Origin of the sequence: Flavobacterium lacustre (assembly GCF_027474525.2) — a bacterium.
GTDB lineage: Bacteria > Bacteroidota > Bacteroidia > Flavobacteriales > Flavobacteriaceae > Flavobacterium > Flavobacterium lacustre.
Genome location: NZ_CP114882.2, coordinates 633,494 through 691,164 on the forward strand (window position 1 = coordinate 633,494; position 57,671 = coordinate 691,164).

A 57,671-nucleotide genomic window follows, 5' to 3' on the forward strand; every position below is an offset into this window, starting at 1 on the left:
GCTGGATAACCATTTTGAACAAAAGAGAAAATTTCAGACTCGCTTTTGATGCTTTTGACTATAAAAAAATAGCAACCTATTCCGAAGATAAAATCCAAGAATTACTTCTTGACACAGGTATTATTCGTAATCGATTAAAGGTTAGAGCAGCCGTTTCAAATGCAATAGCTTTCATGAAAGTTCAGGAAGAATTCGGCACTTTTTCAAACTACATATGGAAATTTGTCGACGGAAAACCAATTGTAAACAACCTGAAAAATTTTTCAGATGCTAAAGCCACGACTCCACTTTCTGATACCATAAGTAAGGATTTGAAGAAACGCGGGTTCAAATTTGTAGGCTCAACAGTCGTTTATGCGCATATGCAGGCAACCGGAATGGTAAACGATCATTTTGCCGATTGCTGGAAGAGAACGGAAGATTCAACTCTTTAAAATCGATATAAATGCTTCCCGTTCAATTTCCCTGCATCCCAAACTCTCGAGATGCGAATTATAAACCTGGCAGTCCAATAGTTTATAATTTACTTCTTTCAACTGATTGACCAAAGCGATAAACGCTACTTTTGAAGCATTTGAAACTTTAGAAAACATACTTTCTCCACAGAAGATATTTCCCAAATCTATTCCGTATAAACCACCAACCAAAAGCTCATCCTGCCAAACCTCAACTGATTTGGCTACACCTAATTCATGAAGTCTACAATAAGCTTCAATCATATCATTCGTTATCCAAGTACCATTTTGTCCCTCGCGTTTTATATTTTGGCAATTTGAAATAACATCCCTAAAATTTTGATTGAAAGTTACTTTAAAGACGTTTCTATTCAGAATATTTCGCATACTCTTTGAAACAACTAGTTCGTTAAGAAACAAAACCATTCTGGGATTGGGTGACCACCAAAGTATCGGTTCTCCATCTTCAAACCAAGGAAAAACACCGCTTTTATAAGCTAACATAAGCCGTTCTGGAGATAAGTCACCTCCAATAGCAAGTATTCCGTCAGCATTAGCTTCGGAGACCGGAGGAAAAAACAATGTTTTAGATACGTAATACATAAAAGCCTTACAGCTACATTTTTGGTTAAGCTTTATTTAGACAAAACACTTTATAATTTTGAATTTGCTTCTCATACAAAACTATACTTTCATATAAAGATAAATATAATTCAGACCCGATACACTTAACTTTTAATAAATTGGAGTTCAGTACACTTTATTTGTAACGAAAATCTGGACACAAGCAAAACGAACTAATGAAATAAATAGCACTAAAAAAACAGCTACCAAAATGATAGCTGTTTCATATAAATCGTTAATCTAAATCTTTATGAGCCACACATTTCGCATTCGTCTGGACCAGCGTTCTTAGCCAGTTCAATCATCGCTCTGTATTCGTCGGCAGTCATTTCTACTTGCTCCGCTACTACCGGAATAGCAATTGACTGCTCTTTAATTTCCATTGGCTCTGCTTTTTTATCATTGTTTAATGTAAATTTAATTGCATCTACCGCTGATTTAGTTCTTAAATAATACATTCCCGTTTTTAATCCGGATTGCCAAGCATAGAAATGCATCGATGTCAATTTAGAATAATTGGCATTTTGCATAAATAAATTCAATGATTGAGATTGATCTACAAAATAACCACGTTGACGTGACATATCGATAATGTCTTTCATAGACATTTCCCAAACAGTTTTGTACAATTCTTTCAAATCTTGCGGAATATTAAGGTCTTGAACAGAACCGTTATTTCGCATTAATTCTTGTTTCAACGTTTCATTCCACAATCCGCGCTCCACTAAATCATGCAACAAGTGTTTATTTACCACAATAAACTCACCTGAAAGTACTCTTCTAGTGTATATGTTAGAAGTATATGGTTCAAAAGCTTCGTTGTTACCTAAAATTTGAGAAGTAGAAGCCGTTGGCATTGGTGCTACTAACAAAGAGTTTCTCACACCGTGTTCCATAACTTCTTTTCGTAAGGAAGCCCAGTCCCAACGACCAGATAATTCTTCATCTTTCATTCCCCACAAATTGAACTGGAATTCTCCTTGTGACATTGGCGAACCTTCAAAAGTAGAATATGGTCCTTCTTCTTTAGCCATTTCCATTGAAGCGGTAACAGCTGCAAAATATAAAGTTTCGAATATCTCCTGGTTCATTTTTTTAGCTTCATCGCTGGTAAATGGCAAACGCAACATGATAAAAGCATCGGCTAATCCTTGTACTCCAAGACCAACTGGTCTGTGACGCATATTAGAATTTTCAGCTTCTTTTACCGGATAATAATTTCTGTCAATAACTTTATTCAAGTTTCTGGTTACGCGTTTAGTAACCGTAAATAACAAATCATGATTGAATTTTTTGTTTTCTACAAACATTGGCAACGAAAGTGACGCCAAGTTACAAACCGCAATTTCATCTTTTGAAGTGTATTCCATAATCTCTGTACACAAATTCGAAGAACGAATCGTACCTAGATTTTTTTGATTTGATTTTCTGTTGGCAGCATCTTTATACAACATATAAGGCGTTCCAGTTTCGATTTGGGATTCCAGAATTTTCTCCCACAATTCATGCGCTTTGATGGTTTTTCTACCTTTTCCGGCTTTTTCGTAATCCGTGTACATTTTTTCAAAATCATCTCCATACACGTCATACAATCCAGGACATTCGTTAGGACACATTAACGTCCAATAACTATCTTCCTGTACCCGTTTCATAAACAAATCAGAAGTCCACATGGCAAAGAACAAATCTCTCGCACGCATTTCTTCTTTTCCGGTATTCTTTTTCAAATCTAGGAATTCAAAGATATCCGCATGCCAAGTTTCAATATATATAGCAAAACTACCTTTACGTTTTCCACCACCTTGATCTACATAACGTGCTGTATCATTAAAAACACGCAACATTGGAACAATTCCGTTTGACGTTCCGTTAGTGCCGCGAATATAAGAACCCGTTGCACGAACATTGTGAATAGAAAGCCCAATTCCACCTGCTGATTGTGAGATTTTTGCCGTCTGTTTCAACGTATCGTAAATTCCGTCAATGCTGTCATCCTGCATAGCCAAAAGGAAACAAGAAGACATTTGCGCTTTTGGTGTCCCCGCATTAAATAATGTTGGTGTTGCATGCGTAAAGAATTTTTTTGACATTAAGTCGTACGTTTCTATTACTGATGCCAAATCATCTAAGTGAATCCCAACCGCAACACGCATCAACATATGTTGTGGACGTTCTACGATTTTACCATTTATTTTTAGCAAATACGATCTTTCTAAGGTTTTAAAACCAAAATAATCGTAGTTAAAATCTCTGTTATATATTACATGCGAATCCAAAAATTCAGCATTTTTCATAATCACTTCATGCACTTCATCCGATAACAAAGGCGCATATTGTCCGTTTCTTGGATTCACATAATTAAACATATCATTCATCGTTTCCGAGAATGATTTTTTAGTATTAGAATGTAAATTTGAAATTGCTATACGGGCCGCTAACTGAGCATAATCAGGGTGTGCAATAGTCATTGATGCCGCAGTTTCGGCTGCTAAATTATCTAATTCTGACGTAGAAACTCCATCATACAGTCCTTCAATTACTCGCATTGCTACTTTTACAGCATCAACCAAATCATTTAAACCATAACATAGTTTTTTAATTCTATCTGTGATTTTGTCGAACATTACAGGCTCTTTATGGCCATCTCTTTTTACTACGTACATACTTTTGTTTGTTTTTAAAACAGAAAATCCCTTCGCTGTTTTTCGTTATTTGTAATTTATGCCAAACTTATTTCAGCATTTTTTTTGGAGCTATTTCCAGCTATCCATTGCAATCTTTTTATTTTTTAAAGAAAAAAAATAAAAAGGATTTCCATTACTATCTGGGCTATGACCGCAGCAACATTCAGAAATTCAGTATAATCAAGATCATTTAAAAAGAAAAATGGTCCAAGAAAATTAATTTTTAAAACTCAGCATCAAAGGATATTTTCTGAGCATCAACATCAGTATTCATAACACCTGATTTTTGATATTCACCTACTTTTTTCTCAAAGAAATTAGTTTTCCCTTGAAGCGAAATCATATCCATAAAATCAAAAGGATTTGAAGTATTGTAAACTCTTTCACAACCTAATTCCACTAACAATCTATCAGTTACAAACTCTAAATATTGCGTCATTAAAACCGCATTCATACCAATCAAACTTACTGGTATAGATTCTGTGATAAATTCTCTTTCAATATCTAAAGCATTAACAATAATTTCTTTGATTCTGTCTTTTGGAACTTTATTAATCAAATGGTGATTGTGTAAATGCACCGCAAAATCACAGTGAACTCCTTCGTCACGAGAAATCAATTCGTTAGAAAAAGTTAATCCCGGCATTAATCCACGTTTTTTCAACCAAAAAATAGAACAGAAACTTCCGGAGAAGAAAATCCCTTCAACCGCTGCAAAAGCAATCAATCGTTCAGCAAAAGAATCCGATTCAATCCATTTTAATGCCCATTCTGCTTTTTTCTTAATAGCAGGAAAAACATCTATCGCAGTAAACAATTCATTTTTCTCTGCTTCATCTTTTACATAGGTATCAATCAAAAGAGAATACGTTTCGCTGTGAATGTTTTCCATCATGATTTGAAAACCATAAAAGAATTTTGCTTCAGCATATTGCACTTCATTCACGAAATTTTCAGCAAGATTTTCATTTACAATTCCATCAGAAGCAGCAAAAAAAGCAAGAATATGTTTAATGAAATACTTTTCATCATCACTAAGTTTATTATTCCAGTCGTTTAAATCCTGAGACAAATCAATTTCTTCTGCAGTCCAGATACTGGCTTCCATTTTTTTGTACCATTCCCAGATATCATGGTGCTTGATAGGAAAAATTACGAAACGATTTTTATTTTCTTGTAAAATTGGTTCAACTTGCATCATTATGATTGTTTATTTTTTTGAGATTGTAACGGAATTTTATCCGTTTTGAGAATTACAAAGATTGTGAAATAATGCGGTTAATAAAAGTCAAACTTATTCACAATAAGCTCTAGTTTTTAACAAATGGAAAAAATTAGAATATTTTTAATGATTTTTTCAAACTACTGAAAAACAGTATTTTAAAAAATTATAAATTAGAAAAAGCACCGTAAAATATAGGATTTTTGAAAGAGGAAACAAGAAAAATTTTGATTTTTTTTGAAAACATTTTTCATTCGACTTTTCCTCTTTTTTTTTAATTTAAAGGATATAAAGCCACTAAAAAATTTCTTGTTTTTAAATTTGTTTTTTTTGTTACTGACGCTTCATGTCTTGAGCCACTTTTTCAAGTTCAGCATACCAATCTTCCCCAAATTTTCGGATTAAAGCTTCTTTGACGAATTTGTAAACAGGCACTTCCAGTTCTTTTCCCAGCGAACAGGCATCATCACAAATGTCCCATTTATCATAATTAACAGCTGCAAACTCCGTAAAATCTTTTACACGAATTGGATATAAATGACAAGAAACAGGTTTTTTCCAGTCTATTACTCCCTGATTATAGGCTTGCTCAATACCGCAAAGCGCGGTTTTTCCATCAAAAATTACGTAAGCACAATCTTTGTTATCAATAAGAGGCGTTTCTAAATCTCCATCTGTTCCTTTTACCCAAGTTCCTTGCGCTTCAATAGCAGCAATTCCTTGTTTGCGAAGAAACGGTTTTACTTTTGGATAAATAGCTTCAAGGATTTGAGTTTCCTCCAAACTTAGTGGTGCTCCGGCATCGCCGTCTACACAACAAGCCCCCTTACAAGCTGATAAATTACACACAAACTCTTTTCCGAGTATATCTTCTGAAACGATGGTTTTTCCTAGTTGAAACATTTTGCAAATATATCCAAAGAATTTTAAAAAATCATACCGCCAAATCATAAATTACAAAACAAAAACGAGGAAATTAAAACCTCTTTACATAAACTTGTAATCTGATTTTATAAATGAATACGGATGCTTTTCTAAGGAAACACACTTCATAGTTGTAATTGCTCCTTTATTTTTCAGATCCTTTATTGTGGTCATCATCATCAAGGGCTTTTCGCCGGACTTAAAATAATATTGTAAAGCATCGGGCGTTTTTCTTTTCTGTTGCGATTGAAACAAATCCGAAAAACTCACTTTTGCATTATTTGTATAATAAAATACCACAACATAATCGTCACTTACAGCCTCAATTCCTTTACAATTATAACCCATAATTATTTTATCAGGAAGACTTCTGTAAGAGAAATCAGCCTCCTTATTTTCCTTTTCAACAATGCCTTTGTAATCCGGAATTCTTAGCGCCATAGCTACTTTCTCCCCATTTTGATCAAAACAAGTCACCGTTAACTTATTACTAGTATCCATAATCATAAACATTTCATTAGAATCTCCCATATTGAGTCCAAAATAACCCGCATTAGGTTCTAAAAAATAGTCTGCTGTAACCGGTTTTTCCGTTTCGTTTTGGATCTCCAAAGAATATTTCCAACTAAATTGATACGAATTTGGAACTACAGATGCGTCTATTTTATTTTTTCCGTAGCCCATTGAAATCGCTTCGGCATTTGAAATTTCATTTATAGCTTTAAAATTTTCTTCTTCAACTTCATCTGAGACTTTATCTACCGCTTTTTGTTCAACTTTATCTTGTATTTTTCTTTGCAATTTTTTCAAAACCTGAGCTTGTGATGCATTCTCAAAAACCAACATCAACACTATACTAAAAACCCAAACTATCTTTTTCATGGCTAAGTATTTTAAATTAAAACAAAATTACAAATTGATTTTCAGATACTTAGATTTTAAAAAGCGAATTAAGAGTTAAATTTTTAATTTTAAAAAATAAGAAAACAAACTCACCACATTAAAAAAAGGTATCCCTAAAAATTAAAATCAACTTAACTATTAACCAAAGTAAATTCTATACTTTTACACCAAATATAAAAGACATGTTAGAAATAGACTTTAGAGAAATAATCACCGTAGGAATGGTACTCTTTGCTGTAATTGATATTGTAGGAACCATTCCTATTATTGTTGATTTAAGAGCTAAACACGGGCATATCGAATCGGAGAAAGCTTCTATTGTGGCTGGAATTATTATGATTGTTTTCTTGTTTATCGGAGAGGAATTTTTAAGTTTAATTGGTATTGACGTGCATTCATTTGCCGTTGCAGGTTCATTTGTATTATTCTTTTTAGCTCTCGAAATGATCTTGGGAATTCGCATTTACAGAGACGAAGAAGCAAATTCCGCATCGATTGTTCCTCTTGCCTTTCCATTAATTGCAGGAGCGGGAACAATGACCACTTTGCTATCGTTACGATCTCAATTTCACACCATCAATATCGTGATTGCCATAATCCTGAATATCGTTTTGGTTTATATTGTTTTAAAATCTTCATCAAAACTTGAAAAAATGTTAGGAAAAAATGGACTTGGCGTAATTCGCAAGGCATTTGGCGTGGTACTTCTTGCTATAGCTGTTAAATTATTCGCTGCGAATGTTAAAGGTTTGTTTGTCTAAAATAAATTTTCATAAATTTACCCCGATGTTCTTTATAAATTAGTCTTGATTACCATGAGATCTGTTTTGATTTCTTGATTTTCCTGATATTTCTATTTTATAATAAAAAACAAAAATTCACCTTATGAAAATTTTCACTACCGTTTTGGTTTTTTTAGCATTGGCGTTAATTGTATTCAATATCACTTTGCTTGATTTTCAGCATCCGTTTCAGGGAGACAGTGCCGTTGCTTTTATTGGAATTGCCGCTTCGTTTTGTGCCGTTTTAATTCTTTTAATTTTTAGAATGTCTAAAAAAATAGAAGAAAAAATGAATGATAAACTTTAAGAATGTTTGATGTTCTAATAATTGGCGGAGGTGTTTCTGGAATATCTTGTGCTCTTGTTCTTGGATCTGCAAAAAACAAATCCTTTGCTTCTGATAAAAAAATCGGAATTTTCACTCACCAAAAAACGTCTGCGCTTCAAGAAGCACTTTTCAATAATGCTTACGGAATTCCTCCAGGAAAATTAGGCTCGGAACTATTGACGGAAAGCATTAAAAACCTATCCAATACCTATCCCCACATCACGCAAATTTCTGATGAAAAAGTAATCAGGATTGAAGGTAATTTTCCTGAATTTGAAGTTTTTACCAATAAAAACAGCTACAAAACAAAAACTATTGTAATAGGAATTGGTTCTGCAAATACTTTTGCTATAGAAGGGTTAATGCAATTTGTAACTCCACATCAAAAAGCGCTTCCGGAAAAACAACGCATTCAGTTGCAAAATACAGATCATAAAGTTACCGAAGGTATTTATGTAATTGGAACTTTAGCCGGCTGGAGAAGCCAACTGGCCATTGCCGCAGGAAGTGGAGCCGCAGTTGCCACAGACATTCTAACGCTATGGAACGACGGTGTACAAACTCATTCGCATGACAGCATCCGATAGATTACGGTTTAGCATTTGACTTTTTACCCAAAATTGCTTGTATCATCGCATCTTCTTTCAATGTAATTTCATAATAATATTTTTCTCCATACAATTGGCGGGCAAATTCTGCTGCTAGATAACGCTTCACTAAAGGCTTAGTTTTAGTGAATTTTATATCTAATCCGTTTTCGAAAAGATACTTTTGAAACAAATTAAAGTACGCATCTGTAGCATTAATTTTGGTTGCAAACTGATTAAAAGTCAATCCTTTGAAAGCGTTACGGTTTTTATCTAATTGTTCAAATACAAAATGTCCCACAACACCCGATTGTAATAAGTAAGCCGTATTTTCATTTCCGTGCTCTATTTCAAGAGGAACAAAAACATCTGGAACAATCCCGCCACCGCCATAGACAATTTTACCTTTCTTGGTTTTAAATTTCAACGTATCAGTCACTTTTATACTGTCTTTTTCGTATAACTCCCCGTTTACAAAACGAGAATCCGATTCTTTAAAATAATTTTCATTCCCTTTCGAATACGGCTTTTGTATCGAACGTCCAACGGGGGTATAATATCTGGCAATCGTTAAGCGCACTGCAGAACCATCTTCAAAATCCATTTCGCGTTGCACCAAACCTTTCCCAAAAGAACGTCTCCCTACAATAATCCCTCTGTCATTATCTTGTATCGCTCCTGCCAAAATTTCGCTTGCTGACGCGCTGTTTTCATTGATTAACAGAAATACATTTCCACTTTCGAAAATGCCTTTTGCTGTCGCATATTTTTTATCAATAGTTCCCTTTTTATTTTTAGTAAAAACAATAAGTTCTTTCTCTTTCAATAATTCATCTGCAATTGCAATCGCTTCTTCCATGTATCCGCCACCATTATCCCTAACATCGATTACAAGCGTTTTAGCACCTTGTTGTTTTAACTTCACTAAGCCGGCTTTAAATTCATCGAAAGTAGTTTCTGCAAAACGATTTATTTTTATATAACCCGTAGTTGCATTCAAAAGCAAAGCAACATCTACGCTTTTCAGCGGAATAATATCTCTTGTTATTTTTACTTTCAGTTTTCGTCGCTCTGATTTTCTGTAAACCATAACTTCAATTTCTGAACCTACTGTTCCTTTTAATTTAGAAAACAAACTGTCATTGGGTAATTTTCGTCCAAATAATTTTGTTTTATTCGCATACAAAATTCGGTCTCCGGCTTTAATTCCTGCTTTTTCCGAAGGTCCATTTTCAACCGGTTTTATTACTGCCACCGAATCATTGTACATATAAAAATTAACACCGATTCCAACAAAATTCCCTTTCATATTCTCTGCAACTGCAGCCTGCTCACTTGGCGGAACATAAACGGAATGCGGATCGAGTTGCGCCAGAATATTGTCTACGGTAAGATTAACGATTGAATCCGTATTGACATCGTCTACATATTCTTTGTCGATAAAATCAATGAGTTTATTGAGCTTGCTTTTCGAATTGTTTTTGACTAAAAAATGGTTCTCGTCAGGGAAATTTAACATTCCACCAAGAAGAATTCCAACAGCAAGTGTTGTTCCAATTACGATGGGCCAATATTTTGGGTTAAATTTCATATGAAAACACCTTTTATTCTTCTAAAACCGGAATGTGTTGTACCTCTACTCCTGCTTTAATCAAAAACTGAATTCCGGAATCATCGCGGTATCCGTTATGATACACAACTCTTTTTATACCGGATTGATGAATTAATTTACTGCATTCTTTGCATGGCGAAAGCGTAATGTATAAAGTCGCTCCTTCACACGATTGTGTAGATCGGGCTACTTTTAGAATAGCATTTGCCTCAGCATGTAAAACATCCCAACGTGTTAATCCTTCTTCATCCTCGCAGCAATTCTCAAAACCTGATGGCGTTCCGTTATATCCGTCAGAAATAATCATACGGTCTCTAACAATAATTGCACCTACTTGTTTGCGTTTACAATACGACAAAAGACTCCATTCTTTTGCAATTCTAAGATAGGCTTTATCGTATTTATTTAATTTTTTTTCGCTCATTTTTATTATCTGTTCCAAATTTCACTTTCTACAATCATTGGCAAAACCACCCCTATAATAAAGGACGATAATACCAAAGTCCAATCCCGTTTTGAAAATCGAAAAACAGTTTGAACAATATATGACAATACCAAAACCACAAAAACTACCACAATTTGAGCAGCTTCAATCCCTAATGCAAATTCTCCCAAAGGTATTAATTTTGAATTCGCGCTTCCGCCAAGAATCGTTTTAAAATAATTCGAAAACCCCAATCCGTGAATGATTCCGAAGAAAAGAGTAATGAAAAAAACCAGATTTATACTTTCCTTTTTATTGGATTTTCCTGCGGTAAAAAGATTAAATAATGCGGTTATCAATATCGTTATGGGAATCAGCAACTCCACAACATTAACTTTTATGGCAATGATTCCATAAACAGAAAGCAATAATGCCATCGTGTGACCAATTGTAAAAAGGCTGACCAAAAGAACTATTCTTTTCCAATCCTTAAACGAGAACGGAACCGCTAATGCTATTAAAAATAAAACGTGGTCGTAAGCATGAATATCTAAAACGTGTTTTAATCCAATTTGAAAGTAAATCCAAAATTCTGACATCGGTAAATTATTAAGTTGATAATGGGGTTGTAAACTTACGATTAATTTTGAAAATCTTGATTTCGATTCTGCAAATCATTTGAGGAAAAAACGATTTAATTCAGCAAAAATTAGAAAAGAAATTGAAATGAATAATCAAAAAATACTTATCTTTATGATATAAAAACCAACTATTATGTCATTTTCAGAACTATTTGATAGCGAATTCAAACAAAGAAATAAAGGTCATTTCTCAGCCATAGTTCGCGTGGCGCTTGCCGACGGAAAATCTACTCCTGAAGAAAAAGCATTTTTAGACAAACTGGCCATAAATCTTGAAATCAGTCCTTCGGAATACGAAGAGATTTTAGAAAACCCATTAAAATACCCCATTAATCCTCCTTACTTGTATGTAGAGCGATTAGAGCGTTTGTATGATTTGGCGAGAATCGTACATATCGACCATCATTTAGGTGACAAACAAGAACGATTATTGGTTAAATTTGCATTAGCTTTAGGATTTACTCCTGGCAATGTTAATTATATTGTCAATAAAGCGCTGGCTTTAATTGATAAAAAAGTAGACTCAGACACTTTTGTTTATGAGATGAAAAACATGAATAAGTAACCTAAAAATCCATTAAGAAAGTTCCTTTATTACGATTTACTTCTAATTCAGTTACTTTCTTAATGGTTTAAATATATAAAAACAAAGCTTTTTAATACTTACTCAATTTAGCTTTGTGCATAAAATCTTCTGCTTTTTCGACCATATTATAGCTTCCGCAAAAGAACGGAACGCGTTCATGTAACTCCGTTGGTTCAATTTCCATTATCCTGTTAAAACCATCCGAAGCTTTTCCGCCGGCTTGTTCTGCAATAAATGCCATTGGATTACATTCGTACAACAATCTCAACTTTCCTTTAGGCGCTTTTGAACTTGTTGGATACAAATAAATTCCACCTTTAATCATATTGCGATGAAAATCAGAAACCAAACTTCCTATATATCGCGAAGTGTATGGCCTGTCCCCTTCTTCGAACTGGCAATATTTGATATAATCTTTTACACCTTGAGGAAAATGAACATAATTCCCTTCATTTATCGAGTAAATAATTCCGTCTTGAGGAAATTGCATTTTTGGATGAGACAAATAAAAAGTTCCAATTGCCGGGTTCAACGTAAATCCATTTACACCATGTCCTGTAGTGTAGACTAACATTGTAGAGGTTCCATAAATCACATAACCGGCTGCCACTTGATTAATTCCGGGTTGTAAAAAATCCTCGAGAGTTACCGGTGTTCCAATTGGCGTAATTCTTCGGTAAACCGAAAAAATAGTTCCTACCGAAACATTCACATCAATATTCGAAGAACCGTCGAGCGGATCCATCAAAACCACATATTTATTATTGTGACAATTATCCGAACCTTGAACGGTGATAAAATCATCATTTTCTTCGGAAGCGATTCCGCAGACAATTTCCCGATTAATTAACGTTTGAATAAAAATCTCATTAGCATAAACATCTAATTTTTGTTGGTCTTCACCTTGGATATTTTGCTCTCCGGCTGCGCCAATAATGTCTACTAATCCGGCTTTATTCACTTTGTAGTTAACCACTTTAGCAGCTAATCGAATTGAGTTGATAATCCGTGATAATTCGCCTGACGAGTATTGAAAGGCATTTTGATTTTCGATGATAAATTCACCTAGTGTTTTGTTGCGTTGTTCCATTACGAAATCGTTGTAGTTGTTTTGAAGTCACAAATGTCGTGTTTTTTGTGAAAACAAATTGAATACTATTTATTTAGTTTATCAGTATTGTATATTTGCTGTTTTAAGTGGTATTTTAGTGCTATAAATAGTAATTTAGTCCGCTAAAAAATCATTAAAAATAAGATCATGAATATTAGAAAAGGAACTCCTCAAGACATGAAAGCCGTTTTAGGACTTATTCAAGAATTAGCCGAGTTTGAAAAAGAACCGGATGCTGTCTTGATTACAGTTGACGATTTGATTAGAGATGGTTTTGAGTCTAATCCTTTATTTCATGTTTTTGTTGCCGAAGTCGAGGAAGAAATTGTTGGAATCGCTTTGTATTACTACCGATATTCAACTTGGAAAGGAAAAACAATCCATCTGGAAGATTTAGTAGTCAAAGATAAAATGCGCGGAACCGGTTTGGGTTATGCACTGTATTCCGAAATCATCAAACAAGGCAAAAAAGATAACGTGAGACGCATCGAATGGAATGTGCTCGATTGGAATACACCGGCAATTGCATTTTATGAAAAATCAGGTGCTAAAATTCTTGATGAATGGAGAGTGGCTCAAATGGACGAAGCTGCAATTAACTATTTCGTCGAAAATAAATTGAAAAACTAAAGGAATTAAAATATGATTTTGTTTCAGACAAAAAATCTGAAATCTGAAATCTGAAATCTAAATTAAAATGAGAGTATTCAAATTTGGTGGTGCTTCTGTAAAAGATGCCGATGGAATTAAAAACGTATATGACGTTTTACAAAAAGCAGGTTACGAAGATGTATTGTTAGTGGTTTCTGCCATGGGCAAAACTACAAATGCCCTTGAAGTGGTGATAAAGAACTATTTTGATAAATCGGCAGAATTAAATTCATCCGTACAAGAAGTAAAAAAATACCACAATCAGATTTTGTTGGATTTGTTTGAAGACGAGAAAAACGAAGTTTTCGCAGCTGTAAATGGTCAGTTTTCAGATTTAGAATATTTTTTAGCACACAATAAATCACCAAATTACAATTTTGTTTACGATCAAATCGTAAGTTATGGCGAGTTGATTTCGACTACTATTTTAAGTCATTTTATGAACTTTATGGGAATCAAAACACAATGGTTAGATGTTCGTAACTTTATAAAAACGAACGCTAATTACAGAGATGCTGAAGTAGACTGGGAATTGACACAGAAAAATATTGCCAAAAACGTAAAACGCAAAATTTTAAATATTACTCAAGGATTCTTAGGTTCTGATGAAAATAATTTCACTACCACTTTAGGCCGTGAAGGTTCAGATTACACCGCTGCCATTTTTGCCTATTGCTTAAATGCTGAAAGTGTAACCATCTGGAAAGATGTGCCGGGTGTAATGAATGCGGATCCGCGCTATTTTGAAAATGCTAGTTTATTGAACCAAATTTCGTATCGTGAAGCAATTGAATTGGCTTTTTACGGCGCAACGGTAATTCACCCAAAAACCTTACAACCTTTACAAAAAAAGGAAATCCCTTTGTATGTAAAATCATTTATCAATCCGTTATTAAAAGGAACAAGTGTTTCAAAAGGGGTTGATTTAGAACCATATTTACCTTGTTTTATTGTCAAAAGAAACCAACTTTTGATTTCACTTTCTTCAATAGATTTTTCATTCATAATGGAAGAAAATATCAGTGAAATTTTTGCTTTGTTTCACCAATTCAAAATCAAAGTTAATTTAATCCAAAATTCAGCGATTAGTTTTTCGGTTTGTGTAGAGGACAAGTTTGATAATTTCAATGAATTGAATGCGATTTTGTCTAAAAAATTCAAAGTAGAATTTGATGAAAATGTGACATTATACACCATCAGACATTTCAACGACCAAGCAGCACAGACTGTAGAAAATAATAAAGTGGTTTTATTAAAACAAGTAAGCCGCGAAACGATGCAAGTCGTAACTAAAGAATAAAAATAGGGTAGAAAAATTGTTAATTTAAAAAAGGAAGTTGATTTATTCGGCTTCCTTTTTTTACGCTTTTAAAGTACAAAAATGGAATTATTCGGGTCCGGAATCAAATAATCTCCTTCTGATAATTTCCCAATTATAAATACTACTTTTGACACTTTCGAGTTATAGTATTTATGTTAAAAAAATTCCTTTTTTGGATTATAATCTCTACTTTTTCCGCGCTTCAGGCGCAGGAAACGAATACACTGTATCAAACGAAAAAAATTCCTGTTTCCCGAGACACTATTTCACTTGAAAACAACAGCATTAATTCCAGTTTTTTTGAATTGCTTGACGCCAAAGGAAATCTTTTAGACCCTTCGCAATACAGCATCAATTTTCAAAAAGGAACATTAGTCCTCCATAAAAACACACTCATTGAGTCTGATTCTGTTACGGTACAGTATTTAAAACTTCCAGAAAGTTTAACCAAAGAATACCGTATTTATGATCCAAGTCAAGTGGTCAGTAATAAAGCCGCAACTGAAAATTTATACCAAATTCAAAAAGATTCTCCTAAAAAAAACATTCCTTTTGACGGATTAAATACTTCGGGAAGTATCACTCGCGGCGTTACAATAGGCAACAATCAAAACACGACTTTAAACTCCAATCTGGATTTACAAATCACTGGGAAAATTTCAGAGAAAGTTAGTTTACGCGGCTCTTTACAAGACAGTAATATTCCGTTACAAGACGGCGGTTATTCTCAGAAACTGGATCAGTTTGACAATGTATTTCTGGAACTTTTCAGTGACAAATGGAACATCCGAGCGGGTGATGTTTTTCTTGAAAACAGGAAAACCCAATTCCTGAATTTCAATAAAAAAGTACAAGGTCTATCGACGAATTTTGACTTTGGAACCGAAAATAATCATACCAATATTTTTACATCCGTAGCATTAGTCAAAGGACAATATGCCAAAAGCAATTTTGTGGGACAAGAAGGCAATCAAGGTCCTTATAAATTAAAAGGACAAAACGGCGAATTATATGTACTTGTCATTTCAGGCTCTGAACGGGTTTACGTCAATGGGAGTTTGTTAAAAAGAGGCGAAAACAATGATTATACGATTGATTATAATGCCGGTGAAATTATTTTCACTCCGCTTTTTACGATTACATCCGAAATGCGAATTACAATAGAATACCAATATTCGGATAGAAATTACACCCGGTTTGTCACTTACGCAGGAGCAACCCATGAAAACGAAAAATGGAGTTTTGGCGGATATGTATATTCTGAAAGCGATTTGAAAAACCAACCTCTACAACAAAATCTTTCTGAAGATCAAGCTCAAATTTTGGTTAATGCAGGTGATAATTCAGATTTAATGGTAGCACCATCAGCTTATGAAGATTCGTACTCTGACAACAAAATACTGTATAAAAAAACTAGAGTGAACGGAGTTGAAATTTTTGAATATTCAAATTCACCGGAAGACGTTTTATACAATGTTAGGTACAATTTAGTGGGAACAAACAAAGGGAATTATATTTTAGCAAATACAGCAGCAATTGGTCGAATATATCAATACACAGCGCCAATAAATAGTATTCCGCAAGGAAAATACGAACCTGTTGTACAACTTGTAGCACCAACAAAAGTTCAAGTCGCTACCTTTTTAGGAAAATACAAACCCACCGAAAAAACAGCAGTAGATTTTGAAATAGGCGTCAGTTCTAATGACAAAAATTTATTTTCGTCAATTGACGACAGCAATAACAAAGGATTAGCCGGAAAAATAAATGCAAAACAGCGTTTGTTTTCAAAAAAGTGGAATGTTGATGCTTTCGCCAATTATCAATTTATACAAGATAATTTTTCCTCTGTGGAACGACTTTACAGCATTGAATTTGACAGAGACTGGAATTTAGGCACGACTGCTACCGGCAATCAAAGTTTTTTAGTTTCCGGATTAAATTTCAATTTAAACCCAAAAACCAACACTCAAAATAAAGGAATAGTAACGTATCAGTTTGAAAAATTAGATTTCACAAACCACTTTTCCGGAAGCAGGCACAACATTGACGGAATTATAAAATTGAAAAACTGGAGTTTTCAAAATAAAGGCAGTTTTTTAAAGAGTGACGGTACGGTTTCAACTTCAAAATTCTTGCGAAATCAATCTCAAATGCGATTTCATTTCAATAAAAACTGGATTGGAAGCAGTTTGAGAATTGAAGATAATCAAGAAAAAGAGAAAGCTACGAATCAATTTTCGGCTTTAAGCCAACGATTTTCTGAATATGGTTTTTTCACGGGAAGAGGTGACAGCACGAAAGTTTTTGTGGAATTGGGTTATCTAAAAAGAACCAATGACAGTTTACAAAACGGAATAATTCAGCGGGTGAATGCATCACAAACTTTTATTTTGAAATCGAAGTTGATTCAAACTAAAAAAAGTGATTTATCGGTTTATGTAAATTACAGAACGTTAAATTTTATTAATGGCACGAAACAAAAAGAATCTTCATTGAATTCCAGAATCCTCTACAATGATCGTTTTTTTAATCAATTAATCCAAAACACAACCGTCTACGAAACCAATTCCGGCAGCATTCCGCAACAGGAATTTACATATCTGGAAGTTGCAGCCGGGCAGGGTGTATACACTTGGAACGACTACAACGGTAACGGAATTCAGGAATTAGAGGAATTTGAAGTTGCTCCTTTTATTGATCAGGCGAAATACATCAGAGTCTTTTTGCCCAATAGAATTTACATCAAAACACACCAAAATAAATTTTCCCAATCGATTACCCTGAACCCAAATCAATGGCAAAATGAAAATGGAATCAAAAAAACCCTTTCTTATTTTTACAACCAAACGTCATTTAGTATTGACCGAAAAACAAAAAGTGACGGCAACAATTTCGAGTTGAATCCTTTCCTTCCTTCTGATGAAAATGTGTTGGGGCTGAATTCGAGTTTCAGAAACAGTTTGTTCTATAATCGAGGCAAACAAAACCATTCTGTCACTTACACTTATTTAAAAAACAGCACAAAAAACTTGTTGTCAATTGGCTCACAAGAAGCGACAAATGGTTCCCACCAATTGCAATACAATCATTTATACCAAAAAAGTTGGTTGTTTGGCTTTTTTGCAAAAACAATACAAACAACACTAAATTCTGAAAATTATCCAGAAAAAAATTATGCCATCAACGGCTACCAATTAGCACCGAAAATCAGTTATCTTTTTTCGAAAAATACCAGTTGGGATATATTTTATGAAATACAAAACAAGGAAAATCAAATTGGAAATTCAGAAACGCTTCTTCAAAACCGATTAGGAACCTCGTTTTCATATGCCGGTGACAAGAAAATCACACTCAACGGAGAGTTTTCTTTTTATCAGAATAAATTCAGCGGGAATGAATTTTCTTCGGTAGGATTTCAGATGCTCGAAGGATTGCAAACCGGACAAAATTTAACCTGGCGATTGCTTTTGCAAAAAAATCTGACCCAGTTTTTGGACATCAACTTAAATTATCAAGGACGAAAAAGCGAATTAAGCCAAACCATTCATACAGGAAATGTACAATTAAGAGCTTATTTTTAGCATTGATAATTAACAAATTATATCTGCAATAACGAAAATAAAAGTTATAATTTAAAATAGAGAGACTACTCAAAAACGAACAGCAACTTTTTATTTAAGGTTTTCTAAAGTACATTTACAGTAAAAATAAATTAATAGTTTGGTAATATCTTGACAATACGAAAAACCACTGCATTGACTAACTTTCAAATTCAAATAACAAATGAATATCGCTAAATGAATTTGAATTCAAACAACAAGACTATTTTAATCGCGCCCTTAAATTGGGGATTAGGACATGCTACACGTTGCATTCCTATCATCAAAGCATTACAAGAAAATAATTTCATCCCAATAATTGCTTCCGATGGAATTGCATTAGCGCTTTTACGAAAAGAGTTTCCATATATCCAAACATTAGAACTGCCTTCATACCAAATAGAATATGCCAAGAATGGTAAAAATTTCAAATGGAAATTACTGAAGAATCTCCCAAAAATGATGGAAGCCATTTGGGAAGAAAAAAGATTAGTCAAAAAATGGGTCAAAAAATATGCTATTGAAGGTATTATTTCCGACAATAGATTAGGAGTTTTTAGTCCAAAAGTTCCCTCAGTGTTTATTACACATCAATTGAATGTCATGACCGGGAATACTACATGGATAACCAGTATTTTACATCAAAAAATCATCAAAAAATATACAGAATGTTGGGTTCCTGATGTTGAAAATGCTATAAATTTGACGGGTAAATTAGGACATTTAAAGACGAATACACTAAACCTGAAATACATTGGACCATTGAGTCGTTTACACAAAAAAGAAGTGCCACAAAAATATGATTTAATGGTAATTCTGTCCGGTCCTGAGCCGCAACGGGGAATTCTGGAAGAGATGTTAAAAAGAGAAGTTTTACGATTTAATGGCAAAGTCGTTTTTATCAAAGGAATTGTCGAGAAAGAACAGAAGAAAGAAGAAATAGAAAATATTACGTATTATAATTTCATGAATACGCGCCAACTCGAACAAACTTTTAACGAAAGTGAAATTGTACTTAGCCGTTCGGGATATACCACTATCATGGACTTGGCTGTCCTGCAAAAAAAGGCTTTTTTTATTCCTACTCCAGGGCAATATGAACAAGAATATTTAGCAAAAAAACTAAAAAACAGCAATTTAGTTCCTTTTGCTGAGCAGGACAATTTTAGAATTGAAGCACTTGCAGAGATAAAAAATTATCAAGGATTACCAATCGTAAACACCGATTTTGACTGGACTGACTTATTAAAAGTTTTTGATGATAAATAAAAAAACACTAATCAGAACCTGCCCGATTAGTGTTTTTTATAATTTTAAAACGCTTATAATTTAACTGTCTAATTTCTTATCGTCAAATTTTTCGTGTTTGATTATTTTAGCATGAATCATAAAATGAACATATTCAGCAACATTAGTACAATGCTCAGAAATACGCTCAAGATGTTTCAACACAATTACAAGATTAGTCCCGGAAACAACTGCTTTCGAATTTGTTTTCATCTCCGTAATGATATCGTGAATGGCTTCATCACATCTATTTTTGATGGTTTTATTCAAAACAAAAATCTCTCCTATAGTACTTTCATCACGTGTTATGAAACATTCATTGGTTTTAGTAGTCACCAACTCCACTTGACGCGCTAATTCTGCTATGTTGAATTTAGCAATCAAGTCGTGTTTATCTTTAATACTTTTTGTTTTTTTGATGATGCTAATAGACAAATCTCCTATACGCTCAATCTCATTGCTAATTTGCATAGCCGACATGATAAAACGCAAATCCGAAGCTACAGGTTGCTGTAACGCAAAAATACTTTGACAAATCTCATCAATTTTTACATCTAATTTATCAATTTTATGCTCGGTTTTCTTTACTTCTTTTCCTTCAGCGACAGCTTCTGAAAGTAATGCATTTACAGATTCACTCACCTGAATTTCAGCAAGTTTCCCTATTTTTATAATTATATTTTTAAGTTTTTCTAATTCTATTTCAAAGTGTGTCATCCTATTATTTTTTTAGTATTAAGAGTAAAAATCACAACAACAAAACAAGCATTAAAGCCTGCAAGTTCGTTTTAATTTTTATCCAAATCTACCGGTGATGTAATCCTCGGTTTGTTTTTTCTCTGGTTTGGTAAAAATAGCATTTGTTTTTCCCATTTCAATCAATTCACCCATATAAAAAAAAGCAGTATGATCACTTGTTCTTGCTGCTTGTTGCATGTTATGCGTAACAATTATTATGGTATATTGCTCTTTTAGCTCATGAACTAATTCTTCGATTTTAGAAGTCGATATTGGATCTAATGCACTCGCAGGTTCATCCATAAGAATAATATCCGGGCTTACTGCCAAAGTTCTCGCAATACACAAACGTTGTTGTTGACCACCTGAAAGACCCAATGCAGAATCGCCCAATCTGTCTTTTACTTCATCCCAAATAGCCGCTTGTCGCAAAGAAACCTCAACAATTTCGTCTAATTCAGTTTTATTTTTTATTCCGTTAATTTTCGGACCGTAAGCAATATTCTCATAAATAGATTTCGGAAAAGGATTTGATTTTTGAAAAACCATCCCAATTTTCTTTCTAATATTAACAACATCTACGTCTTTATTGTAAATATCAACGCCTTCAACCAGCATTTGTCCGGTGATTGTAACGTCAGGAATAAGATCATTCATTCTGTTGATACATCTCAAAAAAGTAGATTTTCCACAACCGGAAGGGCCTATTAAAGCAGTCACTTTATTGGCTGGAATTTGCATCGAAATCTCTTTCAAAGCCTTTTTTTCGCCATAGTATAAGGATAAATCTTTAACTTCTATTTTTATATCTCTCATGTTCTTTAATGTTATGTCTAAAATAATAAATTAGTAAATCGAATTGGAAATTATTTAGCTCTTCTTCTAATTCTGGATCTAATAACTACCGCTACCAAGTTTAAGGATAAAGTAAGGATTAACAATACCAGAGTCGTAGCAAACTGTATAGGCATTGTTTTTTCTACATCAGATGATTGTGTAGACATAATGTAAATATGATATCCCAAATTCATGAATTGATCACTCATTGACGCTGGTAAAGTGGCTAAATAATATGCCGCTCCCGTAAATAAAATAGGTGCAACTTCTCCAGCTCCACGGCTTACCGCAAGAATTGTCCCAGTCATAATTCCGGAAACAGAACCCGGAAGAACCACTTGTTTTATCGTTTGCCATTTTGTTGCTCCCAATGCTAAACTGGCTTCGCGTAACTCTCTTGGAATTGTTTTCAGCGCTTCCTCAACAGAAACAATAATAACCGGAAGCGTTAATAATGCCATTGTAAGACTCGCCCAAAGAATATTGGGTTGCCCCCAATGCAACTCGCCTGCATTAAAAACCTTATCAACTCCTCCTCCTACAAATTGAATAAAAAATCCAAGACCAAAAAGTCCAAATATAATAGAAGGCACAACTGCTAATGTACGAACCGAAAATCGGACAGCTGCGGCGAATTTAGAATTCTCCTTTGCATATTCTGTAAGATAGATAGCTGTAATTGTCCCGAAAGGAACTGCCGCAATCGACATAACAATTACCAATATAAAAGTTCCAATCAAAGCGGGAAAAATTCCTCCTTCGGTCATTCCATTTGTTGGGAAAGTAGAAATAAATTCCCATGAAAATCTCTCACGCCCTTGATAAATAATAATACCAAGAATTACAAAAAGAACGGCAATAATCAAGAAAACCGCCACTTGCGTAATTCCTATAACTATATTTCCTTTTAAATCCGCACCCTTCTTTTTACTTGGAAAAAAAGCAGTGTTTATTTCGTTATTAACTGTATCCATAATTTATTTGCCTTGAAATTTTTTGATTAATTTGCCTTTCACATAGAATTCTGCGATAGCATTTAAACCAAAAGAAAAAATAAAAAGTAATGACCCAATGAAGAATAAAACACTGTAATGAGTTTCTCCAAAAACAGTTTCGGCCATCTCAGAACCAATGGTGGCAGCAAAAGTTCGCACACTCTCAAAAGGATTTGCCGATAGTAAAGCAGCATTTCCTGTTGCCATAAGAGCAATCATGGTTTCTCCAAAAACCCTTCCCACTCCTAAAAGTAGCGCAGCAAAAATCCCAGGGGTTGCGGCCGGTAATATTACTAAAAAAGCAGTTTGTGCCTTACTGGCGCCAAGTGCTAAACTGGCTTCGGTGAATGTTTTTGGTACTGCCGAAAGAGCATCTTCTGAAATGGTATAAATAATAGGTATTGCAGCCAATGCCATGGCAACTCCGCCAATAAACGCATTCAATCTTGAACCATATCCAAAGATATCCTGAAAGAAGGTAGCCAAAACCATCAAGGCAAAAAAACCAATTACTACTGACGGGAAAGCCGCCAACATTTCGATAATAGGTTTTATAATTTCCTTGACTCTTTTTGAGGCAAAACAAGAAGTATAAATTGCAGCAAGAATCGCAATTGGTCCCGCAATCAACATGGATATAATAGTAACTTTTAGTGTCCCTATCAGTAATGCTATTAATCCAAAACGAGGATTATCAGAAACAGGAACCCATTCTGTAGAAACAAAAGTACTCCAAGTCCTATCAGCTCCTTCCTTGTTTTCGGAAGCTACTATTGGGGTTTCTTCGGCACTTCCTACAGATAAATCTTCGGTAGCATCTCCATAAGTTTCCGGCGTTAAATCTTCGGTTGGAGCACCGTAAGATTCTGGTTGTAAATCTTCATTAGAAACTGCTTCGGCACCATAAGTCTCCGGTGCTAAATCTTCCACTGGAGCGCCATAGGATTCAGGCTTATCGGTTTCTGGAGCTTGAATTTCGGTGGTTTCTTTTGCTTTATCTCCAAAACTGAACAATGGTAAAGATTCTTTGAAAACAAAAATAAATATCAAGAAAATAATTGCAATGGATAAAAAAGCAACACTGGAAATAATTTTTTCGGCTAGAAATTCTGATAAGCGAAATTGCTTTTTCAGCGTTTCTTTGGTGAAACTTGGATTCTTAGGAAATTGGGGATTCATCTGAATTATTTAAGAATTCATATAAGATAAAACAAAACACCCCTCAGTTTTTTTTGAGGGATGCTACTGTTTTTTGATTATTTTACTGGATAATATCCTACTTCTACAATTACTTTTTGACCTTCAGGACTTAAAATCCAGTCGATAAAAGCTTTAGTATCACCGGTTGGTCTAGATTTTAAATACATAAATAAATATCTAGTGATAGGATATGTTTTATTTTTTATTGTAGCTGCTGTTGGTAAAATTCCAGGACTTTTATCATCTTTTTTTACTTTACAATCTTTAACTCCTTCTGCATATGCTGCACCACCGTAACCAATACCGTATTTATCTTTTTTTACTGCATTAACAATTGCTGCAGTACCAGGTAGAGTTTGACAAGTTGGTGAAAAATCAGTTTTTACAACATTATCTTTGAAGAAACCAAAAGTTCCCGAACTACTCTCACGTCCGTACAATTTAATACTAGCATCAACTCCACCAACTTCTTTCCAGTTTGTAATTTTTCCTGCGAAAATTTCCCCAATTTGTTTCAACGTCAATTCATTAACACCATTTCCTTTATTCAAATAAACGGATAAACCATCTTTAGCACATGGAATCTCAACACCTAAAGTACTGTATCTTGCTTTTAATTTTTCCATTTCTGAAGGCTTAATCGGACGACTTGAGTTAGCAATATCAGTAGACCCATTAATTAATGCAGCAATACCTACACCTGATCCCCCTCCGGTAACCTGAATTACTGTACCAGGATTTTTTTTCATATATATTTCAGCCCATTTTTGAGATAAAATAACCATCGTATCAGAACCTTTTACTGTGATTTTTGTTAAAGAAGTAAAAGAAAATCCTATTGCCATAATAGCCAATAAAATAACAGCTAATCTAAATTTTGTTGTTTTCATTTTATGTTTTATTTATTTTATTTAATCTTGTAAATTATAATTAAAATCCTGCTTGAATTCTTATTGTAAAAGTGTTATCTAATTTATCTTTTATATAATCTCCACCAACAACTGTGCTAGATTCATTTATTGGCAAACTATAACCTGCAACAATTTTAACATTATCATCATAAAAATATTGCCATGAAAAAGACCAATTTTTATATTTTAAATCATCTTTAATTGTAACAGCATTTCCTGACAAATGTCTATTAGGATCCCAACTATCATATCGAACGGCTATTTGATTACTTTTACCAATATTTTTAACCCAAGTAGCATAAAACCCATTAAAATCACGAATACCGTTGAAATTAAAACTAGGATTACTATTAGCTACAGGAGATGCTGTCGTACCTTTTTCACCTGAAATCGTTCCTGAAATATATTCTCCTTTTAAAGACATTCCGCCAAGAAAATCGTAATAAATTCTCATCTCACCACCAAACCATCTTTTTTGAAAACTATCTCCTAATTTAGCTTCAAAGTTATTATTATTAGCATCACTAAAAGTTCCTGCTTGCAGAACGGTAGTATTACCTAAATAAGTATGTGCTCCAAGATCAATACCTAATCCTTTTGATGGAAATTTAAAAGAATAAACTCCTCTTATCATAACATCTTTTTTATTATCAACATCCCTAAGATTGTTGGTCAAAGAGCCTTCTCCATAATTCCCATTAAAAACCGCTAATTGAAATTTAAATGGAATTGAATATTTCACTTCTAAATCTGCTTCAATTTTAGCTCCTAAATCCCTTTCCTGTGGGTATAAAATCCCTGACATTCTGCTTCGCTCCAATAACTCTCTTGAACGTGACGAAAACTCCACTTCATAACTTGTTCTATTAAATTGCCCTAAAAACAATTTAAAAGTTTGCAACCAACGGTCATTCAAAGACACGTAAGCATCTCTTAAAGTAACTTTATCAAAAGCATAATCAGGCTGAATCACAAAAACAGCTCCGTCTACAGGCTCATAGGTCAATTTTACTCTAGCTCTTCTGATAAAAAAAGTATTTTTTACCGGAATAGCAGTTGTTGACGGACCTGGACCTATATTATCTTGATAGTTATACATTTCATATTGAGTTTGTATATAACCTGAAAATTTAATCTTGGTTAATTTATCTAAACTACTTTCCATCGTAGATAACTTTTCATCTAAAGACGAAAATTTCATACTATGTTCATCCAAAGACTCTTTTAACGACTCAATGCTTAACGTTTTAACAGAATCTATTGATATCGAATTTACCGAATCATTAACAACATCTTGCGCTACCAGACTGTAAGAACTAATTATCAAAGTTGCAAATAAAATTTTTTTCATTCTTTTTTATGATTTAATTTTTTGCAAATGTGGCATTGTTATGTTAAGCGAATGTTAACACAATATTATGTTGATGATAAATTAACATTAGAAACATACTAACGTACTGTTTTAGTGACATTTGAATTAATTTCTTAATGTTTTTTTAAAGCCTAAAAATAAATTTGTTAATTTATATCCTACATTTATACTTTAAAGGACTACTATTTTGTTTTTAAAACACGAATGAAAAACGGCTAAACACACGAAGGTTTTATTTCGTAATATTTAACTCTTGCTTTTTTATTTTCGTTTTCTCAATGGTAAAAGAGAATTCAGAACCAATCCCAAATTCACTTTCTACATATATTTTTTCTTTATGCGCTTCAATAATATGTTTGACAATAGCTAATCCTAAACCGGAACCGCCTTCTGAACGGGAACCGCTTTTATCAACTCTGTAAAAACGTTCGAACAACCTTGGTATATTTTGTTGTTCAATCCCTTCACCATTATCTGTTACGCGAACCAAGGCTTTTTTATTGGTCAGATTAATGATTGCCACCTCTGTCTCTCCGCCTTCTTTACCATATTTTATAGAATTGACAATAAGATTCTCAACCACTTGTTGTATTTTATCTTTATCACCATGAACTAAAATTGGTTTTATACTTTCATTTTCAAAAGCGAGTCTAATTTTCTTTTTATCTGCTTTCATTTCTAATAAATCGAAAACATTCTGAACCAACTCCACGATATCAAAATCAGAAATTTCTAAGTGTAAATCCCCAGATTCTAATTTGGTAATCATATCCAAATCTTCGACAATATAAATTAATCGCTCTACTCCTTTTTCGGCACGTTTTAAATATTTTTTTCGAACCGATTTATCGTCCATAGCACCATCAACCAAAGTAGATAAATAACCTTGAACTGTAAATAATGGCGTTTTTAATTCATGAGAAACATTACCAAGAAATTCTCTTCTGTATTCTTCACGAACTTGAAGCATTTCGATTTCTAACTTTTTATCGGTAGCAAACTTCTTAACTTCTCGCGTTAAGGTTTCCATATCTGTAGTAATAGGCTGATTTATAAACGAGCTGGACTCTAATAAGGAAACATCATCATATATTTTTTTGACACGTCTGTAAATAAAACGCTCCACCCGATATTGTAAAACCAAAAAAGAAAACAAATAAATAACAACAAGACAGACAAATCCAAACGAAAACAAATCAACACCCTTAGATCCAAAAAATAACAACACCATCAGCAATACAAATCCAGTAGCAAAAAGACTAATGAATAAGGCCGACTTTATCGCGAATTTATAGGTTTTCTTAAAATTGATTTTCATTGATTTAACTCCTGCTTATGCTTAATTTGAATGCTTAATCTTGTTCTTTAAATAAAAGTACTTTTATACCACTTCAAATTTATATCCTACTCCTTTTATTGTTTTAAAAAAGTCTTCGCCAATTTTTTCTCTCAGTTTTCTGATATGAACATCAATAGTTCTTCCTCCAACAACGACTTCATTTCCCCAAACTTTATCCAGAATTTCATCTCGTTTGAATACTTTTCCTGGTTTTGAAGCTAATAAATAAAACAATTCAAATTCTTTTCGAGGCAAAGCGATTTCGATATTGTCTTTTACAATTTTATATTCTTCACGATTAATTTCGATCCCGCCTACATTAAGTGTTTCGCTGTTTTTTTCCTGTTCTTTTAAGCGGCGCAACAATGCTTTTACTTTACTGACTAATAATTTAGGTTTTATAGGCTTGGTGATGTAATCATCAGCTCCGGCATCAAAACCGGCAACTTGAGAATAATCTTCACTTCTTGCAGTAAGGAATGTGATGATGACATTATTAAGTTCAGGGATTTTTCTAATATTCTCGCAGGCTTCCATTCCGTCCATTTCCGGCATCATGACATCCATTATAATAAGGTCCGGGATTTCTTTTTTGGCAGCAGCAACTGCTTCTTTTCCGTTTGTTGCTGTATAAATTCTATAACCTTCTTGAGTAAGATTGTATCCTACAATTTCTAAAATATCCGGTTCATCATCTACTAACAGGATTTTAATGTCTTTCTTCTTCATATTATAAAGTAGCAAAATTATGTTTATCAAATTGGTTTTTTGTGTAAAAAAACCAAACGATTCTTGATTGCGATTGTAAATATAATGATAAAACAGCACTCAAAAAACGTGTTAACCTTAATTTAATGTACCAACGATTTGGTAATATTGAACCAACAAAAACATAACTACTACGTAACCTGAATTTAACAAACCTGCCTTTAATTTGCAAAAAAATAAACATCAAACAAAATGAAATTAAAATTTCTAATTATTACATTATTCATTTGTGTCCTTGGATTTTCACAAAACAAAGGGACTATTTCAGGGATTTTGACTGATAAAGATTCAAATAATCAGGCATTGCCCTTTGCAAATGTTTTAATAAAAGGAACAAAAACAGGCGTAAATACGGATTTAGACGGTAAATATTCTATTGCTGTTACTCCAGGCAATTATATTCTACAATTTAGTTTTGTAGGTTACGAATCTTTAGAAGTACCCGTTACCGTAAAAGCAGACGAAAAAGTTACTATAAATAGAGCATTAGGTTCCGGCAGTTACAAACTGGAAGATGTTGTTATTAAAGCTGCCGCTCCAAACAGACAAAAAGAAACTGCATTATTGTTAGAACAAAAAAATGCAGTAGAAATTAAACAAACTATCGGCGCCCAAGAATTATCAAGAAAAGGGGTCAGCGATGTTGCTACCGCAGTAACAAAAACTACCGGAATAACGAAACAAGAAGGTTCAGGAAATATATTTGTAAGAGGTTTAGGAGATCGTTACAATTCAACAACTATGAACGGCTTGCCAATTCCTTCTAATGATCCTGAAAAGAAAAATATTAATCTTGATATTTTCTCAACCGATATTCTTGAATATGTCTCTATTGACAAAGTCTACAACAGCAAATTATATGGTGATTTTGCCGGAGGAAATGTTGATATTGTTTCTAAAGATTACAAAGGTAATGGATATCTTAAATTTGAAATTGGTTCAAAAATCAACACAAATGCAATTAGCAAAGATGCTTTTTCATTACAAAAAGGAATTAGTAATTTTGGTTTCAACAGCTCATCTATTCCGAGTAATCCACTAACACAATATAATTACAGCAGTTTACAGCTTGAAACTAAGAGCCCTATTGGAAGTAATTTTGGAATTTCGGGAGGAAAATCGTTTAATGTAGGCTCAGAAGGAAAACTAAATCTTTTTGCAACTGCATCATTCGGAAATGATTACGCATCAAGAAATGAAGGTTCTGCTAAAGGTAGTGTAAACGGAAGCGGTGTTGTGAACAAAAATTTTGAAGATTATTCATTAGTAAGTTATAACACCAATTTTACAGGAATGTTGAATTTAGGCTACAAAATAAATAATAGAAATAAAATTAACTTCAATAGTGTTTTTATAAACACTTCATCTCTTAGCAAAGAGGAATATACCGGATATATCGTAGATATTGCAAATGACGGAAATGGGTTAATTCGTAGAAATAAATTTGAAAAAAACAGTTTATGGATCAATCAATTATTGGGAGAACATACTTTTAATGAGCGTTCAAAATTTAACTGGGGAGCTTCTTATAATACCATCCAAGGAGACATGCCGGATAGAAATCAAAATATTTTCAGAAAAGAACCAACCGGATATGTTTTATCAAGTATTTCTGCACCAGACAATCACCGTTACTATCAAAAATTAATGGAAAATGAAGTCGCTGCAAACCTATCATTTGACTATAAATTCAGCAAAACAGGAGAAGGTGAATACAAAGGAAAATTAACCGCGGGGTACAACGGAAGATTTAAAACAAGAGATTTTGAAGCTACACAATTTAACTTCAAAGCAAATCAAGGATTTAACAATACAATTGTTGACCCAAACAGCTTAGATTCATTTTACAACCAACAAAATTTAAGCAATGGATACTTTGAAATCACTACTTTCAGAGGAAATTATCAAGTTCCAAATGCATTAAAACCACAGACTTATAATGGGGAACAATATATAAACGGTGGGTTTTTAAATACAGAATACAAATTCAATAAATTGACAACGGTTGTTGGTTTAAGAGGAGAATATGTATTTCAAAAAGTGAAATGGAATACACAACTTGATCCAACTGGTGGAAATGACGAATTAGATAAATTAGCCTTTTTACCAAGTTTGACAATGAAATACGAATTGACTGAAAAACAAAATTTGCGTTTTGGATTTAGCAAAACGTATACATTGCCACAATTCAAAGAGAGAGCTTTATTTGTATATGAAGATGTTACAGAAGTAAAAGTTGGTAATCCAAACTTATACGCATCGGATAATTACAACTTTGATTTAAAATGGGAAATGTTTCCAAAAAGCGAAGAATTAATATCACTTACAGCATTTGGAAAATACATTCAAAATCCAATAAATGAAGTAACTATTGCCTCTTCAACAAATGATATATCATTTATTAATACAGGAGATTATGGTTATGTTGCCGGTGCAGAAGTAGAGTACAGAAAATTACTTTTTAATTTTGATGATTCTAATTCTAAAAAGCTTTCTGCCGGAATAAATGCTTCTTACTTGTACAGCAATCAAGACTTAAATACTGAAAAAGTAATAAAAGAAACTGATTATAATGTTGTTTTCACCAATACAAAAAGTAGTTTTACCGGTGCATCCGATTTACTATTAAATGCTGACATTTCTTTTTTCAATGAATGGAATGATAAAGGAAGCAATTTAAACACCACATTGGCATACACTTATTTTTCAGACCGACTTTATGCAATCGGAACTAATGACAGAGGTGATTTAGTTGATAAAGCTTTTGGATCATTAGATTTTATTGCTAAATCCAAATTGAATAAAAAAATAGGAATTGACTTTGTATTGAAAAATTTACTTGACCCACGAATAGACAGAGTTCAAGCAAACAGTAGTGGAGACGTTAACGTTTTGTCATACAAAAAGGGGTTAAGCTTCAGCCTGAATCTCAATTATCAATTTTAAAAAAAAGAGCAGTTTTCACTGCTCTTTTTTTTTGGCCAATTTCTTAACATTAAAACATTAAAGTAACACTTAGGTAAACTTTATTTAAATCAACCATGACAATCGCTTAACTTAAAAAAAGAATATACATACCATCTTTGCAACAACAAAAAAACATAAACTAAATTTCAATCATGAAAAAATCAATTTTACAATTATTCGGAATTTTTGCTTTATCAGCATCTTTGATTACAAGCTGTTCAAGCGATAGCGGAAATGACACTCCTTCATCAACATTTGTAGTTGATGCAAACAACTTTACTGGTATCATAAAAGACGGAGAAGTTATTCTTTCTGCAGGAACTACTTATAAATTGACAGGAAAATTACAAATAAACGACGGTGCAACATTAACTATTCCTGCTGGAACAAAAATTGAAGGAACTGGCGGAACTGCATCATACATAGCAGTTGCTCAAGGAGCAAAATTAAATGTAAACGGAACGGCTTCTAATCCAGTAATTATGACAAGTGGATTACCAACTAAAAAAGCTGGAGACTGGGGAGGTTTAGTAATCTGTGGAAAAGCTCCTATAAATCGTGTAACTGGTGGAGCAAGTACTGCACAATCTGAAGTTGCTGACTTAACTTACGGAGGAACAATAGCTAATGACAATTCCGGTTCTATCCGATATTTAAGAATCGAATATGCTGGAGCAGCATACAATAGTGAAAAAGAATTTAACGGAGTTTCGTTATTTGCTGTTGGTTCAGGAACTACATTCGAATATGTAGAAGCTTACCAAGGTGCTGATGATGGTTTCGAATTTTTTGGAGGAACTGTAAATACTTCTAACCTTATTTCTTACGGTAATGAAGATGATCAATTTGACTGGACTGAAGGTTGGGCTGGAACAAACACTAACTGGTATGGTAAATTAGCTTTTGGAAAAGGAAATAGAGGAATTGAAGCAGACAACTTTGAATTTGGTTTTGCAAATACTCCAATATCAAATCCTTCTATAACAAACATTACTTTAGTTGGACCTGGAAGTGCAGCTGATGCATTAATTTATACCGAAAATCAAGGTTTGAAAATGAGAAGAGGTACAAAAGCAATTTTCTCTAATGTTGTTTTAAGCGACTGGAAAACGGGTATCGATATCGAACACGATGAAACTATTGCTGGTGTTGGTACAGCATTAAAAGTTACTAATGTAAATTACATTGCTGTTGCTACAAAAACTAAAGGAAAAACAACTTTAGCTGCTTCTGCTGACGTATCTGCAGTAGCAACGGAATTAGTTTCTGCAACTGGTGCAGGAAATGGAGTTGGAGCACCTGCTTGGTCTACAGGTTGGTCAGTAGGTTTCTAAAATACAAGTAATAAAAGTAATAAAAGAGGCTGTTTGTATAACAGCCTCTTTTTTTGGTACAGTATTTGAAATATTTTTTTTATCTTTACTATTATAAATGATTAGCTAATGACAAAAAATTACTTTTATACTTCAATCTTATTGGTTTTTTTGTTTTCTCTTAGTCTTTCGGCTCAAGAAGCTAAGCAACAACCAAGACCACAAGAAAACACTTCGATAGAAGGGCTTAACTTGTATCCGAACCCTGTGAGTAATGGCAAAGTCTACATTACTTCAAAAAATGATTCCGATAAAGAAGTACAAATATTTGATGTTTTAGGCAAAAAAGTATTTCAAACCATGCTGAGTTCAAAAGAACTGAATGTTTCCAATCTTTCGCCGGGAGTTTACATCATCAAGATCAAAGAAAACGAAGCTTCAAGCACCAGAAAACTCATCATAAGATAATATTTAATAAAAATAACTTAAAGCTCTAAATTCATTTGGAGCTTTTTTTATGCCTTTATATTGCAAAAAACTTCCATTTCCAAAATCCTTCTTTCCATTTTTTCCATTTAATTTTTAATTACTTTTGTAAAAAAAATTCCTTGATTACAACAACCGATATTTTTACCATTACGAACCAAAAGCAATTTGAAAAAATAGCTTTAAAAGTGTTTCGTTTCCAACATGAAAATAACGCCGTGTATCGGGAATTTTGTGATTTTTTAAAAACCGAAGTCCAAAAGGTAAAATCAATTCATCAAATTCCGTTTTTGCCCATACAATTTTTCAAAAGCCATTCCGTAGTTTCGAATTCAAATGCAATTCAAGCCACCTTTACAAGCAGCGGAACAACAGGAATGAGCACCAGCAAACATTTAGTAACCGATGTTTCTGTTTATGAAGAAAGTTACCGCAAGGGATTTTCCCAGTTTTATGGAAACATAGAAGATTATGTCGTTCTGGCTTTGCTGCCTTCCTATCTCGAAAGAGACGGTTCTTCTTTGATTTATATGGTCGAAGATTTGATTCAATTATCCAACCATCCCGAAAGTGGGTTTTACCTTCACAATCACGAAGAACTGATTAAAAAACTAATCGAATTAGACCAATCTGGGCAAAATGTAATTCTAATTGGCGTTACTTATGCCTTATTAGATTTGATCGAAAAGCAACAATTTCAGTTACAAAACACCATTATTATGGAAACTGGAGGAATGAAAGGTAGACGTAAAGAAATGATTCGAGAAGAATTACACGAACAACTCTGCGCTGGTTTTGGGGTTTCGTCCATTCATTCAGAATACGGAATGACCGAGTTACTTTCCCAAGCCTATTCCCTTGGCGAAGGCGTCTTTGAATGCCCTTCCTGGATACAAATACTCGTTCGAGATACCGAAGATGCTTTAAGCTATGTAAAAGAGGGTAAAACAGGCGGAATCAACGTAATTGATTTGGCTAATATTAATTCTTGTTCATTTATCGCCACACAGGATTTAGGCAAAAAAAATCCCAATACTACTTTTGAAGTACTGGGACGTTTTGATAATTCGGATATTCGAGGTTGTAATTTAATGGTTCTGTAAATTATACGAAATGTGTTTATTGAAAAGCATACACAATTCCTACTCCCAAAACTTGTTTTAATTGCGCTTTTGGACCTAAAGTAACTTGTTCTCCTGCTATTTCCTGCTTCGATTTTATATCATCATCATAAACGATACGAGTACCAATATTTGCTTTTACATATTGATTCACCACTAAGTCTAATAACAAATCGCAATCCACATCGATGTTCCCAAACCTGTTGATATAATCTGAATAAAAGGTTACGCGATTTACAAAATTTATGTTTTTGAACACTTCTTTTCTGTAATAACCCGTTACTAATAAGCCCAACTCCATTTTTGATTTTTCTCCGTCCAAAATTAAATTCCCGTCCAAATCATATTCTGCTTTTTTTACCCCAAAAGCACCTTGATTGGCTAACCTTTGATCTAAAACTAATGTAGTTTTGAAAGTAAATGGAGAAAAATAGAATACTCTTTTCTTTTCTTTGTCTGCATTCTCAGCTCCTACACCCATAAAAACATAAGCTGGAGCAAAAGGTTTCGAAATAGCAATTTCTTTATTTGGATACGCATACCCATTTGTAAACTGAGTATTAAAATTTAATTTTGCAGAATGATACCAATTAGTTATCGTATCTTTTCTATATCCAAAAGTCGAGTTAAAATGAATTGCATCATCTGTTTTTCGTATTTCAATTCCGTCTTGTTTATTTAAACCATATCGAACAATAAGTTCATTCACCCATTTTCTATTTTTTTTGGCATACACTCTGGTAAAATCACCTTTAAACAATCCCGAAACTGAACTTGTTCCCCCAGCACTCCAATTGATAAAAGCGATTTCTGAAATATCAAAACCGAGTTGGTTTTTTTTGGTCCAAGAAGAAACGGTATCAGGTGTTTTTGGAGTCACAACTTCTTGTGAAAAACCACTTGTAGAAATGGTCAATAAAAGTAAAAGAGATAAAAAAGAAAGTGATTTCATTATAAACTTTTTAGATTTAGGAGATATAAAATTATTATTTTCAATACGTTGAAAAAAGTATTTCAAGACTTTTAACGTCAATTTTGCAATATTGTTGTAATTCAGTAACAGTTCCTTGTTCAATAAATTCATCAGGAATACCCAAAATTTGTATTTTTGAAGAATATTGATGCAAAGCAGCAAACTCAAGAATTGCACTTCCAAAACCTCCATTAATCACTCCGTCTTCAATAGTAATAATCGTTTTGAACGCAGCAAAAATAGCATGCAAACTCTTTTCGTCTAATGGTTTTACAAAAGCAAAATCATAATGGGCAACAGCGGGATTTTTTTTATTTGCTAAAGCCTTTATAACATTGTTGCCTATCGTTCCATTAGATAAAACAGCAACTTCAGTTCCTTTTTTAAGGCATTTTGCCCGACCAATTTCAATCTTTTCATAGTTCGTTTTCCAATCAACATGAATGCCACGACCACGAGGATAACGAATGGCGATCGGATGATTTAATCCCAATTGAGCCGTATATAAAATATGTTGTAATTCAAGTTCATTGATTGGCGCATAAATAATCATGTTAGGAATACAACGCAAATAAGCCAAATCAAAAATACCGTGATGCGTCGCACCGTCTTCTCCCACTAAACCCGCTCGGTCTAAACAGAAAATTACCGGTAAGTTTTGCAGTGCCACATCATGAATCACTTGGTCATAGGCTCTTTGTAAAAAAGTCGAATAAATATTGCAAAAAACTACCATTCCTTGTGTAGCCATTCCTGCGGCTAAAGTTACTGCATGTTGTTCTGCAATTCCCACATCAAAAGCGCGTTTGGGAAGTGCATCCATCATAAATTTCAGCGAGCTACCAGAAGGCATTGCCGGCGTTATTCCGATGATTTTTTCATTCTTTTTTGCTAAATCTAAAATCGTTAGTCCAAAAACATCTTGGTATTTTGGCGGTAAATTTTCTTCCGATTTTGGAAGCAGTTCACCTGTACTGGCGTCAAATTTTCCGGGCGCGTGGTATTGCACCTGATTTTCTTCGGCTTGTTGTAAACCTTTTCCTTTTGTAGTGATAACGTGCAAAAATTTAGGCCCTTTTACTTTTTTCAAACGCTTCAGTTCTTTAATAACTGAAACAATATCATGTCCGTCTATCGGTCCAGAATAATTGAAATTTAAAGACTTAATCATATTATTCTGCCTCGGATTTTTCCCTTCTTTTACGGCAGTGAGATACTTTTTTAAAGCGCCCACACTTGGATCAATCCCGATAGCGTTATCATTGAGAATAACCAACAAATTAGCATCGGTAACTCCGGCGTGATTTAGTCCCTCAAAAGCCATTCCTGATGCGATAGAAGCATCGCCAATAACAGCAATATGTTGTTTATTGTAATCCCCTTTCAAGTTAGAGGCAATCGCCATTCCTAAAGCTGCCGAAATTGAAGTGGAAGAATGGCCTACGCCAAAAGCATCGTATTCACTTTCACTCCTTTTGGGAAAACCCGAAATACCGTGAAGTTGCCTGTTCGTATGAAAAACATTTTTTCTTCCGGTCAAAATTTTATGCCCATAAGCTTGATGACCTACATCCCAAACCAATAAATCATTTGGCGTATCAAATACATAATGCAACGCAATGGTCAGTTCTACAACGCCAAGGCTGGCACCGAGATGTCCTTCTTTTACCGAAACAATATCGATAATAAAATCACGCAATTCTTGTGCTACTTGAGGAAGTTGGGCTTCATCGAGCTGGCGCAAATCAGTTGGATTGTTGATTTTTGAAAGTAAATTAATAGACATAAAGCAAATGTACGAATTGAATTCTTATTTTTGTAATTATGGAAAATCCTTTCACCGACGAATACTTTATGAAAAAAGCTTTGCAGGAAGCTGAAATGGCTTTTGAAAAAAGCGAAATTCCTGTTGGAGCCATTATCGTTATTGACAATAAAGTCATTGCCCGAGGTCATAATCTTACCGAAATGCTGGTTGATGTTACGGCTCATGCCGAAATGCAGGCTATAACTGCTGCTGCTAATTTCCTTGGCGGAAAATATTTGACCGGTTGTACTTTGTATGTCACTTTAGAACCTTGCCAGATGTGTGCCGGGGCTTTGTATTGGAGTCAGATTTCGAAAATTGTTTTTGGTGCGAGTGACGAAAATAGAGGTTTTGAGAAAATGGGTACACAATTGCATCCTAAAACTATAGTTGTTCGTGGAGTTTTGGCCAATGAAGCTTCGGAATTGATGAAACGATTTTTTGCTGAAAGAAGAAAGTAATTCTCTATATCGCCTTGTTTTAAATTTTATTCGCCTTTATACCCTTCAAGCAGATAAACAAGCATATTTCTCACTGGCTTTTTATTCCGGAACTGTTTTATAATTACGGGAGGATTAATTTTCTCAAAAAACATATTATACTGCTCCTTAGGATCCATATAATTAGTAGAAACGGTAATAAAATAAGCATCATCACCAATTTTAATTTTTTTTCTATACTTATTAAGCCATTCGTAAGTATGAATATCCTCCAGTTTACCAATTGCGATAAAATCTAAATGTAGCGGTTGTGCAATATAATTATCAATGTGGGCACCAGGAAACCATTTGTTATTAATAATAAAAGTAGTCTTGGTTTTTCTGTATTGTACGTCTTTATCATGTATTTTTTCAAACTCATTCTTAAAAAAATCCCAATCATACATATCTAATGTAACATCTCCTTTACCCAACAATTCTTCTTTATCATTTCCTATCGTTCCAGGATAATAATTGATTAATCCAATTCCCGTGAATGAAATTATAATTATAAAAACACAAGAAATAACTACTAATTTGGGTAATTTGAAATTAACATTTAAATCTTGAACAGTCTCTGCAAGATAACAAGCCGTAAGTAAAATTAATGCTACGAATGCAGGCCCTGACCAATGGGGTAAAGTGTCACGAAATAATGAAATAAAAAGCAGCAAGACAATTAATGGCAGACTTAATAAAAGTAATAGCCGCTTTACAGGCAAAGAAATATTGATTTTGTTTTTCCAAACAGCAATTAATGCTGTAATAATCAAAAAATAATTAATAGGATTATTATAAAAAATACCGCCTAGAAATTCTCTAAAAAAACTATTCGGATTCATACCTCTATTTAAAGTAACTCTATTACTATGAAAAGTATATGTAATAAAATGATTCTCAATATTCCAAATCAATATGGGAGAAATAATTACTAATGAAATCAATACAGATAAATACAGATATACATTTGAAAGCAAACTTCTTTTATAAAACAATATATACAAACCAAAACCTATCCATAAAAAAACACCGTGTACTTTACTCATAATACACAAACCGGCAACAACACCAAACAGCAAAATGTTATAATTGAAATTTTTATCTGACTCAATCGCTGAGACAATTTTGATTAATAAAGAAATACTAAAAACCCAAAAAAATAATTGTGGAGCATCTGGCAAAATAAACACACCAGCAATTATGCTAGAATAAAACGAACACGAAAATAACAAAGCGGCCAAAAAACCAGCATTTTCATTCTTTATTTTACTACAAATATCGTAAATCAAATACGTGTTAATTGCCGCTAAAAGAATAGGCCCCAACCGAATGAAAAACGCATTTGTAAAAAGTAAATTAAATGTAGACAACCGAATAAGCAAAGCAACCATTGGAGGATGATCAAAATAATTCCATTGCAAATGTTGGGCATAAGTAACATAATAAACCTCATCGTTGCCAAGTCCTATTGTCGCTGCAATAACACATCTAATTAAAGTTGCAATACTTATTAATATAAGTATTTTATATTTTTCTATCATTGTGTTTTAAAAGTATACAATGTGTTAGCACTAAAATTCCAAAAGAAAACCAAAACAGTTACAATTACTTTACAGACATAAAAATTAATTTTAGTGTTTTTTTGAAGTAGATATAAGAAGATTGTATTCAGTGAAAAACCTATGATAGAAATTATTAAAAAACTAAAAAATTGTGAAGCAAGATGGCTGTCATTATTTTGAAAAGTAAAATATTTATTGAGAAAATAATTATTCACAACACCAAATAAAAAACCCAATCCATTTGAAAGATATTTATTTAAGCCAATTTTTTCTTTAAAAAGCCAAGTGATAAAGAAATCAATCACAAGTCCCGAAAAACCAACCATACCAAATTTTATAAATCGAATAAAATCCATCTATCTATTGCTTAAAGAAGAATTAGGAAAAGTATTTCCCCAAGAGTTGGGTTCAAAAGAGTTCTTTTTAACTATTTTAATAATTTTTATTCGAACTGCATCATACCAAATTACCGATAGAGATCCAGACACAATACCTATAAAAACTCCTCCAAAAACATCAATTAAAAAATGATGCGCTAAATAAATTCTGGAATATCCCACCAAAATTCCAAAGACCAATGAAAAAATGCACACATATTTTCTATTGACATAAATTGAAAAAATCGTCGCCATTCCAAAAGCAGAAGCCGAATGTCCCGAAGGAAAACTTCTAAACCCAACTCTACTATTTATAAAAGTATCTAAATAGTATTTGTAATGATGCATCTCAAAATAAACACTTGGACGTGGTGAACTAATCAATGATTTGAAAATCTGAGCAAAAACGCCTGAAACTAAATATGCTAATACCAAAAGAAACGCTAATTTTCTATGTTTTTTAAAAAAAACAAGAATGATTACGCCAACAAAAAGAGTGAAAACACCATCTCCTAAAAAAGTAATATTTTGAAAAAAAACAGTTAAAGTTTTAGTGTGAAAACTATTCAAAAAGACAAACCCTTCTGATTTTGAAAAACAACATAAAAAAAACCCAATAATCCCCATTAACAACAAACCGTTCTTATAAAAGAGACTATTTTTATATATAATATTGAAAACTGTATTCATTTTACAAAATTTTGTTTTTCGCAAAATTACCAGCTAATTATGTTTATAATAAAAATGAAGGATTATAAAAACAAAATCAAATTGTAAACCAAATATTAAGGGGAACTGTCTTTCTCAGTCAAAAATTTGCATAAAAAAAACCGCCAATCTCACGAAAGGCAGTTTTTATTTATTCTTTAATAGCATTTCCTTTTTTGTCAAAGAAATGATATTCTAAATACGTGTAAGCATCACGAGGTATGATTTTCACCCACTTTTTATGTTCAAAGAACCACTTTGAACGTATTGATGGAAAACCTTTTGTAAGGTATGCTGCCACAAATGGATGTACGTTAAGCACAACATCAGAGTGGGCTTTTAGAATTCTTTCTAAATCGGAGGCGATTCTGTCAATGATTAAAATTGGAGCTTCAATCTCTGCATTTTCATTGTTAGGATCTTCTTCTCTAGTTTTGATATTCACTTCCGGTCTTACTCTTTGTCTTGTAATTTGGACTAATCCAAATTTACTCGGAGGTAAGATTTTGTGTTTCGCTTTATCATCGCTCATTTCTTCTCTCAAGAAGTCGAACAAAACTTTACGATTTTCGGGATTTGACATGTCGATAAAATCAACTACGATTATTCCTCCCATATCTCGAAGACGTAATTGTCTTGCGATTTCGGCAGCAGCAATCATATTCACTTCCATAGCGGTATCTTCTTGGTTGGTAGCTTTATTAGAACGGTTTCCGCTGTTCACGTCTATAACGTGTAAGGCTTCTGTATGTTCAATAATAAGATAAGCTCCTTTACTCATAGACACTGTTTTCCCAAAGGAAGTCTTGATTTGTCTCTCTATATTGTATTTCTCAAAAATTGGCGTGTCGTTTGATTGATAAAACTTAACAATAGATTGTTTTGAAGGTGCAATTTCTTGCAAATAATCCTTCGTTTGGTTGTACAACTCTTCATCATCAATCTGAATACCACTGAAGGTATCATTAAAAACGTCTCTTAATATCGAAGAGGCTCTGTTGAGTTCTCCTAATACTTTTGACGGATGATGAGCAGTTGGTAATTTTTTACACATTGCAGTCCATCGCTCTAGCAGGTTCTGCAAATCTTTTTCTAATTCGGCTGTATTTTTGCCTTCGGCTACTGTACGAACAATAACACCAAATCCTTTTGGTTTGACAGACTGTACCAATCGCTTCAAACGATCCTTTTCTTTTTTGTCCTCTATTTTTTGAGAAATAGAAACACGATCAGAGAAAGGAACTAAAACAATAAACCGTCCGGCAAGAGAAAGCTCAGCGCTGATTCTTGGTCCTTTGGTAGATATTGGTTCTTTAACGACTTGTACTAAAACAGATTGATTGGCACTTATTACATCCGTAATTGTTCCGTCTTTATCAATCTCTTTTTCAAACTGAAAGTTTTTTAGGGAGAAATCTTTTATTTTACCTGTGCTTACAAGTTTTATGAATTTCAGTTGGGAAGCAAGGTTTGGACCTAAATCATGGTAATGTAAAAAAGCATCTTTTTCGAAGCCAACATTTACAAAAGCAGCATTAAGACCCGCAACTGGTTTTCGTATTTTGGCGATAAAAATATCACCTACTTGAAAATTGCTTGTTTCTTGTTCTTTGTGTAATTCAATTAGTTTTCCATCTTTTAATAAGGCAAAATCTACGGCTTCAGAACTCGATCGGATGATTAATTCTTTATTCACACTGTAAATTTTTATCCGCACTTTTCAGATTCAAATTTTAGGTTTTTGCTTTTGTAAGTACAAAAACGAAACCATAAACTTATTCCTTTGGCACAGATGGATTAAACAATATTTTAACAGGTATTAAACCCGGGAGGAGAATCAGCAAGCGGATTTCAGATGGCAGTTATGGTAAAAACCGTACTCTGCGGTCTGAAGTCTAAAGTCTAATTTTCCAAATTTCAATGAACGTTTAAAAAGAAAAAAGTAGTTTAAAACTACTTTTTCTTTTTGTGACGGTTAGCTCTCGCTCTTTTTTTACGTTTGTGAGTCGCTACCTTATGTCTCTTTCTTTTTTTACCACTTGGCATATCTTGTAGATTTTATGATTAATTAATATTTTTATTTTGCTTCGTTATTTACTTTTACTCCTTCTACAAAAACTTTTGCAGGTTTGAAAGCAGGAATGTTGTGTGCAGGAATTTTAATAGTAGTATTTTTGGAAATATTTCTTCCTGTTTTTTCTGCTCTAGTTTTTACAATAAAACTTCCAAAACCTCTTAAATATACATTGTCTCCAGTTTCTAATGAATTTTTTACTTCATTCATAAAAGTCTCTACAGTTGCCTGTACATCTCCTTTTTCAAGACCTAATTTTTCTGAAATTTTTGCTACGATATCTGCTTTCGTCATTTTCTTTCCTATTTATAATGTTGTACTATTTTTTTGAGTTTGCAAATATATGAATTAAAAAAACAATAAATCAACCTAATTCATTAAATTTTAATTAGATAAACTTTTACTTTTGTCGTCTAATATTTAATGATGATTTTCTCTAACCTATTGATAAAATGGTATTTACAAAACAAGCGTGATTTACCATGGCGAAATACCACAAATCCTTACCCTATTTGGCTCTCAGAAATCATGCTTCAACAGACGCGTGTAGCACAAGGAATGCCCTATTTTCTATCTTTCACAACCGCTTTTCCTACCGTTTTTGATTTGGCTAATGCCGATGAAGAAAAAGTACTGAAACTTTGGCAAGGTTTGGGTTATTATTCCCGTGCTCGAAATTTACACAAAACCGCACAACTTGTCGCATACGAAATGTCAGGAATCTTTCCTGATAATTATACCGATTTATTAAAACTGAAAGGAATCGGAGAATATACCGCTGCCGCAATCGCCTCTTTTTCTTACAATGAAGCCGTTCCTGTTGTTGACGGAAATGTGTTTCGGGTTTTATCGCGTTATTTTGATATTGAAACTGATATTGCTCAGGCTTCCGCCAAAAAAGAATTCGCTGCCTTGGCTTTCGAATTGATGCCAAAAGACACCCGAGGCGGAGCCGAACTGAGTGAAGCTAATCCTGCAATTTTCAACCAAGCGATCATGGAATTTGGCGCATTACAGTGCGTTCCAAAAAGTCCCAATTGCGGCATTTGTATTTTTAACGAAAGTTGCGCCGCTTTGCAAAAAAAGAAAGTCGCCGAATTACCCGTGAAATCGAAAAAACTAAAAGTAAGAAATCGGTTTTTTAATTATTTGGTAATTGCTGATGAAATTAATAATACACTAATCCAAAAAAGAACTGCCAAGGGAATTTGGCATAATTTATATGAATTCCCGTTGATTGAAACCGATCAAACCGAAGATTTCAACTACATTTCAGAACGAATCCAAAAGGAATTTCTCCAAGAGCATACTATTATAAGTATACAAGAACACAATGAAAATACTATTATTCATAAACTGTCACACCAGCATTTACATATTAAATTCTGGAAAGTAACTGTAAATGGAATTCTGGAAAACGGAATTGACAGCGCTACTTTGACAACATTTCCTTTCCCAATTGTGATTCATAATTTTATTGAAGCGAATTAAATTATAGTTTCCGAAAAAATGTATCTTTGATTTAAATACCACAAAAAACAATGAACGGAACGTTAAATAAAGTGATGCTTATAGGCTATCTTGGCGATGATATCAAAATGCATTATTTTGACGGTGGCAATTGCATCGGCAGATTTCAGTTGGCCACACATGAAATATACATCAACAAAACGACCAACGAAAAAATCACCTCAACAGAATGGCATAACTTAGTCGTACGCAACAAAGCGGCCGAAATTTGCGAAAAACACCTTTCAAAAGGCGATAAAATATACATCGAAGGACGCATAAAATCCCGTCAATGGCAAGGAGAAGACGGCACCACAAAGCACACCAGCGAAATTCAGGTAACCGAGTTTACTTTTCTTTCGACAAAGAAAGATTCTGAGAACAACAAACAGATTCCAACATCAGAATCCTTAAAAAACACTACCTTTGACGCACAAAATAACGGCTTGCCTATCAATGATTTGCCTTTTTAATTGTTTAACTAATCTCTTTTAATTTGGACCCGGAGCCCAGTATAATTTCAGCATACACTTTAGACACCACCCTGACATTTGGCTTTGTCGGAATATTTGCCCTGCTGTTTTGTTCCGCCATAGTTTCAGGCGCAGAAATAGCTTTTTTTTCGTTGTCACAAAAAGACATTGACGAAACCATCCAGGAAAACACCTCAAAAGGAAAGATTATCGCCAGCCTTTTAGAAAAACCAAAAAAACTATTAGCCACACTTCTTGTCGCTAATAATTTTATAAACATCGGAGTTGTAATTTTATTCTCATTTGTAGGCAAAGGACTTTTTTCAGAAATCAGTTCGCCGGTATTAAAATTTATGTTCGAAGTAATTGTGGTTACTTTTTTGATTTTGCTTTTTGGAGAAGTTTTACCCAAAGTATATGCCAGCAGAAACAACCTGAAATTTGCCAGACAAATTGCTTATCCTATTGCCGTTTTAGATAAAATTCTTTCACCCGTAAGCCTGCCAATGCGAGGAGCCACCATTTATTTTCATAATAAACTGGGAAAACAAAAAACAAATTTTTCTGTTGATCAATTATCGCAAGCTTTAGAACTTACCGGCTCTAATGAAACTTCATTTGAAGAACAAAAAATATTAGAAGGAATTGTTTCTTTTGGCAACACCGATACAAAACAAGTAATGAGTCCTAGAATTGATATTTTTGCTCTTGAAATAGAAGAAACTTTCGCAGACATTTGTCCAAAAATTATAGAAAAAGGGTTTTCGAGAATTCCTGTATACCGAGACAATATTGATCAGATAGAAGGCGTTTTGTTTGTCAAAGATTTACTTCCGCATATCAACACGAGTGATTTTGATTGGAAATCCTTACTGAGAGAACCGTTTTTTGTACCAGAAAATAAGAAATTAGACAACTTACTAAAAGATTTTCAGAGTATGAAAAGCCATTTGGCCATTGTGGTAGATGAATATGGTGGAACTTCGGGATTGGTTTCTCTTGAAGATGTAATCGAGGAAATTGTTGGAGATATCAGTGATGAATTCGATGATGAACAGCTTAATTTTTCACAAATTGATGATAAAAATTATATTTTTGAAGGCAAAATAAACCTCAAAGATTTCTATAGAATTATTGCAGTCGACGAAGATTTATTCGAAATCAAAAAAGGAGAAGCCGAAACATTAGCCGGATTTATTCTGGAAATACTAGGTAATTTTCCCAAAAAAGACCAAAAAATAAGTTTTGAAAACTGTTCTTTCAGCATTGAAACTGTTGACAAAAAACGCATCAAACAAATAAAAGTAACGATTGAATAATTCCAAAATGTTAAAAAAAACAATAGCTGCTTCAATACTTTTTATAACACTATCTTCTGTTTTTAGCTGTAAAGATGATGTTTTACCCAAACCTTCAAGTCACTTGAGGCTGGATTATCCGGTAGCTAATTATGTGAATTTTGAAAATGAATGTCCGTTTACTTTCGAAATAAATTCGGAAGCCATCATCAAAGGCGAGAAAGAATGCGGATTTGCAATTTCGTATCCAAAAATGAAAGCCACTATTTATCTGACATACAAACCCGTTCATAACAACATCAATTCGTTGTTACGAGATGCTCAAAAACTGACCTACGAACATGTTATAAAAGCAGACGATATACTGGAACAACCTTATTTAAATCCAGAAAAGAAAGCCTACGGAATGTTTTACCAAGTGGATGGAAATGCGGCAACGAATTCACAGTTTTATGTTACAGACAGCACAAAACATTTTGTCATAGGTTCCGTATATTTCTACGCAAAACCTAATTTTGATTCTATTATGCCTGCGGCGAGTTACATTAAAAACGACATGCAACGTTTAATGGAAACCTTGAAATGGAAATAATTCATAAAAAAAGCATCTGTCGTAAACAGATGCTTTTTTTATGAAAATTTAAAAGTCAATTACGACTTCATATTCGAAACTTTGTATGTTTTTCCGTCTCCGGTGGCTTGAACAACTTCTGTTAATTTTTCAGGAGTTTGAACCGTTTTGTCAAAAGTTACGGTAGCTAATTTTTTATCAAAATCAACAGTCGCTTTTTGCACACCGTCAAGCCCAGACAATTCCTCTTCAATTGTTTTAGCACAACCTATAGCACATGTCATTCCTTCTACGGTAAAACTGGCGGTTTGAACATTTGCAGCGGCGATTTCTTTTTTAACTTTTGGCGCAGCCGTTTCTGTTTCAGCAACAGCAACAGGTTCTGCAGTTTTTTCTTTACAACCCACAAACAATAGACTTGCTAATGCTAAAGTTGTTATTGATTTTGTGAAATTCATTATGATTTGATTTTAATTAATTCTTTTTTTAAAGCAAGACAAAATTAATTAAAAAAAGACGCACTAATTCATAAAATAATTACAATTTTGACGCAAATTTAGGATTTATGATTTCAAAGCAATTGAAATGGGTTTATTTAGTGGTTCTTTCTCTGGTTTGGGGAAGTTCCTTTATTTTAATTAAAAAAGGATTAATTGGGTTAACCGCTTTTCAACTTGGTTCGCTTAGAATTATTTTTGCCGCCATTTTTTTATTGCTAATTGGTTTTAAAAGTTTAGCAAAAATTCCGCGCCATCAGTGGAAATATATTGTCTTAACTTCCATGTTTGGAACCTTTGTACCCGCTTATCTGTTTGCTATAGCCCAAACCCAAATTGATAGTTCCGTAAGTTCTATTCTAAATTCCCTGACGCCCTTGAACACCTTAATTTTAGGAACTTTGGCTTTTGGATTACAGTTTAGGAGAAACCAGATTTTTGGCGTTCTCATCGGATTAATAGGAAGTGCATTACTGATTTTGAATGGCGCTATACACCATCCGGAACAAAATTATTATTACGCTATTTTAGTGTTGATTGCATCTATTTGTTATGCTACCAATGTGAACCTAATTAAGAAATATTTATCAGATTTGACTCCGGTGAGTATTACTACCGGTAATTTTCTGGTGTTGCTTTTCCCTGCTACAATCATTTTATTTTTCTCCGACTTTTTTGAGGTAGTTCAACTTGCAACAGTACAACAATCCGTTCTTTTTATTATGATTTTGGGAGTTGTAGGAACAGGAATTGCTAATATTTTATTCTTTAAACTGATTCAAATGTCGTTACCAGTTTTTGCTACTTCGGTAACCTATTTAATTCCTGTTGTGGCTTTCTTTTGGGGATTATTAGACCACGAAATGCTAACTCCAGTTCAATTTATTGGCGCATTTATCATTCTGATTGGCGTGTATTTATCGGCGAAGAAATAATACGACCACTTTATAAAATAACAAAGGCTGCCCAAAAAGACAGCCTTTGTTTGTAAATTCTACATTCGACTATTTAAAATCAGCATCCGATACGCCTTCGTTTATCTTAACATCCGACATTTTTATATTCAATTCAAAACCTACATTTTGGATGATATTAAAAGGGACTTTCACTCCTTTTACTACTCTGTAATCTCCAAAATTAGTGATTTGAGTCATCGTTTGACCACCTTGTTCCAATGTTTTTGCTTCTGCAACTTTAAGTCCCGAAACGACATCATAGTAATAAGTAGTTTTGCCATTTTTTACAGCAAAAGCATCGCTTCCATTCAAAGGTTCGATACCGTCAAGAAGCAATCCTGCTTTCTTGGCAAGTTGCAATTCTTCAAAAGGAGTTGCGCTCGCTTTCATTTCTGCCAATTCAGCTCCTTCCAAATCTTTACGTTGGCCTTGTTGAATTATATACGCTCCTTTTTCAGAAACTACTTGTTTCATCAAGCTCATTCCACCCATACTTATTTCAACATTTAATTTTCCTTTAGCATCAATTTTTGAAGTAAAACTCAATGGCGTTGGTGCTTGCGGAATTGTAGTTGATCCAGTCATGGCAATCGTTTTGACAGCAGCAACTGCTTTATCGCCACCAATCGCTTTGATATAATTATCTAAAACCGTTTTAACGGTTACACCAGCAGGAACGTCTTTCTTGAAAACAGGTTTTTCTAATGGACTTCCGTATTTATCGAAAAAGAGCATTGGAATTTTTAATCGTTCCAAAGCAGGAATTACTTCTGAACCTTTCCCTGCAATTACAATTCGGGTGTTCTCCAAAAGGAAATATTTATTGGCTACACGAAGCACATCATCTGCAGTTACCGCGTTGATGGTTTGAATGTATTTTTCGTAAAAATCTGCCGGTAAGTTTTCAGTTTCAATATTCAAAGCATAACGAGCTACCGCTTGTGGTTTTTCTACTTGCATTACAAAACGCCCGATATAACCCGCTTTCACATTACCCAAAACATCGTCTGAAACTTTCTCGGTTCTGATTTTCTTGATTTCTTTGATAAATTCTACAACCGCACTATCCGTAACCACGTTTCTTACTGCTGATGTTGCTTTGAATTTAGTTACATATTTGCCACTTCCAATTATCGAATTAGCGCCATATGTCCAAGCGTGTTTTTCACGCAAATTCATATTCAAATAACTGTTAAAATCCCCTCCAAGCACTTGGTTTGCAATTACAGCAGGAAAGAAATCAGGGTCGCCCATTTTTAAATTCAAGGTATTGACCAATGAAATTTCTGACTGAACAGCATTAGGCACATCTACAAAATTAATTTGAGTAAAAGCTACATTTTCTGGTGCGGAATAGGTCAATTTTGGCGCACTTCTTTTTTGCCAAGAACTGAATAATTTTTCAACAAGTGGCTTAATTTTTTTATACTTTACATCTCCAATGATTACTAAATAAGCATTTTCGGGAACAAAATAATTGGTGTAATTTGTTTCAATATCGGCCAAAGTAACTTTCTTGATTGTTTCTTCGGTCATGAACTCCCCTGATGGATGACTTTTACCAAAAGCTAACACGTCTACTACTCTATTAGCAATTGCAGGAACACTTTTCTCATCCGCTTTAAGGCTTTCTATCAATTTAGCTTTTTCTTTATCAAACTCTTCTGGAGTGAAATTGGGATGCAAAGCACCTTCGGCCATTAACTCTAAAATTCTTTGCGCATATTTTGAAAGCGAACTCGCATAAGCGCCTTGAGAACTAAAATTGATATTTGCCCCTAAAAAATCTACTTCTTCATTGAAGGCATCTTTTAGTGTTTTTTTACTTCCGTTACCAATTAAACTGCTGGTCAACTCGTCAACTCCTTTTTTATTTCCTTCGGCAAAAGGAGCGTTGTCTAAAGTCAAACTATAAGAAACTCTCGGCAATTTATTATTTTCGACAATCATCACTTTCAACCCGTTTGCCAAAACAAAGGTTTGCGGTTTTTTGATATTTACGACTGGGGAAGTTCCAGGTTTCGGTTGTGTACGATCTTGTGCCTGCATAATTCCTGTTACGAACAAAATGAATATTATTATACTTGTTTTTTTCATGATTGAGAGGTCTTAGTTTTGAGCTTTTTCTTTGGATGGAACGTAATCTAAAACCAATCTCTGATTTGGGTTTAAATATTTTTTCGCCACTTCTCTAATTTCTTCACGAGTAATCGAATGCAATAATTCGATTTCGGTATTGATTAGATTTACATCTTTATACAGTAAATAATAGGTTGCTAAATTCTCTGCAATTCCTTCAACGCTTGCATTGGCATTGACAAAATTATTATCAAACTTATTTTGTAATTTTTGGAAATCTTTCTCCGAAATCAATTCGGTTTGAATTTTCACAATTTCTTCGTCAATTTCTTTCAACAAATCTGCCGAAGTATTAGTTCCCATTGGCAAACCATATAAAATGTACATCCCGTAATCTTCTTGACTAAAACCAACTGCTCCAATTTGCAATGCCATTTTTTTGTCGTCAACAATCTTTTTGTATAATTTAGAACTTTTTCCATCGCTCAAATAAGAAGAAATCAAATCTAGAACTCGGGCATCTCTGGTTTTCATCGAAGGCGTTCTGTAAGAAGCCACCAACATTGGAATTTGTATATTTGGATCCTCATAAGTTGCTTTGATAGTTTCTGTTATTGGCTCTTCTACAAAGGTCTGTTTGGTCACCGTTACTCCTTTTTGGATAGGCCCAAAGTATTTTTGAATCCATTCTTTCGCTTGTCCTTTCTCAAAATCTCCCGCCACTACCAAAACAGAATTATTTGGTGTGTAGAATTTTTTGTTGAAAGCCTGAAATTCTTCTAAAGTAGCAGCGTCTAAATCTTTCATGGAACCAATAGTAGTCCATCGGTACGGATGATTTTTAAACATGTTTTCTTTAACCACCGTAAGGATATTTCCGTAAGGACGATTATCAAAACTGGTTCTTTTTTCTTCTTTTACCACTTCATTTTGAGTATCTACCCCTATTTTATTAATCACAGGATGCATCAATCGTTCGGATTCCATCCAAAGCGCTAATTCTAAATTATTTGAAGGAAAGACTTCATAATAATAGGTTCTGTCATCCGAAGTATTGGCATTATTCGTTCCGCCATTGGCAGTAACAATTTTCATCCACTCACCACGTTTGATGTTTTGTGTTCCTTCGAACAATAAATGTTCAAAAAAGTGGGCAAAACCAGTTCGGTCCGGATTTTCATCTTTTGAACCTACGTGATACATTACCGAAGTAACCACCACCGGCGCAGAAGAATCGTTATGCAGGATTACATGCATTCCGTTGTCTAAATCATATTCTTCAAAAGCTACTTTTTGAGCTGAAGCAACTCCTCCGAGCATAAGCGCAGCACTTAACATCATTATTGATTTTTTCATAAGGATTAATAAATTTTTTATTCACTATTAGTAACGCACTAAAAATTATTGTTACATCAAAAATACTTTATTTTCATTCTGTAAAGAGAAATAACGATGGCTTTGGCAAAATATTAACGCTATTTTACTGAGAAATAACTTTTACAAAGGTCAAGAACCTATTGAAAAACAGGGAATAAATAAAGGAGAACATTTTTTTTGACAGAGGGATTGCAGGATAAATATTTAATTGTATATTTGCAACCTTAAAAATCAATAAATCAATTCGGTATGTATGCAATCGTAGAGATAGCAGGGCAACAATTTAAAGTAAGCAAAGACTTAAAGGTTTATGTTCACCGTTTGGCTAATGAAGAAGGTTCAAAAGTTTCTTTTGACAAAGTTCTTTTATTAGACGATAACGGAAATGTAACTTTAGGCGCCCCAGCTATAGAAGGTGCTTCAGTAGAAGCTAAAGTGTTACAACACTTAAAAGGAGATAAAGTTATCGTTTTCAAAAAGAAAAGAAGAAAAGGATACAAAAAGAGAAATGGTCACAGACAATATCTTACTCAAATTGTAATTGAAGGTATTACTGCAGCAGGTGCTAAAAAAGCAGCTCCTAAAAAAGCAGCAGTTGAAGCAACTACAGAAGAAGTTGAAGCTCCTAAGAAAAAAGTAGCTAAAGCTAAAAAAGAAGATACTCAAGAATAATAACACTATAAAACTAATACGTCATGGCTCACAAGAAAGGTGTCGGTAGTTCTAAGAATGGTAGAGAATCAGAATCTAAACGTTTAGGTGTTAAGATTTTTGGAGGTCAAGCTGCTATTGCTGGGAACATCATCGTAAGACAAAGAGGTTCAAAACATAATCCAGGTGAAAACGTTTACATTAGTAAAGATCACACCCTACACGCAAGAGTAGATGGAGTTGTTAAGTTCCAAAAGAAAAGAGATAATAAATCTTATGTTTCTATCCTTCCATTCGAAGCATAATCACTAAGATTCTATATTATTACAAAACCCGCTTCTTTCGAAGCGGGTTTTTTGTATTTCATCACCTCTCCAAAGGGCAGGCGAGATGAGAAATTATAGGTTTTATTTTTTAGATTAAAAAAACCCTTGGTCTTCAAAAGACCAAGAGCTTGATATCGTGACTTTTTTGCAAAGCAAAGAGAGCTCGAAGAGTTGATTACTTCGAATTAATAATTACTGTTTTATCTATCATTCACGAACCACCACCGGAAAGCTCCGCTCTTTCTATCCCGTCAACGTTCCTGTTGTTTCTTCCAGGAGGATTCTTCATTCCGGTAAAATTTTGAATTTTGTACGTAAGGGAGAACATCGCATAACGTTTTAAAATGGTATTTTCGTTGTCGCTGACTGATGTTGCCGAAATACTTCTTGTAATGCTTTGGTTTTGGTTTAAAACATCATATCCTTTTACCCGGGCTATAAATGTTTTACCTAAGAAAGCATAAGACAAACTAATATTCCACAGATAGAAATCTTGATTAATAGAATTGTATGTGTAACCAAAATCATTTCCCAAAGTCCAGTTTGAAAGCCAGTAGTTTGTGGTTTGAAGATTGATTCTATGAACAACATTCAATCTGGGATTAAGTGCTTTAATATCATATATAGTTTCGTTATACGAAAAATTATAAGAGGGGGCAATTGTAAAATATTCTCCATAATCGTAATTAAGATATACTCTTGGAGCTATTTCCATAGCTTTTGCACCATATAAAACACCATCCGTAAACCCTTTAGAAAAAAAATAATTTACATTTAATGCCAATCCGTAACGCAACAAATTAGATTCTTGTTTGATAGATTTATTCCAGTTACCACCTCCGGTAATAGAGTAAGTTCCCGATACGTTTTCATAATTAGTTGTTCTTTTTCTATCAACATCAAAAGTAGCAGAAGAAATTACATCATTATTATTGAAAGCACCGTTAACGAATAAGTTATAACCTGATCGTGTGCGAAGATCAGAATTTCTATAGTTCATATTTACACTATGCGTTTCGGTAGGATTTAAATTAGGATTTCCTATAACCGTATTTAAAGTATTAGATACATTTTCTATAGGAAGCAATTCTGAAGCCGACGGAAGGGACTGACTGTAGTTGTATCTGGCAGTTAAAAATTTAGATCGATCCATTTTGTATCTAATTTGTGCACTACCGTATGGCATGACATATTTTCTGTTCAAATTGATTGACTCACCTAGATAATTAGAGTTGTTGTCATATTGTACGATAGATGTTGTAGAATTAATATCAAAAGTAAATTTATTTTTTTCAAATCGAATTCCTGCCTTTGGCGCAATACTATTTTGTTTAGAAGTAATGAGAGTTGTCTGCCCCTGATTTAAATCGGAGTAAGCCCCATCCGCTGCATTAAATTCAAAGGATTTTGTATCATTAATCGAGTTTCGAAAATTGTATTCCACACCTATTTTAAAACGAATTGAATCACTTACAGGTTCTGTATATTCAATTTCGGCCGAATATGAATCACTGATACCGTTGCTTAAATTATTTTGCTTTCTTAAAATACTATCATTTCTGGTTAAAAAATTTGTTTTTGAATCTACAAACCCATTAGAACTCGAACTATTATTATTGTTATTAAATACTATACTTAAATTTTGTGCTTTTTTCTCGAATGATTTATTGAAGTTAATTGAGTTACTAAAGTTGTTTGTCTCATTTAAATTTATTGAATTTGACACGAAAGCATTTGTTTCTGTACCATCTTCTAGAGTAGAGAGACTATACGATTGGGGATTACTTCCTGAGACAGAAGTACTGAATTTTGGCGCAACAAACAATCGCATGGTTGGCGATATTTTATATTCTAATTCTACATTAACCTTATTACTGGTGTTTCTGTTGTCTGTTTTAGAGCTTGATTTTGTAATGAAATTACCATCAGGCCGAAAATTAAGTGAGTTTGATTTGCTTAAATTATCAGTATGTGTATCAGAATAATTGTAATTAGCATTTACCTGTAAATTACTAAATAGTTCATCAGAATAGTTCATTCCAAATAAATTTGATTTAGTAATTCCGCTGGCTTGACCTCTATTTACGGCTGTCCTTCTACTGTTTCGACCACCACCCATGCTGTCAAAGACTTCATCCATAGAGAACCCAGGAGCATTGATATTGTTAGAAGAACCTAATAGGCTTATCTTTCTATTATTATTAAAAAAGTTTACTATAAAACTAGATTCATACCGATCATCGGTTCCATAGCCTCCCAGAAATTTACCAAAATATCCTTTGTTTTTATCTTCGTCAATAGTTAAGTTGATACTAGAATTATCAGAGGCAGCTTGATCTTTAGAATATTCTTCTTTTTTGGTTTTAAAATCAGATACCTGAATTTTATTAATTATGTCTGCAGGAAGATTTTTTAATGCCATTACTCCATCTCGGTCAAAAAAGGGCTTTCCGTTTATTAAAACTTGTACTACTTCCTTACCATTTGCTATAATTTTTCCATCAGTGTCTATCTCAAGACCCGGAAGTTGTTTTAATAATGTTTCAACATTTGCATCAGGACGCACTTTAAACAAAGAGGCTTTAAATTCAATCGTGTCATTTTTAATTCGAACAGGAGGTTCTTGTCCTTTTATTGTAACCTCATTAAGGGTGTTCAATAGTTCAAAAAGATAGACTTTATTGAAATATTTGTTAGCTGTAAGATCTTTTAGTTCTTCAGTAAAGGTTTCAAATCCCATGTAAGTCACTTTTAAAAACACGGGTTTTTCATATTTTTTAACTACAAAATTGAAGTCTCCATTTTTATCCGTTAAAGTATATTCTAAAACTGTGGAATCTTTCACAGTTGTAATATATACCGAAGCAGATTCTAACGGAAGCTGGGTATTGATATTAAGTACTTTTCCTTTTAAAATAAAACTATTTTGTGCATTAACGTAAAAAGAAAACATAAGAACGAAAAGAAAATACAAACATCTACACATAATAATTTAGTTAAGTTTAACATAAGATGTTTAAAAAAAGAAAAGGTTTAATCTGAAGTATAGATCTTATTGACACACTGTATAAAACACTACTAATTTATTTTTTTTGGAGTAGGTCGGAATTCAAAAACACAAAAAACCCTCACATTAAAACTGAGGTTTAGTTCAGTTTCCTGCAAGGGTTTATCTATTTTAAATTTAATCTAGTCAATATTACTAATGACTATTCACTAAATTAATATCTGTAATATTCTGGTTTAAATGGACCTTCAACTGGAACTCCGATATAATCTGCTTGATCTACACGTAACGTTTCCAATTCAACACCAAGTTTAGCTAAGTGCAACATTGCTACTTTCTCATCCAAATGTTTTGGTAACATGTACACGTCATTGTTGTATGCCGCACTGTTTTTCCACAATTCGATTTGAGCCAAAGTCTGGTTTGTAAATGAGTTACTCATTACAAAACTTGGGTGACCTGTAGCACAACCAAGATTTACCAAACGACCTTCAGCCAAAACAATGATATCATTTCCAGCGATTGTATACTTGTCTACTTGTGGTTTGATCTCTACTTTTGATGCACCGTGGTTTGTATTCAACCAAGCCATATCAATTTCGTTATCAAAATGCCCAATGTTACAAACGATAGTTTTGTCTTTCATTTTTTCGAAATGAGAACCCAAAACGATATCTTTATTTCCAGTCGTTGTAATGATAATGTCAGCAGTTGCAATAACGGTATCTAATTTTTTTACTTCAAAACCGTCCATTGCAGCTTGAAGCGCACAAATTGGGTCAATTTCAGTAACCGTAACAATAGAACCAGCACCTCTAAAAGAAGCTGCAGTTCCTTTACCTACGTCACCGTAACCACAAACGATTACTCTTTTTGCAGCAAGCATAACATCAGTTGCACGACGAACCGCATCAACTGCAGATTCTTTACAACCGTATTTGTTATCAAATTTCGATTTAGTAACCGAGTCATTAACATTGATAGCAGGCATTGGCAATGTTCCCGCTTTTACTCTTTCGTACAATCTGTGAACTCCAGTAGTAGTTTCTTCAGATAATCCTTTGATTCCTGCAACTAATTCTGGGTAACGGTCAATAACCATATTTGTCAAATCTCCACCGTCATCAAGAATCATATTCAATGGTTTTCTGTCTTCACCAAAGAATAATGTTTGCTCAATACACCAGTCAAAATCTACTTCATTCAACCCTTTCCAAGCATAAACTTGAATTCCTGCAGCAGCAATCGCAGCAGCAGCTTGATCTTGTGTAGAAAAAATGTTACAAGAACTCCAAGTCACCTCAGCACCAAGAGCGATTAAAGTTTCAATCAAAACCGCAGTTTGGATTGTCATATGTAAACATCCTGCAATACGAGCACCAGCAAGTGGTTGTTCGTCTTTGTACTCCGCACGAAGCGCCATTAAACCTGGCATTTCAGCTTCTGCTAATTCAATTTCTTTTCTTCCCCAAGCCGCCAGGGAAATGTCTTTAACTTTGAAAGCCACATAAGGCATAGTTGCTGTACTCATTTATAGTATATTTGTAATTACTTCGTCCGTTTATCCGCCGCAGCGAACTCGGGTGAAAATTTTTTGCAAATTTACGTAATAAGTTTGCAATTTTACTAATTTCTAAAAGATTTATGAATTGTTTAATTCGCTAATCTTTTGAACTTTAGATAAATAATTTACATTAGAAGCTAATCCTGCTGTACACTATATCTTTTATGGCGAACACCGCCACAAAAGGATGCCGTTTCCATCAGGGCTAAAAATAACCAGACCAACAACATGCCTTTATTCAAAACCATAAACCACAATCCCAACACCCAAATCCTCATTTGGAAAATCACCGAACCTTTTTCGGAGTTATTCGAGCAGGTCACTTTAAACGAAACCAACGCGATTCGGTTAAACGGAATGAAATCCGAAATACACCAACGCGCTTTTCTTAGCGTACGAAAATTAATGAATCTTGCCGGCTACACCGACTTTGATTTGTATTACGACCGTTTTGGCAAACCTCATTTACATGACGGAAAACACATTTCCATCACACATTCGCATGAATTCTCTGCACTAATTATCAGCGACGAAACCGTAGGAATCGACATCGAATTGCAAAGAGAAAAAATCCTGCGAATTGCCGATAAATTTACAAATTCGGAATTTCATTATTTAGAACCCGAAAAATTACAAGACTATATCCGAAAACTAACCGTGATTTGGGGCGCCAAAGAAGCCATTTTCAAAATCCGAAATGAGAAAAGAATCAGCTTTAAAAACCACATCAAAATAAATACTTTCGAGATGGAACAAGAACAAACCACCGCCGAACTTCACTTTGACAGTCTGATCAAAGACTTCAAAATTTACTTTGAAGAACTGGAAAACTTCACTTTAGTTTATGCGCTTGAAAAATAATAGTTTTTATATGCCACGAATTCCCGAATTTTGGCAATCTGTTCTAAAAATAAATTAATCTGTTTTCGGCACTAAAAAAATCATGAATTCGTGACTACAAAAATGACAACTATTTATTCCGATATCTTAAAAGCAAAAGCAAAAAACGAGAAATTGCTCGCTATTCTACTCGATCCGGATAAAATCGTCTGGAGCACATTAGAAGATTTAATCTCAAAAATTAATCTGTCGCCAGCCACTCACATTTTCATTGGCGGAAGCCTTGTCAAAACCACAATTCTGGACGAACTAATCGTTCGCTTAAAGCAAAAAATCACTTTGCCAATTGTTCTGTTCCCCGGAAATCCTTCCCAAATTTCAGCCGAAGCTGATGCAATTTTATTTCTTTCTCTAATTTCAGGACGAAATCCGGATTATTTAATAGAACATCAGGTAAATGCCGTTCCAATTCTAAAGAAAACCAATTTAGAAATCATTTCAACCGGCTACATTCTCATAGAAAGCGGAAGCGAAACTGCCGTAGAACGCGTTAGTAAAACCAAACCTTTAGACCGAAATAACATTAATTATGTCGTTCAAACTGCACAAGCAGGCGAAATGTCAGGCAATAAATTAATCTATTTAGAAGCTGGAAGTGGCGCAAAAAAAGCCGTTCCGTTAGAAATGATAAAAAAAACTGCAGAAAACCTCGCGATTCCTTTAGTAGTTGGAGGAGGAATTATAGCTTTACA

The 57,671-nt window shown here is 33.8% G+C and carries 52 protein-coding genes (2 of these 52 running past the window's edge); 23 read left to right on the forward strand and 29 right to left on the reverse strand.

Annotation, left to right across the window (positions count from 1 at the left end; translation table 11 throughout):
- On the forward strand, positions 1-434 hold the 3' portion of the coding sequence (locus O6P34_RS02905; RefSeq protein WP_269685831.1) for a DNA-3-methyladenine glycosylase I. 142 nt of this gene lie to the left of the window's left edge; 434 of the gene's 576 nt are visible here — the last part of the coding sequence; its start codon lies off the left edge, out of view; the stop codon is at positions 432-434.
- On the opposite strand, the gene aat is transcribed toward O6P34_RS02905, so the two are convergent.
- The 5 genes from aat to O6P34_RS02930 form a co-directional block, all read right to left on the reverse strand.
- On the reverse strand, positions 423-1,058 hold the full coding sequence (gene aat / locus O6P34_RS02910) for a leucyl/phenylalanyl-tRNA--protein transferase (protein WP_269685832.1): 636 nt from the start codon (positions 1,056-1,058) through the stop codon (positions 423-425). The two genes, O6P34_RS02905 and aat, sit on opposite strands and share 12 nt — an antisense overlap.
- A gap of 269 nt (positions 1,059-1,327) precedes the next feature.
- A complete protein-coding gene (locus O6P34_RS02915) occupies positions 1,328-3,742 on the reverse strand; it encodes a ribonucleoside-diphosphate reductase subunit alpha (RefSeq protein ID WP_269685833.1) in 2,415 nt (804 codons plus the stop codon).
- Positions 3,743-3,986: 244 nt separating this feature from the next.
- Positions 3,987-4,964 carry a ribonucleotide-diphosphate reductase subunit beta gene (locus O6P34_RS02920; RefSeq protein WP_269685834.1) on the reverse strand — a complete coding sequence of 326 codons (978 nt, stop codon included), beginning with the start codon at positions 4,962-4,964 and terminating at the stop codon, positions 3,987-3,989.
- 354 nt (positions 4,965-5,318) lie between these two features.
- Complete coding sequence (locus tag O6P34_RS02925; RefSeq protein ID WP_269685835.1) at positions 5,319-5,888, reverse strand: DUF3109 family protein; 570 nt, start codon at positions 5,886-5,888, stop codon at positions 5,319-5,321.
- 84 nt (positions 5,889-5,972) lie between these two features.
- Positions 5,973-6,791 (reverse strand): hypothetical protein, encoded by an 819-nt coding sequence (locus O6P34_RS02930; RefSeq protein WP_269685836.1) that lies wholly within the window; start codon positions 6,789-6,791, stop codon positions 5,973-5,975.
- A 203-nt stretch (positions 6,792-6,994) separates the two neighbouring features.
- Here O6P34_RS02930 and O6P34_RS02935 point away from each other — a divergent pair, with 203 nt between their 5' ends.
- From O6P34_RS02935 to O6P34_RS02945, 3 genes are all read left to right on the forward strand, one after another.
- Positions 6,995-7,573, forward strand: coding sequence for a MarC family protein (locus O6P34_RS02935; RefSeq protein WP_269685837.1), 579 nt, complete (start codon positions 6,995-6,997; stop codon positions 7,571-7,573).
- Between the two features lie 124 nt (positions 7,574-7,697).
- Entirely contained in the window at positions 7,698-7,901 is a 204-nt protein-coding gene (locus tag O6P34_RS02940) for a hypothetical protein (RefSeq protein WP_269685838.1), read from the forward strand.
- 2 nt (positions 7,902-7,903) lie between these two features.
- Positions 7,904-8,509, forward strand: a complete 606-nt coding sequence (locus tag O6P34_RS02945) for an FAD-dependent oxidoreductase (protein ID WP_269685839.1) — start codon at positions 7,904-7,906, stop codon at positions 8,507-8,509.
- A gap of 1 nt (position 8,510) precedes the next feature.
- Here O6P34_RS02945 and O6P34_RS02950 read toward each other — a convergent pair whose 3' ends face one another.
- Genes O6P34_RS02950 through O6P34_RS02960 form a run of 3 tightly spaced genes read right to left on the reverse strand, consistent with a single transcriptional unit; the run spans position 8,511 to position 11,186 of the window.
- On the reverse strand, positions 8,511-10,100 hold the full coding sequence (locus O6P34_RS02950; RefSeq protein ID WP_269685840.1) for a S41 family peptidase: 1,590 nt from the start codon (positions 10,098-10,100) through the stop codon (positions 8,511-8,513).
- A 13-nt stretch (positions 10,101-10,113) separates the two neighbouring features.
- Positions 10,114-10,545 (reverse strand): deoxycytidylate deaminase, encoded by a 432-nt coding sequence (locus O6P34_RS02955; protein WP_269685841.1) that lies wholly within the window; start codon positions 10,543-10,545, stop codon positions 10,114-10,116.
- A 5-nt stretch (positions 10,546-10,550) separates the two neighbouring features.
- A complete protein-coding gene (locus O6P34_RS02960) occupies positions 10,551-11,186 on the reverse strand; it encodes a HupE/UreJ family protein (protein ID WP_489886164.1) in 636 nt (211 codons plus the stop codon).
- Positions 11,187-11,319: 133 nt separating this feature from the next.
- Here O6P34_RS02960 and O6P34_RS02965 point away from each other — a divergent pair, with 133 nt between their 5' ends.
- Positions 11,320-11,751, forward strand: coding sequence for a tellurite resistance TerB family protein (locus tag O6P34_RS02965; RefSeq protein WP_269685843.1), 432 nt, complete (start codon positions 11,320-11,322; stop codon positions 11,749-11,751).
- 91 nt (positions 11,752-11,842) lie between these two features.
- On the opposite strand, the gene fbp is transcribed toward O6P34_RS02965, so the two are convergent.
- Positions 11,843-12,862 (reverse strand): class 1 fructose-bisphosphatase, encoded by a 1,020-nt coding sequence (fbp, locus tag O6P34_RS02970; protein WP_269685844.1) that lies wholly within the window; start codon positions 12,860-12,862, stop codon positions 11,843-11,845.
- Positions 12,863-13,030: 168 nt separating this feature from the next.
- Here fbp and O6P34_RS02975 point away from each other — a divergent pair, with 168 nt between their 5' ends.
- The 4 genes from O6P34_RS02975 (at position 13,031) to O6P34_RS02990 (ending at position 19,726) form a co-directional block, all read left to right on the forward strand.
- Positions 13,031-13,513: a GNAT family N-acetyltransferase gene (locus O6P34_RS02975; protein ID WP_269685845.1), complete on the forward strand. Its 483-nt coding sequence runs from the start codon at positions 13,031-13,033 to the stop codon at positions 13,511-13,513.
- A gap of 67 nt (positions 13,514-13,580) precedes the next feature.
- Positions 13,581-14,834 carry an aspartate kinase gene (locus O6P34_RS02980; protein ID WP_269685846.1) on the forward strand — a complete coding sequence of 418 codons (1,254 nt, stop codon included), beginning with the start codon at positions 13,581-13,583 and terminating at the stop codon, positions 14,832-14,834.
- A gap of 173 nt (positions 14,835-15,007) precedes the next feature.
- On the forward strand, positions 15,008-18,439 hold the full coding sequence (locus O6P34_RS02985; RefSeq protein WP_269685847.1) for a DUF8818 domain-containing protein: 3,432 nt from the start codon (positions 15,008-15,010) through the stop codon (positions 18,437-18,439).
- A gap of 216 nt (positions 18,440-18,655) precedes the next feature.
- Positions 18,656-19,726, forward strand: coding sequence for a glycosyltransferase (locus tag O6P34_RS02990; protein WP_269685848.1), 1,071 nt, complete (start codon positions 18,656-18,658; stop codon positions 19,724-19,726).
- A 60-nt stretch (positions 19,727-19,786) separates the two neighbouring features.
- Here O6P34_RS02990 and phoU read toward each other — a convergent pair whose 3' ends face one another.
- The 8 genes from phoU to O6P34_RS03030 form a co-directional block, all read right to left on the reverse strand.
- Positions 19,787-20,461, reverse strand: coding sequence for a phosphate signaling complex protein PhoU (gene phoU / locus O6P34_RS02995; RefSeq protein ID WP_269685849.1), 675 nt, complete (start codon positions 20,459-20,461; stop codon positions 19,787-19,789).
- A 78-nt stretch (positions 20,462-20,539) separates the two neighbouring features.
- Positions 20,540-21,298, reverse strand: coding sequence for a phosphate ABC transporter ATP-binding protein PstB (gene pstB, locus O6P34_RS03000; RefSeq protein ID WP_269685850.1), 759 nt, complete (start codon positions 21,296-21,298; stop codon positions 20,540-20,542).
- A gap of 50 nt (positions 21,299-21,348) precedes the next feature.
- Entirely contained in the window at positions 21,349-22,293 is a 945-nt protein-coding gene (gene pstA, locus O6P34_RS03005) for a phosphate ABC transporter permease PstA (protein ID WP_269685851.1), read from the reverse strand.
- 3 nt (positions 22,294-22,296) lie between these two features.
- Positions 22,297-23,493, reverse strand: coding sequence for a phosphate ABC transporter permease subunit PstC (gene pstC, locus O6P34_RS03010; protein WP_269685852.1), 1,197 nt, complete (start codon positions 23,491-23,493; stop codon positions 22,297-22,299).
- A gap of 77 nt (positions 23,494-23,570) precedes the next feature.
- Complete coding sequence (locus O6P34_RS03015; RefSeq protein WP_269685853.1) at positions 23,571-24,404, reverse strand: PstS family phosphate ABC transporter substrate-binding protein; 834 nt, start codon at positions 24,402-24,404, stop codon at positions 23,571-23,573.
- Positions 24,405-24,444: 40 nt separating this feature from the next.
- Positions 24,445-25,776 carry a porin family protein gene (locus O6P34_RS03020; protein WP_269685854.1) on the reverse strand — a complete coding sequence of 444 codons (1,332 nt, stop codon included), beginning with the start codon at positions 25,774-25,776 and terminating at the stop codon, positions 24,445-24,447.
- 253 nt (positions 25,777-26,029) lie between these two features.
- Entirely contained in the window at positions 26,030-27,115 is a 1,086-nt protein-coding gene (locus O6P34_RS03025) for a sensor histidine kinase (RefSeq protein ID WP_269685855.1), read from the reverse strand.
- A 63-nt stretch (positions 27,116-27,178) separates the two neighbouring features.
- A complete protein-coding gene (locus O6P34_RS03030) occupies positions 27,179-27,865 on the reverse strand; it encodes a response regulator transcription factor (protein ID WP_269685856.1) in 687 nt (228 codons plus the stop codon).
- Positions 27,866-28,096: 231 nt separating this feature from the next.
- Here O6P34_RS03030 and O6P34_RS03035 point away from each other — a divergent pair, with 231 nt between their 5' ends.
- From O6P34_RS03035 to O6P34_RS03050, 4 genes are all read left to right on the forward strand, one after another.
- Positions 28,097-30,850, forward strand: a complete 2,754-nt coding sequence (locus tag O6P34_RS03035) for a TonB-dependent receptor (protein ID WP_269685857.1) — start codon at positions 28,097-28,099, stop codon at positions 30,848-30,850.
- A 173-nt stretch (positions 30,851-31,023) separates the two neighbouring features.
- On the forward strand, positions 31,024-32,205 hold the full coding sequence (locus O6P34_RS03040; RefSeq protein ID WP_269685858.1) for a hypothetical protein: 1,182 nt from the start codon (positions 31,024-31,026) through the stop codon (positions 32,203-32,205).
- A gap of 108 nt (positions 32,206-32,313) precedes the next feature.
- Entirely contained in the window at positions 32,314-32,652 is a 339-nt protein-coding gene (locus O6P34_RS03045; protein ID WP_269685859.1) for a T9SS type A sorting domain-containing protein, read from the forward strand.
- A gap of 140 nt (positions 32,653-32,792) precedes the next feature.
- On the forward strand, positions 32,793-33,773 hold the full coding sequence (locus tag O6P34_RS03050) for a LuxE/PaaK family acyltransferase (RefSeq protein WP_269685860.1): 981 nt from the start codon (positions 32,793-32,795) through the stop codon (positions 33,771-33,773).
- 16 nt (positions 33,774-33,789) lie between these two features.
- Here O6P34_RS03050 and O6P34_RS03055 read toward each other — a convergent pair whose 3' ends face one another.
- Both O6P34_RS03055 and O6P34_RS03060 read right to left on the reverse strand, forming a co-directional pair.
- Positions 33,790-34,743, reverse strand: a complete 954-nt coding sequence (locus tag O6P34_RS03055) for a DUF3078 domain-containing protein (RefSeq protein WP_269685861.1) — start codon at positions 34,741-34,743, stop codon at positions 33,790-33,792.
- A 40-nt stretch (positions 34,744-34,783) separates the two neighbouring features.
- Positions 34,784-36,550, reverse strand: coding sequence for a 1-deoxy-D-xylulose-5-phosphate synthase (locus O6P34_RS03060; RefSeq protein WP_269685862.1), 1,767 nt, complete (start codon positions 36,548-36,550; stop codon positions 34,784-34,786).
- Positions 36,551-36,588: 38 nt separating this feature from the next.
- Here O6P34_RS03060 and O6P34_RS03065 point away from each other — a divergent pair, with 38 nt between their 5' ends.
- On the forward strand, positions 36,589-37,032 hold the full coding sequence (locus O6P34_RS03065) for a nucleoside deaminase (RefSeq protein WP_269685863.1): 444 nt from the start codon (positions 36,589-36,591) through the stop codon (positions 37,030-37,032).
- Positions 37,033-37,058: 26 nt separating this feature from the next.
- On the opposite strand, the gene O6P34_RS03070 is transcribed toward O6P34_RS03065, so the two are convergent.
- The 5 genes from O6P34_RS03070 to O6P34_RS03085 all read right to left on the reverse strand — a co-directional run bounded on the left by O6P34_RS03070 (position 37,059) and on the right by O6P34_RS03085 (position 42,065).
- Positions 37,059-38,591, reverse strand: a complete 1,533-nt coding sequence (locus O6P34_RS03070) for an ArnT family glycosyltransferase (RefSeq protein WP_269685864.1) — start codon at positions 38,589-38,591, stop codon at positions 37,059-37,061.
- Positions 38,588-38,968 carry a GtrA family protein gene (locus tag O6P34_RS14935; RefSeq protein WP_432419582.1) on the reverse strand — a complete coding sequence of 127 codons (381 nt, stop codon included), beginning with the start codon at positions 38,966-38,968 and terminating at the stop codon, positions 38,588-38,590. The genes O6P34_RS03070 and O6P34_RS14935 overlap by 4 nt, the downstream gene beginning before the upstream one ends.
- Positions 38,969-39,679, reverse strand: a complete 711-nt coding sequence (locus tag O6P34_RS03075; RefSeq protein ID WP_269685865.1) for a phosphatase PAP2 family protein — start codon at positions 39,677-39,679, stop codon at positions 38,969-38,971.
- 169 nt (positions 39,680-39,848) lie between these two features.
- On the reverse strand, positions 39,849-41,393 hold the full coding sequence (locus O6P34_RS03080) for a ribonuclease E/G (protein ID WP_269685866.1): 1,545 nt from the start codon (positions 41,391-41,393) through the stop codon (positions 39,849-39,851).
- Positions 41,394-41,774: 381 nt separating this feature from the next.
- Complete coding sequence (locus O6P34_RS03085) at positions 41,775-42,065, reverse strand: HU family DNA-binding protein (protein ID WP_035634379.1); 291 nt, start codon at positions 42,063-42,065, stop codon at positions 41,775-41,777.
- 132 nt (positions 42,066-42,197) lie between these two features.
- Between O6P34_RS03085 and mutY the strand changes: the two genes are divergently transcribed.
- The 4 genes from mutY to gldD are packed head-to-tail and all read left to right on the forward strand — an operon-like array spanning position 42,198 to position 45,643.
- A complete protein-coding gene (mutY, locus tag O6P34_RS03090; protein ID WP_269686719.1) occupies positions 42,198-43,262 on the forward strand; it encodes an A/G-specific adenine glycosylase in 1,065 nt (354 codons plus the stop codon).
- A gap of 50 nt (positions 43,263-43,312) precedes the next feature.
- The gene (locus O6P34_RS03095) at positions 43,313-43,753 is read left to right on the forward strand and encodes a single-stranded DNA-binding protein (RefSeq protein WP_269685867.1); all 441 of its coding nucleotides are present in this window, start codon (positions 43,313-43,315) and stop codon (positions 43,751-43,753) included.
- A gap of 23 nt (positions 43,754-43,776) precedes the next feature.
- Positions 43,777-45,072 (forward strand): gliding motility-associated protein GldE, encoded by a 1,296-nt coding sequence (locus O6P34_RS03100; RefSeq protein WP_269685868.1) that lies wholly within the window; start codon positions 43,777-43,779, stop codon positions 45,070-45,072.
- A 7-nt stretch (positions 45,073-45,079) separates the two neighbouring features.
- Complete coding sequence (gene gldD, locus O6P34_RS03105; RefSeq protein ID WP_269685869.1) at positions 45,080-45,643, forward strand: gliding motility lipoprotein GldD; 564 nt, start codon at positions 45,080-45,082, stop codon at positions 45,641-45,643.
- 59 nt (positions 45,644-45,702) lie between these two features.
- Here gldD and O6P34_RS03110 read toward each other — a convergent pair whose 3' ends face one another.
- Positions 45,703-46,080 carry a heavy-metal-associated domain-containing protein gene (locus tag O6P34_RS03110; protein WP_269685870.1) on the reverse strand — a complete coding sequence of 126 codons (378 nt, stop codon included), beginning with the start codon at positions 46,078-46,080 and terminating at the stop codon, positions 45,703-45,705.
- A 107-nt stretch (positions 46,081-46,187) separates the two neighbouring features.
- On the opposite strand from O6P34_RS03110, the gene O6P34_RS03115 reads away from it, so the two are divergent.
- Complete coding sequence (locus O6P34_RS03115; protein ID WP_269685871.1) at positions 46,188-47,054, forward strand: DMT family transporter; 867 nt, start codon at positions 46,188-46,190, stop codon at positions 47,052-47,054.
- A gap of 69 nt (positions 47,055-47,123) precedes the next feature.
- Here the strand turns inward: O6P34_RS03115 and O6P34_RS03120 are convergent, their stop codons facing one another.
- Both O6P34_RS03120 and O6P34_RS03125 read right to left on the reverse strand, forming a co-directional pair.
- Positions 47,124-49,172, reverse strand: a complete 2,049-nt coding sequence (locus tag O6P34_RS03120; protein ID WP_432419583.1) for a M16 family metallopeptidase — start codon at positions 49,170-49,172, stop codon at positions 47,124-47,126.
- Between the two features lie 12 nt (positions 49,173-49,184).
- Positions 49,185-50,510 (reverse strand): M16 family metallopeptidase, encoded by a 1,326-nt coding sequence (locus tag O6P34_RS03125; protein ID WP_269685872.1) that lies wholly within the window; start codon positions 50,508-50,510, stop codon positions 49,185-49,187.
- 270 nt (positions 50,511-50,780) lie between these two features.
- Here O6P34_RS03125 and rplU point away from each other — a divergent pair, with 270 nt between their 5' ends.
- Both rplU and rpmA read left to right on the forward strand, forming a co-directional pair.
- Positions 50,781-51,203, forward strand: a complete 423-nt coding sequence (gene rplU / locus O6P34_RS03130) for a 50S ribosomal protein L21 (protein ID WP_269685873.1) — start codon at positions 50,781-50,783, stop codon at positions 51,201-51,203.
- 23 nt (positions 51,204-51,226) lie between these two features.
- A complete protein-coding gene (rpmA, locus tag O6P34_RS03135; RefSeq protein WP_007805051.1) occupies positions 51,227-51,487 on the forward strand; it encodes a 50S ribosomal protein L27 in 261 nt (86 codons plus the stop codon).
- Between the two features lie 232 nt (positions 51,488-51,719).
- On the opposite strand, the gene O6P34_RS03140 is transcribed toward rpmA, so the two are convergent.
- A complete protein-coding gene (locus O6P34_RS03140) occupies positions 51,720-54,461 on the reverse strand; it encodes an outer membrane beta-barrel protein (RefSeq protein ID WP_269685874.1) in 2,742 nt (913 codons plus the stop codon).
- A 268-nt stretch (positions 54,462-54,729) separates the two neighbouring features.
- The gene (gene ahcY, locus O6P34_RS03145; protein WP_269685875.1) at positions 54,730-56,046 is read right to left on the reverse strand and encodes an adenosylhomocysteinase; all 1,317 of its coding nucleotides are present in this window, start codon (positions 56,044-56,046) and stop codon (positions 54,730-54,732) included.
- 261 nt (positions 56,047-56,307) lie between these two features.
- On the opposite strand from ahcY, the gene O6P34_RS03150 reads away from it, so the two are divergent.
- Both O6P34_RS03150 and O6P34_RS03155 read left to right on the forward strand, forming a co-directional pair.
- Positions 56,308-56,940 carry a 4'-phosphopantetheinyl transferase family protein gene (locus O6P34_RS03150; protein ID WP_269685876.1) on the forward strand — a complete coding sequence of 211 codons (633 nt, stop codon included), beginning with the start codon at positions 56,308-56,310 and terminating at the stop codon, positions 56,938-56,940.
- 102 nt (positions 56,941-57,042) lie between these two features.
- Positions 57,043-57,671: the 5' portion of a geranylgeranylglyceryl/heptaprenylglyceryl phosphate synthase gene (locus tag O6P34_RS03155; protein ID WP_269685877.1), read on the forward strand. The gene runs 106 nt beyond the window's last position; the window shows 629 of its 735 coding nt (coding positions 1-629); its start codon is at positions 57,043-57,045; its stop codon lies beyond the right edge, outside the window.

Coding starts and splice junctions, on each gene's coding strand:
- aat (WP_269685832.1), bottom strand. CDS start 1,058: ATGTATTACGTATCTAAAACATTGTTTTTTCCTCCGGTCTCCGAAGCT.
- O6P34_RS02915 (WP_269685833.1), bottom strand. CDS start 3,742: ATGTACGTAGTAAAAAGAGATGGCCATAAAGAGCCTGTAATGTTCGAC.
- O6P34_RS02920 (WP_269685834.1), bottom strand. CDS start 4,964: ATGATGCAAGTTGAACCAATTTTACAAGAAAATAAAAATCGTTTCGTA.
- O6P34_RS02925 (WP_269685835.1), bottom strand. CDS start 5,888: ATGTTTCAACTAGGAAAAACCATCGTTTCAGAAGATATACTCGGAAAA.
- O6P34_RS02930 (WP_269685836.1), bottom strand. CDS start 6,791: ATGAAAAAGATAGTTTGGGTTTTTAGTATAGTGTTGATGTTGGTTTTT.
- O6P34_RS02935 (WP_269685837.1), top strand. CDS start 6,995: ATGTTAGAAATAGACTTTAGAGAAATAATCACCGTAGGAATGGTACTC.
- O6P34_RS02940 (WP_269685838.1), top strand. CDS start 7,698: ATGAAAATTTTCACTACCGTTTTGGTTTTTTTAGCATTGGCGTTAATT.
- O6P34_RS02945 (WP_269685839.1), top strand. CDS start 7,904: ATGTTTGATGTTCTAATAATTGGCGGAGGTGTTTCTGGAATATCTTGT.
- O6P34_RS02950 (WP_269685840.1), bottom strand. CDS start 10,100: ATGAAATTTAACCCAAAATATTGGCCCATCGTAATTGGAACAACACTT.
- O6P34_RS02955 (WP_269685841.1), bottom strand. CDS start 10,545: ATGAGCGAAAAAAAATTAAATAAATACGATAAAGCCTATCTTAGAATT.
- O6P34_RS02965 (WP_269685843.1), top strand. CDS start 11,320: ATGTCATTTTCAGAACTATTTGATAGCGAATTCAAACAAAGAAATAAA.
- fbp (WP_269685844.1), bottom strand. CDS start 12,862: ATGGAACAACGCAACAAAACACTAGGTGAATTTATCATCGAAAATCAA.
- O6P34_RS02975 (WP_269685845.1), top strand. CDS start 13,031: ATGAATATTAGAAAAGGAACTCCTCAAGACATGAAAGCCGTTTTAGGA.
- O6P34_RS02980 (WP_269685846.1), top strand. CDS start 13,581: ATGAGAGTATTCAAATTTGGTGGTGCTTCTGTAAAAGATGCCGATGGA.
- O6P34_RS02985 (WP_269685847.1), top strand. CDS start 15,008: ATGTTAAAAAAATTCCTTTTTTGGATTATAATCTCTACTTTTTCCGCG.
- O6P34_RS02990 (WP_269685848.1), top strand. CDS start 18,656: ATGAATTTGAATTCAAACAACAAGACTATTTTAATCGCGCCCTTAAAT.
- phoU (WP_269685849.1), bottom strand. CDS start 20,461: ATGACACACTTTGAAATAGAATTAGAAAAACTTAAAAATATAATTATA.
- pstB (WP_269685850.1), bottom strand. CDS start 21,298: ATGAGAGATATAAAAATAGAAGTTAAAGATTTATCCTTATACTATGGC.
- pstA (WP_269685851.1), bottom strand. CDS start 22,293: ATGGATACAGTTAATAACGAAATAAACACTGCTTTTTTTCCAAGTAAA.
- pstC (WP_269685852.1), bottom strand. CDS start 23,493: ATGAATCCCCAATTTCCTAAGAATCCAAGTTTCACCAAAGAAACGCTG.
- O6P34_RS03015 (WP_269685853.1), bottom strand. CDS start 24,404: ATGAAAACAACAAAATTTAGATTAGCTGTTATTTTATTGGCTATTATG.
- O6P34_RS03020 (WP_269685854.1), bottom strand. CDS start 25,776: ATGAAAAAAATTTTATTTGCAACTTTGATAATTAGTTCTTACAGTCTG.
- O6P34_RS03025 (WP_269685855.1), bottom strand. CDS start 27,115: ATGAAAATCAATTTTAAGAAAACCTATAAATTCGCGATAAAGTCGGCC.
- O6P34_RS03030 (WP_269685856.1), bottom strand. CDS start 27,865: ATGAAGAAGAAAGACATTAAAATCCTGTTAGTAGATGATGAACCGGAT.
- O6P34_RS03035 (WP_269685857.1), top strand. CDS start 28,097: ATGAAATTAAAATTTCTAATTATTACATTATTCATTTGTGTCCTTGGA.
- O6P34_RS03040 (WP_269685858.1), top strand. CDS start 31,024: ATGAAAAAATCAATTTTACAATTATTCGGAATTTTTGCTTTATCAGCA.
- O6P34_RS03045 (WP_269685859.1), top strand. CDS start 32,314: ATGACAAAAAATTACTTTTATACTTCAATCTTATTGGTTTTTTTGTTT.
- O6P34_RS03055 (WP_269685861.1), bottom strand. CDS start 34,743: ATGAAATCACTTTCTTTTTTATCTCTTTTACTTTTATTGACCATTTCT.
- O6P34_RS03060 (WP_269685862.1), bottom strand. CDS start 36,550: ATGTCTATTAATTTACTTTCAAAAATCAACAATCCAACTGATTTGCGC.
- O6P34_RS03065 (WP_269685863.1), top strand. CDS start 36,589: ATGGAAAATCCTTTCACCGACGAATACTTTATGAAAAAAGCTTTGCAG.
- O6P34_RS03070 (WP_269685864.1), bottom strand. CDS start 38,591: ATGATAGAAAAATATAAAATACTTATATTAATAAGTATTGCAACTTTA.
- O6P34_RS14935 (WP_432419582.1), bottom strand. CDS start 38,968: ATGGATTTTATTCGATTTATAAAATTTGGTATGGTTGGTTTTTCGGGA.
- O6P34_RS03075 (WP_269685865.1), bottom strand. CDS start 39,679: ATGAATACAGTTTTCAATATTATATATAAAAATAGTCTCTTTTATAAG.
- O6P34_RS03085 (WP_035634379.1), bottom strand. CDS start 42,065: ATGACGAAAGCAGATATCGTAGCAAAAATTTCAGAAAAATTAGGTCTT.
- mutY (WP_269686719.1), top strand. CDS start 42,198: ATGATTTTCTCTAACCTATTGATAAAATGGTATTTACAAAACAAGCGT.
- O6P34_RS03095 (WP_269685867.1), top strand. CDS start 43,313: ATGAACGGAACGTTAAATAAAGTGATGCTTATAGGCTATCTTGGCGAT.
- gldD (WP_269685869.1), top strand. CDS start 45,080: ATGTTAAAAAAAACAATAGCTGCTTCAATACTTTTTATAACACTATCT.
- O6P34_RS03110 (WP_269685870.1), bottom strand. CDS start 46,080: ATGAATTTCACAAAATCAATAACAACTTTAGCATTAGCAAGTCTATTG.
- O6P34_RS03115 (WP_269685871.1), top strand. CDS start 46,188: ATGATTTCAAAGCAATTGAAATGGGTTTATTTAGTGGTTCTTTCTCTG.
- O6P34_RS03120 (WP_432419583.1), bottom strand. CDS start 49,172: ATGAAAAAAACAAGTATAATAATATTCATTTTGTTCGTAACAGGAATT.
- O6P34_RS03125 (WP_269685872.1), bottom strand. CDS start 50,510: ATGAAAAAATCAATAATGATGTTAAGTGCTGCGCTTATGCTCGGAGGA.
- rplU (WP_269685873.1), top strand. CDS start 50,781: ATGTATGCAATCGTAGAGATAGCAGGGCAACAATTTAAAGTAAGCAAA.
- rpmA (WP_007805051.1), top strand. CDS start 51,227: ATGGCTCACAAGAAAGGTGTCGGTAGTTCTAAGAATGGTAGAGAATCA.
- O6P34_RS03140 (WP_269685874.1), bottom strand. CDS start 54,461: ATGTTTTCTTTTTACGTTAATGCACAAAATAGTTTTATTTTAAAAGGA.
- ahcY (WP_269685875.1), bottom strand. CDS start 56,046: ATGAGTACAGCAACTATGCCTTATGTGGCTTTCAAAGTTAAAGACATT.
- O6P34_RS03150 (WP_269685876.1), top strand. CDS start 56,308: ATGCCTTTATTCAAAACCATAAACCACAATCCCAACACCCAAATCCTC.